Below are 57,671 nucleotides of genomic sequence, written 5' to 3' on the forward strand. Positions count from 1 at the left end.
CAGATCTACACCCTGGTAGCGCGCGAGCACCTGCAGAAGCTGCACGCCCGCCACCATCCGCGTGGCTGAGTGCCGGGCTGAATCGCTGCCCGGGGCGCTGCCGGGCGTCGCCGCCCGGTACCGGCGGCTGTGTCAGAATCCGGGGTCTTCTTCTGTCGCGGACCGCTCCATGCTCCGATTTGCCATCGCCGCCGTGTTCGGTGCGCTCAGCCTGACCGCCTGCGCCCAGCCGGCTCCGCCGGCCGCCAAGGCACCCGCCGCCGCTGCGGCCAAGGCCAGTCCGGCCGCGAATGCGCCCGCCGACCAGGCGGTACGCGCCGCACTGACCGCGTTGAACCCCGGTTTCCAGGTGGACTACATTGGCGCCGCGCCTTTCCCCGGCTTCCGCGAGGTCGTCGTTTCAGGCCAGCTTCTGTATGTGTCCGATGACGGCCGCTATCTGTTCCAGTCTCAGCCCTACGACACCCACGCCAAGGGCCCGGCCAACAGCGAAGGCCTGCTCGGCTATCGCCGCGGCCTGCTGGCCAAGGCCAACCACGGCGATCGCATCGTTTTCGCCGCGCCGAACGCCAAGTACACCATCAGCGTGTTCACCGACATCGAGTGCGGTTACTGCCGCAAGCTGCACCAGGACATCGCCGAGCTCAACCGCAACGGCATCACCGTCGAGTACCTGGCGTTCCCGCGCATGGGCCTGGGCAGCAAGGACTACACCGACATGATTTCGGTCTGGTGTGCAGCGGATCGTCGCCAGGCGCTGACCAACGCCAAGCGCGGCGGCAACGTTCCCGCCAGGAACTGCACCAATCCGGTGGCGATGCAGTACGCGCTGGGCCAGCAGCTGGGCGTGAATGGTACGCCGGCGATCTTCGCACCGGACGGCACCCAGCTGGGGGGCTACCTGCCGCCGGCACAGCTGCGTGCGGCGTTGGAGAAGCTGTCGGCCAAGCGCTGATCGCCGTTGACCTTTTCCTGTAGCGCCGAGCCCATGCTCGGCTGCGCAACCATCAGCCGAGCATGGGCTCGGCTCCACAGATCAGAGGCCGGGGGCGCAAAATGCGCCCCCGGCTTTTCCCTTATTTCAGGCCATCACTGACCGCCTTGGTCAGCGTGCCCTGCGCATCGTCACCGCTGAACTCCCAGACGAACGCGCCGCCCAGGCCCTGGGTCTTCACGTAACCCATCTTGCGGGTGATGTTGGCCGGGGTGTCGAAGCTCCACAGCGTGCTGCCGTTGTAGATCCAGGTGGCACCGGCGGTGTTGTCGGTGTAGCCCGGCCACGCCAGGTTCTTCAGCACCTTCCAGTCCTCGATGCCGGCTTCATACGTGCCCGGGGCGGCACCGCTGGCGGTCTGGTACAGGCCGTTGTTGGCATTGGCCACGCCGGTCCAGCCACGCCCGTAGTAGCCGATGCCCAGGTTGAGCTTGGCGGCGGGCACGCCACGGCTGATGAAGGCCTCGATGGCGTCGTTGCTGTTGTACAGCTTCTGGTCGCCGGTGGACGGATCATTCGGCGAATCGAACAGCGCCGACTGGTGATTGGTCTTCGCATCCCACGCGCCGTGGAAGTCATAGGTCATCACGTTGATGTAGTCCAGGTAAGGGTGGTACGCCGCCGGATCTGTGACGCGGATCTTGTCGATGCCGGCACCCACCGCCACCGTCAGCAACAGGCCCGGACGCACCGCATCGAGCTGGCGGCGGAACTCGGCCATCAGCGCGGTGAAGTTGGCGTTGTCTTCCGGCTTGCCGCATTCGATGCCGCAGGCCACCGGGTATTCCCAGTCGATGTCGATGCCGTCGAACACGCCCAGCGCCGCACCGGCGCCGCCGGCACCGTCGGTCACCGGCAGGTTGCCCTTGATGTAGGCGTCGATGCACGAGGCAACGAAGGCCTGACGGTTTTCCGGGCGCGCCGCGCTGGAGAAGCCGCGCGACCAGGTCCAGCCACCCAGCGAGATCAGTACCTTCAGGTTCGGGTACTTGGCCTTGAGCTGCTTGAGCTGGTTCCAGTTGCCGCGCAGCGGCTGGTCCCAGGTATCGGCGCTGCCGCTGACACTCTCGGCGGCACTGAAGGCCTTGGTGTAGTCGGCGAACGCATCGCCACCGGCACCGCTGTTCGGATCCGACGGCTGGGTGATGCCGACTTCGCAGCGGTTGTTGCGCACGTTGCCGAACGCGTAGTTGATGTGGGTCAGGCGCGCCGCCGAACCGCTGCTGTCGATGTTCTTGACCCGGTAGTTGCGGCCGTAGATGCCCCACTGGGTGAAGTAACCGATGACCCGCTTGCCGGTGGTGCCGCCGTCGCCGGCCAGCGTGGCGGCGCTGATCTCGGTGCCCTGCGCCGACGCGTTGCCGGCGTTGTCGCGCGCCCGCACGCGGTAACGGTAGGTGGTCGATGCGGTCAGCCCCCCATCCACATAGCTGGCACTGGACGGCGAACCGACCAGACTTCCGTTACGGTACACGTCATAGCCGGCCAGGCCACTGCCACCGGTGTTGTCGGTGGATGGGCTCCAGCTGAGCGCGATGCTGTTGGCAGTGCGCGTTCCGGCCGCCAGCCCGCCGGGCACGCTCGGCGCGGTGGTATCGCCACCGGCAGCGTTGACGGTGATGGTGATGGTCGCGGTGCTGCTGGTGGCGTTGTTGTTGTCGGTAGCGACCGCACGCAGGGTGTGGCTGCCGGCGCTGGCATTGGTCCAGCTGGCCGCATACGGCGCACTGGTGGCCACGCCGAGCGTGCTGCCGTCGCGGAAGAATTCGACCTTGGCGACGCTGCCGTCCGGATCGCTGGCGGTGGCGGTCACGTTGACCGTGCTGCCGGCACTGAAGGTGGCGCCGTTGGCCGGCGAGGTCAGGCTGACCACCGGCGGCTGGTTGGTGCCGCTGCCATCGCAGGCACCGAGGTTGGTGTAGTAGGGCGCGCCGGCCGGATGGTCCGGTGGCGCGTTCCAGATGTCCTGGTTCGCCCGATAGAGGACGCCTCCTTTCTGCAGGGTATCGCCGGCCCGGTAGATCTTGGCCTGGTCCCACTGGGCCACGCCGGCACAGCTGGCAGCCTGCGCCAGGCCGGGCAGGGCGGCACTGCCGGCGGCCAGGGCAAGCAGCCAGGCCAGATGGCGGGGACGACAGCTTCGGGTCGAACGTTCGGCACTGCGCACAATCGGGTCGTACATGGGTGAGTCTCCGATCAAAGGGCGCGCGGGCCCCGATGGCGCTGCGCGTGACGCAGGTCCGGGCATCGCCCGGGAAGGCGACGGAGGGGCCGGACGGAGGCACCTGGGAGGCCGGGGAGAGAGTCCGGCACCAGGTGGGGACAACGTTGTCATCAATTGCGTGGTCAATCCGTGAGCAAGCGCATGGTTCGGCGATTTGGGCGGAAAGCGGCGCTGGCGCGCAGTCGGCGGCCATCGGCGGAGCCCCCTCGTGGCTGGGGCTTGCCGCCAACAGCGGATTTCTGGGGGTTGGCCGGGGGGGTGGGCTGCGCAGGGGGCGCTGCAAGTACGTCCATGTAAGCTCGGTGTGGGTTAGCAGGACCGTTGGCGCCATGGATGGCGCCATCGAGCCCCCATGGACGGGTTTACGGCGTGTCCTGCTGGCCCCCACCACCCCGCCATCCCACGGGAACCCAGCTTTTGCTTGGGCCGTTGCCGTTGCCGTTGTCGTTGCCGTGGCCTCGGCGGGTGCCGGGCGCCGCCCGGCCAAAGCCCTTCCCCCGCTTCCGGTACAATGTCGGGCCCGTTTCCCAACTACGGTTCCCCGGACATGATGGTCCTCGAGGGCGCGCCCGCCCTGTCGCCGTTCCGCCGCGAACGTCTTGAATCCCGCCTGCAGTCCATCGCTCCCTCCCTGCGCATCAGCGGCGCCTGGCACGTCTACTTCGTGCAGCCCGAAGGCAGCGCCGCCCCCGACCTGACCACGCTGTGCCGCATCCTCGAAGCGGCGCCGCAGGCCGAAGCCGTGGCCGAAGGCGCAGTCAGCCGCATCGTGGTGCCGCGCCTGGGCACGCTGTCGCCGTGGTCGAGCAAGGCCACCGAACTGGTCCGCGGTGCCGGCCAGCCGGTCAGCCGGGTCGAACGTGGCCTGCGCATCGACGTGCAGGGCTGGCCGGCCGATGCCGACGCTCAGCAGGCGCTGGTCAAGGCGCTGCACGACCCGATGACGCAGTCGGTGCTGGAGACCGTGGAGCAGGGCCAGGCGCTGTTCTCGGCGCCAGCGCGTGGCGAGCTGGAACGCGTGCCGGTGGACCAGCTGGAGGCCGCCAACCAGCGCCTCGGCCTGGCCATGGCCCAGGACGAGATCGACTACCTGCGTGAACGCTTCACCGCGCTGGGCCGCTCGCCGTCGGACGTGGAACTGATGATGTTCGCGCAGGCCAATTCCGAGCACTGCCGCCACAAGATCTTCAACGCCAGCTGGACCATCGACGGCCAGGAGCAGGACCGCTCGCTGTTCCGGATGATCAAGAACACCCACCAGCAGACCCCGCAGCACACGCTCAGCGCGTACAGCGACAATGCCGCGGTGATCGAAGGCCATCCGGCGTCGCGCTATCGCCCCGATCCGGCCAGTGGCGAATACCGCCGCGAAGCGCAGGTGCCCAGTGCCTTCCAGATCAAGGTGGAAACCCACAACCACCCAACCGCGATCGCACCGTTCCCGGGCGCCTCGACCGGCGCGGGTGGCGAGATCCGCGACGAAGGCGCGACCGGCCGCGGTGGCAAGCCGAAGGCGGGCCTGACCGGCTTCTCGGTCTCGCACCTGCGCATTCCGGAATTGCCGCAGCCGTGGGAGGCGCCGCGCGCGCTGAACCCGCGCATGGCACCGGCGCTGGAAATCATGACCGACGGCCCGCTCGGTGGCGCCGCGTTCAACAACGAGTTCGGCCGCCCGAACCTGCTCGGCTACTTCCGCAGCTTCGAGCTGCCGGAAGGCGCCGATCTGGTGCGCGCCTACGACAAGCCGATCATGCTGGCCGGTGGCCTCGGTGCGATTGATCGCGTGCAGGTCGACAAGATCCCGCTGCAGGCCGGTGATGCGGTGATCGTGCTGGGTGGCCCGGCGATGCTGATCGGCCTGGGCGGCGGTGCGGCCAGTTCGGTGGCCTCCGGTGAAAGCGCCGAGGACCTGGACTTCGCCAGCGTGCAGCGCGACAACCCGGAAATGGAGCGCCGCTGCCAGGAGGTCATCGACCGCTGCGTGGCGATGGGCGCCAACAACCCGATCAAGTTCTTCCACGACGTCGGCGCCGGTGGCCTGTCCAACGCCATCCCCGAACTGCTGCACGACTCGAACGTCGGTGGTGTCATCGACCTGGGCAAGGTGCCCACCGATGATCCGTCGCTGTCACCGATGCAGCTGTGGTGCAACGAGTCGCAGGAACGCTACGTGCTGGGCGTGGCCCAGGAGCGCCTGGCCGAGTTCGCCGCGCTGTGCGCCCGCGAGCGCTGCCCGTTCGCTGCGGTCGGTGTGGCCACCGCTGAAGAGCATCTGGTGGTGGCTTACGGCGCCGTGCCGGGCCACACCCCGGCCGATGCACCGATCGACCTGCCGATGGACGTGCTGTTCGGCAAGCCGCCGAAGATGCACCGCGATACCGCGCACCCGCCGGCACCGCGCTGGCCGGCGCTGAAGACCGGTGGCCTGGACCTGCAGGAAGCCGGCCTGCGCGTGCTCGCGCACCCGACCGTGGCCTCGAAGAACTTCCTGGTCACCATCGGTGATCGCAGCGTGGGCGGCCTGACCGCGCGCGAACAGATGGTCGGCCCGTGGCAGCTGCCGGTGGCCGACGTGGCGATCACCCTGGCCGACTTCGACGGCGTAGCCGGTGAGGCGATGTCGATCGGCGAGCGCACCCCGCTGGCCCTGCTCAATGCTGCTGCTTCGGCACGCATGGCGGTGGGCGAAGCGCTGACCAACCTGTGCGCGGCCCCGGTCGATGCGCTGGATGAGATCAAGCTGTCGGCGAACTGGATGGCCGCGGCCGGTCACCCGGGCGAAGACGCGCTGCTGTACGACGCGGTGAAGGCGGTGGGCATGGAACTCTGCCCGCAGCTGGACATCAGCATCCCGGTGGGCAAGGACTCGCTGTCGATGCAGGCGCAGTGGCACGACCAGGGCGAAGCGCACAAGAGCGTGTCGCCGGTGTCGCTGGTGATCTCGGCGTTCGCGCCGGTCGCCGACGTGCGCCAGCAGTTGACCCCGCTGCTCGACCGGGAGGTGGACAGCGAGCTGTGGCTGATCGGCCTCGGTGCCGGCAAGCAGCGCCTGGGGGGTTCGATCCTGGCCCAGGTGCATGCCGACCACGGCGACCTGCCGGCCTTCGCCGGTGCCGCCCCGGACCTGGACGATCCGCAGCGCCTGCGGGGTTTCTTCGAGCTGATCCGCGATGCACGCCAGTCCGGCCTGCTGCTGGCCTATCACGACCGCAGCGACGGCGGTGCTTTCGCCGCGCTGTGCGAAATGGCCTTCACCTCGCGCCTGGGCCTGGACATCGCCCTCGATGCCTGGGGTGACGATCCGTTCCGCAGCCTGTTCAACGAAGAACTGGGCGCGGTGGTGCAGATCGCGCGCGAAGACCGTGCAGCGTTTGCCGACCTGGTTGAACGCCATGCATTGACCGAATGCGCGCAGCGCATCGCCAAGCCAACCACCGCACCGGTGGTGCGCGTGTCGCTGGGCGGCGAGAACCTGGCCGAGTGGCGCTGGGAGGCCTTGTTCGATGCCTGGTGGTCGGTCACCCACGCGATGCAGAAGCGCCGCGACAACCCGGCCAATGCCGATGCCGAGCGCGAGATCGCGCGTGCCTTCAACGCACCGGGCCTGAAGCCGAAGCTCAGCTTCGACCTCAACGAGGATGTGGCGGCACCGTTCATCAGCAGTGGTGCGCGTCCGCGCGTGGCGGTGCTGCGCGAGCAGGGCGTCAACGGCCAGATCGAAATGGCCAACGCCTTCGAGCGTGCCGGCTTCCGTGCCTTCGACGTGCACATGAGCGACCTGATTGAAGGCCGCGTGGCCCTGCAGGATTTCACCGGCCTGGTGGCCTGTGGTGGCTTCAGCTATGGCGACGTGCTCGGTGCCGGCCGTGGCTGGGCCACCTCGATCCTGGAGCGCAGCGCACTGCGTGATGCCTTCGCCGCGTTCTTCGCGCGCGAAGACAGCTTCGCGCTGGGCGTATGCAACGGCTGCCAGATGATGAGCCAGCTGAAGAACATCATTCCGGGTGCCGAGCACTGGCCGCAGTTCCGTCGCAACGCCAGCGAGCAGTTCGAAGCCCGCACCGCGCTGCTGGAAGTGGTGGAATCGCCGTCGATCCTGCTGCGTGGCATGGCCGGCTCGCGCCTGCAGGTGGCGGTGGCGCATGGTGAAGGCCAGGCCGTGTTCGACAATGCCGTCGACCAGGCTGCTGCACGTGTCTCGCTGCGCTACATCGATGGCAATGGCAAGGTGGCCAGCCAGTACCCGCTGAACCCGAACGGTTCGCCGGACGGCATCACCGGCCTGACCAGCAGCGACGGCCGCGTCACCATCATGATGCCGCACCCGGAACGTACCCCGCGCGCGCTCAACCTGAGCTGGGCACCGGCGGAATGGCAGGGTGATTCGCCGTGGATGCGCATGTTCCGCAACGCGCGGGTGTGGTGCGGCTGATCGCATCGTTCCGCGCAGGCCGCAATGCCACCGCGTATGGAAAAACCCGCCGCTTCGTCGGCGGGTTTTTCTTTGCACGCGTGAAACCCTTGTCGCGCCCGCTAGTTACATCGGTTTTCATGCGCCAGCGGTCCGTCACGTGTACCTAACAAAATACTTTTATAAACACGTGAAATGGTGAACTGCTTCACGGCAATAGCATTTGCCGTGTCAAAGTCTTGACGATCTGCAAAGTTGCCGTTAACACTTGAACCCCGTTTCAGAACCATTCATTCCGCAGTAACCGCTCGGCGCACGCGCTCGGTTTTCTGTCGCTGCGCGCCGTTCGGCAATACCCCGCAGTAAATCACGCGAATAAACGCCCCCAGGGGACGTTGGGCCACAAGGCCCGGCGGTGGCGTTGCTTTGCCCAAAACCAGTCCAATCAGGAGCCGTACCGATGAATCGGATTTATCGCAAGGTCTGGAACAAAGCATTGGGTCAGTTGGTGGTGGCCTCGGAACTGGCCTCCTCCGACAGCAGCGGTGGTGTTGTCGACCAGCGCCGTGATACGACACAGGCCACGCCCGCGCTGTTGGCGGTGGCACTGGGCCTGGTATTGGGATTGGGCATGAGCGGTTCCGCCATTGCACAGTCAGTGCAGATCGGCGGCAGCGCTACCTGCGTCGCATTCAGCGGCAAGCTGCTGGAAAAGTGCCTGATCGAAGGCTCGGCCACGGCCAAGGGCAGCAACGCGGTGGCGATCGGCAGCAACAGCAATGCCAGCGCCGCCAACAGCGTGGCGCTGGGCGCTGGCTCCAAAGCAGCGCGGGCCAATACCGTGTCCGTCGGCGACGCCGGCAAGGAACGGCAGATCACCAACGTGGCCGCTGGTACCCAGGCCACCGATGCGGTGAACAAGTCACAGCTGGATGCGCAGGCGCGCGCCACGCAGGCCGCGCTGGCGGATGTCGCCGCAGATGGAAACCGCTATTTCAAGGCCGATGGCGCAGGTGATGACAGCGACGCGGCGAAGATCGACGGGCAGGGCGCGGTTGCAGCGGGCGCCGGTGCGCAGTCGTTGGCCAATGCCACCACCGCCATCGGTACCCAGGCGATTGCCGCCGGCCTGGGCGCCAGCGCGTTCGGCCAGGGCGCATTGGCAATCGGTGACGCCAGCGTGGTGGTCGGGCAGAGTGCTGCCGCGTTCGGTCTTGGTGACACCGCCGTCGGCGCCAGTGCCTACGCTGCAAGCGAGAATGGCGCGGCCACCGCCCTGGGTGCGCTGTCCGAAGCCACCGCCGATGGCGCCACTGCCGTGGGTGGCGGTGCCGTGGCGATGGGCCCGGGCAGTACCGCACTGGGCCGCGGCGCCACTGCCGCCAATGAAGCATCAATCGCGGTGGGTGCGTTCAGCACCGCCGTCGGTGAGTACAGCACCGCGCTGGGGTCCAACTCGGCGGCGGTTGCCACCGGCAGCGTGGCGCTGGGCGCCGGCTCGCTGGCCGACCGCGTCGATACCGTCTCTGTCGGCGCCGCCGAATATGGCCTGACCCGGCAGATCACCAGCGTCGCTGCGGGTACTGAAGATACCGACGCGGTCAATGTCGGCCAGTTGAAGAACGTGGCCGCCGTGGCCGATGCCACGGCCAAGCGTTTCCAGGCCACTGGCAGCAGCAACAGCGACGCCGGCGCGCTGGCCGAAGGTGACGAGGCGCTGGCGGCCGGCGAGGCGGCCAACGCCATCGGCAACGGCACCACCGCCGTGGGTGCCGGCGCCACGGCCGTTGCGCAGAACGCCACCGCCGTCGGCAACAACGCGCTGGCGTCGGGCCAGAACAGCGCCGCGTTCGGCAACAACGCACAGGCCAACGGCCCGGGCAGTGTCGCCGTCGGTGGTGCTGCGGTGGATGCCGATGGCAATCCGCTGATCACCAGTGGCGGCGTGCCGGTGGAAACCGGCGCGACCAGCGCAGGTGTCGGTGGCACCGCAGTGGGCGCCAGTGCCGAAGCCAGTGGATTTGCGGCGTCGTCCTACGGCGTTGGCGCGTATGCCGCCGGTGCGCAGTCGTCCGCATTCGGTGCGGTCGCCAATGCCATCGGCGACTACTCCACCGCAATGGGTACGCAGAGTACCGCCACTGGTAGCAGCAGCGTCGCCATCGGCGGCCCGGCCGACCTGATTCCGGGCCTGGGCTTCTTCGTGCAGACCCAGGCCAGCGGCGAAGCCGCCACCGCGGTCGGCGCCGGCGCTATCGCCAGCGGTGATCGTGCGGTGGCCAACGGCAGCCTGACCGAAGCATCCGGCGTGGAATCCACCGCCGTGGGCTACTTCGCCTATGCCCCGGGTGAGAATGCCAGCGCGCTCGGTGCGCAGACCTGGGCCAGCGGTGCGCAGAGCACCGCGGTGGGCTACTACGCCACTGCACGTGGTGCCAACAGCGTCGCGCTCGGCGCGAATTCCGAAGCGGTGCGCGCCAACAGCGTGGCCGTGGGCAGTGCCGGCAACGAGCGGCAGATCACCAGCGTTGCCGCGGGCAGTGAAGCCACCGATGCGGTCAACAAAGCCCAACTCGACGCGGTGGCCAGCACCGCCGACGGCACCGCGCGCTTCTTCCAGGCACAGCCCGAAGCGGGCAGTGATGCCGGTGCGTTCGCCGAGGGCGAAGGTGCGGTCGCGGCCGGCTCCTCGAGCAACGCGATCGGTGCTGGTGCAGTTGCACATGGCGCTGCCGCGTCAGCGATCGGTGATGACAGCGTGGCGGTGGGTCGCAACAGCAGCGCCACCGGCAACGGTGGTGTTGCCATCGGTGGCCTCGGACAGGCCTACGACGAGTACAACCAGCCGATCATCGGCGCCGACGGAAAGGCGCAGCAGGTGGGCACCACGGCGGTTGCCGATGCCACGGCGGTCGGCAGCGGTGCGCAGGCCACCGGTGCCGTGAGCAGCGCGTTCGGCAATGCCGCCAAGGCCAGCGGCGACAACAGCTTCGCGGCCGGCGGCAAGTCGCGTGCGACCGGCAGCTATGCCGTTGCGGTCGGTGACAGCGCCTTCGCCAGCAGCGATGACAGCACCGCTGTCGGTGGCTACAGCTGGGCCACGGCCAGTGGTGCGAGCGCCTTCGGTTCCGGTGCATGGGCCACCGCCACCAACGCCTCGGCGTTCGGCAACGCGGCATGGGCCAGCGGCAGTGGCGCAACCTCCATCGGCTACAACAGCTGGGCCAATGGTGCCAGCTCAACCGCAGTCGGCCGTGGTGCCTTCGGCTATGGCGACAACAGCGTGGCGCTGGGCTTCCAGGCGCTGGGTAACAGCCTCAACAGCATTGCCATCGGCACCAACACGGTGGCCGGTGGTGAAAGCGCGATCGCGCTCGGGGCCGGCAGCAACGCCAGCGCCAGCAACGCTGTCGCGCTCGGCGCCGGCTCGGTTGCCAACCGCGCCCGCAGCGTGTCGGTCGGCAGCACCGGCAACGAGCGGCAGATCACCAACGTCGCCGCTGGCACCCAGGCCACCGATGCGGTGAACAAGGCGCAGCTGGATGCGGTGGCGAGTACCGCCACCACCACCAGCCGCTTCTTCCAGGCCAGTGGCAGCGGCGGTGACGTGGCCGGTGCGCTGGTGGACGGTGACAACGCGCTGGCCGCCGGTGATGCGGCCAACGCCATCGGCAACGGCGCCACCGCACTCGGCAGTGGTGCCAATGCGCTGGCCAACAACGCGCAGGCGATCGGTCTCAACGCGCTGGCCAGCGCCGCCAACGCCAGCGCCGTCGGTGCCAACGCACAGGCGACCGGTGAGTACGCCACCGCGCAGGGTGCGGAAAGCGAAGCCAGCGGCGAGCAGAGCGCGGCGTTCGGTGCCGCCAGCATCGCCAGTGGTGCCGGCAGTACCGCCAACGGTGTGTTGTCCGAAGCCTCCGGCGAGGAAGCCGTGGCGGTGGGCTACTTCAGCAATGCCAGCGGCAGCGGCGCCACCGCGGTCGGCAGCGAAAGCGTCGCCAGCGGCACGGCGTCGGCAGCGTTCGGCATCGGCGCCGAAGCGACCGGTGGCTACAGCACCGCCATCGGTGGCTATTCCCAGGCATCGGCGTTCAACGCCACCGCTTTCGGCAACTTCGCCAGTGCCACCGGTTCCAACAGCGTGGCGCTGGGCGGCGACTCCGAGGCGTCGGGTGCCTACAGCACCGCCACCGGCCAGGGTAGCCTGGCCACCGGCACCAACAGCGTCGCCGTCGGTGGTTCGCTGTTTGGCGTGCTGGCCACCGAAGCATCGGGCAATTACTCCACCGCCGTCGGTGGCGGCGCCTGGTCCGGCGGCATCAACAGCACCGCACTGGGCAACGCCGCCGAATCGCGCGCTGCCAACAGCGTGGCGCTGGGTGCCGATTCGATCGCGGACCGTGACAACACCGTGTCGGTAGGCGGTGCTGGCAATACCCGCCAGATCACCAACGTGGCCGATGGCACGCAGGGCAATGATGCGGTCAACAAGAACCAGCTTGACGCCGTAGCCGCAGCAGCGGAGAAGACCAGCAGGCAGTTCCAGGCCAGTGGCAACGCCGAGGGTGAAACCGGCGCCCTGGTCGAGGGTGACAACGCGCTGGCGGCCGGTGATGCGGCCAACGCCATCGGCAACGGTGCCACCGCACTCGGCAGCGGCGCCAATGCACTGGCCGCCAACGCCACGGCGGTCGGCATCGATGCGCTGGCCACCGGCAACAACGCCGCAGCACTGGGCAGTACCGCACAGGCCACCGGCGAAGACAGCCTTGCGCTCGGTACCGGCGCCAGTGCCAGCGAGCTGGGTGCCAGCGCCGCGGGTGCGCGTGCACAGGCCAGTGGTGCGTACAGCACCGCGACCGGCACCGAATCCAACGCCAGCGGCACGCAGGCACTGGCCAGTGGCTTCCGCAGTGCCGCCTCTGCCGATGGCACCACCGCCGTCGGTGGCTATGCCGAAGCGAGCGGACGCCTCGGCACCGCGTTGGGCTACGGCTCGGCCGCCAGCGGGGCCAACACCACCGCGGTCGGCTTCGGTGCCGCCGCAGCCGGTACCGGTGCCGTGGCCGTGGGCCAGTCCAGCGAGGCCAGTGGCGAGGAGAGCGTGGCCATTGGTGGCAGCACCTTCTTCGGCTTGATCCCGTCGCGTGCCAGCGGCACCGGCGCGGCGGCCTTCGGTGCCGGCGCCTGGGCGACCGAAGATTACGCCACCGCGATAGGCTGGAATTCGTGGGCGGATGCCGCAGATGGCACGGCACTGGGCGCCAGTGCCACCGCCAGTGGGTTGAACAGCGTGGCGCTGGGCGCCGGCTCCAAGGCCGAGCGCGACAATACCGTGGCCGTGGGCACCGCGGGCGGTGAGCGCCAGGTGACGCATGTGGCAGCCGGCACCGAGGCCACCGACGCGGTGAACAAGGGCCAGCTGGACGCGGTTGCCAGCGTTGCCGATAGGACTGGCCGGCAGTTCCAGGCCAGCGGCAACGCCGATGGCGAAGCCGGTGCACGGGTGGAGGGCGACGACGCGCTCGCCGCTGGCAATGCGGCCAATGCGATTGGCAACGGCACCACCGCATTGGGCAGCGGCGCAACGGTGGTCGCGGCCAATGCCACGGCGGTCGGCGTTGACGCACTGGCCACGGCCGAGCAGGGTGTGGCGATCGGCAGCGGTGCCAGCAGCACCGCAGGCGGTGCCGTAGCGCTGGGTGCACAGAGCAGCAGCGGCGGCGCCGCCAGCATTGCGATCGGCGCGCAGTCGCAGTCGCAGGGCATCGGGGCGACCGCTGTCGGCGGCATGGCCGAGGCCGCCGGCCTGGCGGCCACCGCAGTGGGCTACGGCGCGATCGCCGATGGTCGCGAAACTACTGCAGTCGGCAACTTCGCACAGGCCAATGGCTGGCGTGCCACGGCGTTTGGTGCAGGCGCCAGCGCCGGCTTCTTCGGCACCGCGATAGGCAGTGCCGCGCAGGCCGCCGACGTGTCCACGGCGGTGGGCCAGGGCACCATTGCGCAGATCGCCGGCGCCGGCTTCGGCGTGCAGGCCAAGGCTGGCGAGTACGGCACCGCTCTGGGCAACAACGCCGCGACCGGATTGAACGGCGTGGCGGTCGGCTTCAATGCACTGGCCGGACAGGATGCCGCCAGCGTCAGTGCTGGCCGGTTCACCACCGCCATCGGCAGTGAGGCGTGGGCTACCGAAGACGGCGCCACCGTGGTCGGTTACAACAGCTACGCGCAGGCCAGCAACGCGACGGTGCTCGGCAGCAATACCTGGACCACCAAGGACGCCGGCAACAGCGTCGCGTTGGGTGCGGGCTCGCTGGCCGACCGTGCCAACACAGTGTCGGTGGGTGCCGCACAGGAGTGGGTCGATGCTGCCGGAGTCACCCACAGCGCGATCAACCGCCAGCTCACCAATGTCGCGGCCGGTACGCAGGCCACCGATGCGGTGAACAAGGGCCAGCTGGATGCAGTGGCCGCCACCGCCGATGCGGTCGGCCAACGCTTCAAGGCCAACGGTTCGGGTACCGCCAGTGCCACCGGCACGGATGCCGTGGCCATCGGCGGCAACGCCAACGCCAGTGGAAGCCGCAGCAATGCGCTGGGCAGTGGTGCCACGGCCATCGGCAACGCGGCGCTGGCACTGGGCGCCAACAGCGGCGCCAGCGGCAACAACTCAGTGGCATTGGGTGCCGGTTCGCGTGCGCTGGAGGCCAACGTGGTCTCGGTCGGCGGTGGCAACGGCACCGCCGGCCCGGCCACGCGGCGGATCGTCAATGTGGCCGACGGCCGCATCGCCGCCGGCAGCACCGATGCGGTCACCGGCTCCCAGCTCAACGTCACCAACCAGCGCGTGGGCGCAGTGGAAACCCGCGTGGGTGATTTCGATTCGCGCATCGCGACGGTCGAGACCACGGCGGCCAGCGCAGTCGGCTATGACGACGCCAGCCGTGATCGCCTGACCCTGTCCGGCTTCCAGGGCACCACCATCGACAACGTCGGTGCCGGCAGCATCGCCGCCGGCAGCCGCCAGGCGATCAATGGCGGGCAGTTGTTCCAGTCGCTCAGTGATGCCGCCAGCTTCCTCGGCGGTGGCGCCAGCGTCGGCATGCAGGGTGTGTTCGTGGCGCCGAACTACGTGATCCAGGGCGCCACCTACAGCAACGTCGGCGATGCGCTCGGTGCGCTGGACCGCAAGGTCAGCGAGATCGATCGCCGCACCGCCGGAGGCACGCGTTCGGGAACGGCAAGCCTGCGTTCGATGAGTGCCTCGCTGGATGAAAGCCCGCTGGCCAGCGTCGCCGACGCACCGGCCACCGCCGATGCAGCACCGGCCAGCACCGCACGCGTGCAGGGCACGCCGACTGCCGCCGCCGCCGGTGCCGGGATTCCGGTTGGCACCCCGGCCACGGGCTTCAATGCCGTCGCCATGGGTGAGGGCGCAGTGGCCAGTGGCGCCTCGTCCACCGCCATCGGCCAGGGTGCCAGTGCCACGGCTGCCAACGCGGTGGCTTTGGGCCAGGGCTCGGTCGCCGATCGTGCCAATACGGTGTCGGTGGGCAGCGAAGGCAACGAACGCCAGGTCACCAACGTCGCCGCCGGCACCACCGCCACCGACGCCGTCAACAAGGGCCAGCTGGACCGTGGCATGGCCACTGCCAACAGCTACACCGACAGCCGCGTGCAGGCCGTCGCCGACAGCTTCGATGTGTTCAAGGGCGAGATCGACGGGCGCCTGCGCCACATGGATCGCCGCATCGACCGCCAGGGCGCCATGAGCGCGGCGATGCTCAACATGGCCACCAGTGCCGCCGGTATCCGCACCCAGAACCGGGTCGGCGTCGGCATCGGTTTCCAGGGCGGCGAGTCGGCGTTGTCGCTGGGCTACCAGCGTGCGATCAGCGATCGCGCCACGGTCACCTTCGGCGGTGCCTTCAGCAGTGACGACAGCTCGGTCGGCGTTGGTGCCGGCTTCGGCTGGTAAGCCAAACCACTGCGCCGGCGGCCACCCACGCCGGCGCCAAACCTGCAATCAGGGCCTGGGGGGAGGTCACGGCAATCCCGGCTGGGCCGGCCGGGAGTCGTCAAGGAATGATGGCCGCAGTGTTGGTTCGATCCATGACCCAGAAGAGGAATTTCGACGTGATCAAGAAGCAGAACCTTCGCATCAATGTGCTTGCCGCCGCCGTGCTGTCGATGACCGCGGTGGGTGCCGTCCACGCCGCCGGGTTGCCGACCCGTGAACCGGTGCGCCAGGCCAGCACCGCCGAGCCGGGCGCCGAGCGCATCATCGTCAAGTATCGTGCCGGAACCGCTGCGGCGGGCGACCGTTCGGCCAAGCTGTCCACCGTGCAGTCCGCGCTGACCCGCGCCAGCCTGTCCGGTGGCACCGCCCGCGCCAGCACGCTTGGCCCGCAGGTCGTGCGCAGGCTCGGCGTCGGTGCCGACCTGATCCGCCTGCAGGGCCGCCTGGCGCCTGCGGAACTGCAGCGCGTGCTGAAGGAACTGAAGGCCGATCCGGCCGTGCAGTACGCCGAGGCCGACGTGAAGCTGCGCCGCACCGAGCTGCGCGCCGGTGACGTGCAGCCGGCGCTGGCGCCGAACGATCCGTACTACCAGCAGTACCAGTGGCACCTGCACAACGCCACCGGTGGCATCAACGCACCGTCGGCGTGGGATGTATCGCAGGGCGAGGGCGTGGTGGTGGCCGTGCTCGACACCGGCATCCTGCCGCAGCACCCGGACCTGGTCGGCAACCTGCTGGAAGGCTACGACTTCATCAGCGATGCCGAGACGTCGCGCCGTGCCACCAACGATCGCGTGCCGGGCGCGCAGGACTATGGCGACTGGGTCGAGAACGACAATGAGTGCTACACCGGCTCCGTCGCGGAGGACAGCTCCTGGCACGGTACCCATGTGGCCGGCACCGTGGCCGAGCAGACCAACAACGGCGTCGGCATGGCCGGTGTCGCGCACAAGGCCAAGGTGCTGCCGGTCCGCGTGCTCGGCAAGTGCGGTGGCTACCTTTCCGATATCGCCGACGCCATCACCTGGGCCTCCGGCGGCACCGTGGCGGGCGTGCCCGCCAATGCCAACCCGGCCGAGATCATCAACATGAGCCTGGGTGGAAGCGGCAGCTGTGACGGAACCTACCAGGATGCGATCAATGGCGCGATCTCGCGTGGCACCACCGTGGTCGTGGCGGCCGGCAACGAGACCGACAACGCATCCAAGTACCGTCCGGCCAGTTGCGACGGCGTGGTGACCGTCGGCGCCACCCGCATCACCGGCGGCATCACCTACTACTCCAACTACGGCACCCGCGTGGACCTGTCCGGTCCGGGTGGTGGTGGCAGCGTCGATGGCAATCCCGGCGGCTACGTCTGGCAGTCCAGTTCCGATGCGGCCACCACGCCGGAGTCAGGCAGCTACAGCTACATGGGCATGGGCGGCACGTCGATGGCCTCGCCGCACGTGGCTGCGGTCGCTGCACTGGTGCAGAGCGCGCTGATCGCCAAGGGCAAGGATCCGCTGGCCCCCGCCGCCATGCGCACGCTGCTGAAGGAAACCGCGCGCCCGTTCCCGGTCAGCATTCCGGCCGCCACCCCGATCGGCACCGGCATCGTCGATGCCAAGGCGGCGCTGGCCAAGGCACTGGAAGAGCCGTGCACCGAGAACTGCGGGCCGGTGGCGACGCCGCTGACCAACAAGGCCGCGGTGGGGGGCCTGAACGGTACGGCCGGCAGCAGCCGCCTGTACAGCTTCGAGGCAGCCGCTGGCAAGCAGTTCAGCGTGATCACCTACGGTGGCACCGGCAACGTGTCGGTCTACATCGCCCAGGGACGCGAGCCGAGCGCCAGCGACAACGATGGCAAGTCGACCCGTCCCGGCACGTCCGAAACGGTACGGGTGAACAAGCCGGTGGCAGGCACCTACTACATCAAGGTGGTGGGCGAAGCGGCCTACAACGGCGTCAGCATCCTCGCCACGCAGTAAGCCTGTCGTGTCGTAGTTGAACGGCCGAGGCCCGTCATCCTGTGTGACGGGCTTCGTCTTTTTACGAAAGCTGGCGGCAGGGCGGCGGAAATCATGGCTTAACTGCTAAAGTCGGTCCGATTGACAGGAGAGTCACGTGAACGCGCTCGCTGCAACCGTTACCGACGATGCCGAAGGCCGCATCCTGGATGCGCTGCTGGCACGCGGCCGGCTCAAGGAAGGAGACCTGGCGCGCGCGCGGCCGCTGCACGCCGAGGCCGGCGGCAGCCTGCTGGGCCTGCTGGTGCGCCTGGGCCTGGTGTCTGAACGCGACCAGGCACAGGCCAGCGCCGAGGTGCTGGGCCTGCCGCTGCTGGAGGGCAAGCAGGTGCCGGAGGCCCCGCCGCAGGCGCTGGCCGAAGGACTGCCGCTGTCGCTGCGTTTCCTGAAGCAGTTCCATGTGTGCCCGCTGGAGTTGAATGAACACGGGGTGCGTCTGTGGCTGGCCGATGCCCACGATGCCTATCCGCAGCAGGCCGTGCAGTTGGCGCTGGGGGTTCCGGTGACACCGGTGCTGGGCATGCGCGCGGAGATCGATGACCTGGTCGAGCGCTGGTTCGGCCAGGGCCGCAGCGCGATGGGCGCGATCGTGGAAACCGCCGATGGCGAGGGCGGCGCGGTCGACGATATCGAGCACCTGCGCGACCTCGCTTCGGAAGCGCCGGTGATCCGTCTGGTCAACCTGGTGATCCAGCGTGCGGTGGAACTGCGCGCTTCGGATATCCATGTCGAACCGTTCGAGAGCCGGTTGAAAGTCCGCTACCGGGTTGATGGCGTGCTGGTGGAGGGCGAGAGCCCGCCGGCCAATCTCACCGCCGCGGTGATCAGCCGCATCAAGATCATGGCCCGGCTCAACATCGCCGAGCGCCGCCTGCCGCAGGACGGCCGCATCATGCTGCGCGTGCAGGGCAAGGAGCTGGACCTGCGCGTGAGTACCGTGCCTACCGCGCATGGCGAAAGCGTGGTGATGCGCCTGCTGGACCGCGAAACGGTGGTCTTCGATTTCCACCGGCTCGGCTTCACCGACGCCTTCCTGCCGCAGTTCCGCAAGGTGCTGGAACAGCCGCACGGCATCCTGCTGGTGACCGGGCCGACCGGCTCGGGCAAGACCACCACGCTGTACACCGCGCTGAGCCAGCTCAACACCGCCGACGTCAAGATCATCACGGTGGAAGATCCGGTCGAGTACCAGATCGAGGGCATCAACCAGATCCAGGCCAAGCCGCAGATCGGCCTGGATTTCGCCAACGCGCTGCGCAGCATCGTCCGCCAGGATCCGGACATCATCATGATCGGTGAAATGCGCGACCTGGAAACCGCGCGCATCGCCATCCAGTCGGCACTGACCGGCCACCTGGTGCTGTCCACCCTGCACACCAACAATGCGGCCGGTGGCATCACCCGCCTGCTCGACATGGGCGTGGAGGATTACCTGCTCACCTCGACCATCAACGGCATCCTGGCCCAGCGCCTGGTGCGCCGGCTGGAGCCCACCCATGCCGAACGCTACGCAGCCTCGCCAGAGGAGATCGAACGCTTCGAGCTTCGCCGCCTGCAGCCGGAGGGACCGATCCACCTTTACCGCCCGAAGCCCTCGGCGCTGGCGCCGACCGGCTACCTGGGGCGTACCACCATCATGGAATTCCTGGTGATGAACGATGCGCTGCGGCGTGCGGTGATGCGTCGCGATGGCATGGGCGAGATCGAGCGCATCGCCCGCGAAGCCGGCATGCGCACCATGTACGAGGATGGCCTGTCCAAGGCGCTGAGCGGACAGACCACCATCGAGGAAGTGCTGCGCGTGACCGAGGAAAGCTGATGCGCGCAGGACGCAGGGGCTGACATGCCGAACTACCGCTACAAGGCGCTCAATCCGCACGGTGAGGTCTTCGACGGGCAGATGGAAGCGGCCAGCGAGGCCGAGCTGATCGCGCGCCTGCAGGACCAGGGCCACCTGCCGATGGAGACGCAGCTGGCCGACGCCGGCGCGATCGGCGGCCGCAGCTGGCGCAACCTGCTGCAGCAGCGCCCCCTGCAGGGCGCCGCCCTGCTGCAGTTCACCCAGCAGCTGGCGACCCTGCTCGGTGCCGGCCAGCCGCTGGATCGCGCGCTGTCGATCCTGCTGGGGTTGCCCGAGGACGAACGATCGCGCCGCGCGATCACCGACATCCGCGACGTGGTGCGCGGCGGTGCACCGCTGTCCACCGCGCTGGAACGCCAGCATGGGCTGTTCTCGCGCCTTTACGTGAACATGGTGCGCGCCGGCGAAGCCGGCGGCAGCCTGCATGAAACCCTGCAACGCCTGGCCGACTACCTGGAGCGCAGCCGCGCGCTGCAGGGCAAGGTCATCAACGCGCTGGTCTACCCGGCGATCCTGCTGGTGGTGGTGGGCGGTGCGCTGCTGTTCCTGCTTGGCTACGTGGTGCCGCAGTTCGCGCAGATGTACGAGAGCCTGGACGTGGCGCTGCCGTGGTTCACCAATGCGGTGCTGCAGCTGGGCCTGTTCGTGCGCGACTGGTGGGTGCTGCTGCTGGTGGTGCCGGCGCTGCTGGCGCTGTTCTTCGAGCGCAAGGCGCGGCAACCGGCGTTCCGGCTGGCGCTGGATGGTTGGCTGCTGCAGCGCCGTGGCATCGGCCGTCTCGTCGGTGAACTGGAGACCGCGCGCCTGGCGCGCACGCTGGGCACCCTGCTGCGCAACGGCGTACCCCTGCTGGGCGCACTGGGCATCGCGCGCAACGTACTGGGCAACCGCGCGCTGGCCGCCGATATGGAAGCGGCCGCCGATGAAGTGAAAAATGGTGCCGGCCTGTCGCTGGCACTGTCGCGCGGCAAGCGCTTCCCGCGCCTGGCCCTGCAGATGATCCAGGTCGGCGAGGAATCCGGCGCCCTCGATACCATGCTGCTGAAGGCCGCCGACACCTTCGAACAGGATAGTGCCCGGCGCATCGACCGCCTGCTGGCGGCGATGGTGCCGGCGATCACCCTGGTGCTGGCCTCGGTGGTGGGCGCGGTGATCGTGGCCGTGCTGGTGCCGCTGTACGACCTGACCAATGCCATCGGTTGACGATGGCACTCCCTGCAACCCCGATACTCCGCAACTGAAAGGACCGTCCATGATTGCCCGTCGCCGACCGATCCGCCTTTCCTTCACCGCCGCGCGCAACCAGTCGGGCATGAGCCTGCTGGAAATCATCATCGTCATCGTGCTGATCGGCGCGGTGCTGACCCTGGTCGCCAGCCGCGTGCTGGGCGGTGCCGACCGTGGCAAGGCCAACATCGCCAAGGCGCAGGTGCAGACCGTGGCGTCCAAGATCGACAACTACCAGATCGACACCGGCAAGCTGCCCGGCTCGCTCAATGACCTGGTGACCGCACCGGCCGGTGTTGGCGGCTGGCTCGGCCCGTACGCCAAGCCGGTCGACCTGAACGACCCGTGGGGCCACGCCCTGGAATACCGCGCACCGGGCGAAGGCCAGCCCTATGAGCTGGTCAGCCTGGGCAAGGATGGCAAGGCCGGCGGCAGCAGCGTCGACGCTGACATCCGCTACCAGCCGTAACCGCGCATGACGTATTTCCTGCCGCGCCGGTTGCCCCACCCGCGCCTGCACGGCAGGCGCGCGGCGGGACTGTCGCTGCTGGAAATGCTGCTGGTGATCGCACTGATCGCGGCGATCGGCCTGATCACCGCCGCTGGCCTGTCGCGCGGCTTCGCCGGCATGCAGCTGCGCAGCGCAGGCAAGGACATCGCCAGCCAGCTGCGCATGGTGCGCGCGCAGGCGATCGCCCGCGGTGAACCGCAGCGCTTCGTCATCGAGCCGGCGCGGCGGCGCTGGGAAGGCGCCAACCAGCGCCACGGTGAGGTGCCCGTACAGCTGCAGGTGCAGTTCGAAGGTGCCGCACAGCTGGCCACCGCGCCGGGGCAGGGCGTGATCGAATTCCATCCCGATGGTGGCTCCAGCGGTGGCCGCATCCGGTTGCAGCGCGACGGCGCCGAATGGCGCGTCGACGTCGGCTGGCTCACCGGCGAGGTCCGCTCCGGCCCCTGGCGGGCGCAATGAAGCGGCGCGCGCGTGGCTTCACCCTGCTGGAAGTGATCATCGCCTTCGCCCTGCTGGGCCTGGCGTTGACCCTGCTGCTGGGCAGCCTGTCCGGCGGCGCAAAACAGGTGCGCGATGCCGAGCTGCGCACGCGCGCGGTGCTGCATGCACAGTCGTTGCTGGCCGAGGCCGGCGTCGACGCACCGCTGCAGGTGGGCAGCCAGCAGGGTGACTGGGAACAGGGGCGCTATCACTGGGAACTGCAGGTTCAGCCGTGGGTGGAACCACGCGCTGGCAATGTCGTGCAGGCCACGTCACCGGGGATCCCATGGCTGGCAGAGCTGCAATTGCAGGTGCGTTGGGGTGACAGCGAACGCGAGCAGCTGCGCTGGCGCAGCCTGCGCCTGTTGCCGCCCGACCTGGAGAATGCCCGGTGAGGCGCCGCGCCGCAGGGTTCACCCTGGTCGAAGTGATGCTGGCCACCGTGCTGCTGGCCGGCGGCCTGGCGTTGGCCTTTGCCAGCGTGCGCTCGGCGATGGCGGTCAGCCAGCGTGGCGAGCAGATCGCCGCCGAGAGCGAACGCATGCGCGCGGTCGAGTCCTTGCTTCGCAGGCAGCTGGCGGGCGCGCTGCGCACCCCGCTGGAGGTTCCGGACCCCACCCGCGAACCGGTCTTCTTCCAAGGGGAGGAGCAACGCATGTTGTTCGCCGCCGACCTGCCCGGCTACCTCGGCCGTGGCGGCCCCTACCTGCACGCGCTGCAGGTCGACGGACGCGATGGCCAACAGCGCCTGCTGCTGGACCTGGTGCTGCTGCAGGAAGGCGAGCGCATCGCCGAGAATCCACCGCGCCCGCCCGAGGTGCTGGTGGAGAACCTGAAGTCGGTGCAGCTGCGCTATCGGGGTATCGATGCCAGCACTGGGCAGGTGACCGACTGGATGCCGCGCTGGGACGACACCCGCCGCCTGCCGATGCTGGTGGAGATCCAGATCGTGCCGGCCCGTGGAGCGCCGTGGCCACCGCTGGTGGTGGCGCTGCGCGCCGGTGGCAGCGGAGGCGCGCGATGAGGCGTCAGGCTGGGGCGGCATTGGTGCTGGTGCTGTGGCTGATCGCGTTGATGACCGCGCTGGTCGGCGCATTCGCGCTGAGCGCACGGGTCGAACACCTGCAGCAGCGCGTGCTGGATGACGATGCACGCGGGCAGGAACGTGCGCGTGCCGGCCTCGAATATGCCCTGCTGCGCCTGTCGGCCGATCCGCAGCGCGCGCCCTGGCGTGCCGATGGCCGGACCTATCGCTGGCAGTTCGACGACGCCAGCATCGAGATCAAGGTGCTGGACGAGAACGGCAAGATCAACCTGAACCTGGCCGACGCCGCGCTGCTGGCCGCCTTCCTCAAGGCGCTGGGTGAAGACGATGCCCAGGCCCGGCAGCTGGCGGCGGCCATCATCGACTGGCGTGACGAGGATAGCCTGCTGCAGCCGGGCGGTGGTGCTGAAGCGCAGGACTACGCCGCAGCCGGGTTGCCCTATGGCCCACGCAACAAGCGCTTCGAGACCCTGGGCGAGCTGCAGCGCGTGCTGGGCATGCGCGGCACGCTGTACCGGGCGATGTTGCCGCACCTGACCCTGTACAGCCGCCAGGCCCGGCCGGATCCGCAGTTCGCCAGTGCGCCGGTGCTGACCGCGCTGGGGCTGGATGCGGACAGGGTGATGGCGCAGCGCGCACAGCAGGAGCGTGATGCAGATTCCGCTGGTGGTACGACAACGCTTGCCAGCAGCAGCGGCACCTATAGTATCGAGTCCGCTGCCATCGACAGCAGTGGACGCAGGTCGGTGTTGCAGGCAGTGGTACGCAGTGGCTCGGGCGGGGTTCCCGGGCGGACCTACACAGTGCTTCGCTGGGAGCAGGGAATGACAGCAAGATGACGGCGTGGCAGGACAGTCTGCGGCAAGTGCAGGGCCGGATCGGCCCGGGTGCTGGCCGCTTCCTGCGCTGGTGGCGGCAGTCGCTGCTGGCCTGGGTACCGGTGCGCTGGCAATGGGCGTTGGGCTGGGGCCAGGCCCGCCTGTTGCTGCAGCCTGAGAGCGACCAGCTGCAGGTCTGGCGTGAGGCCGGTGAACGCCGCGAAGTGGTGGCGCGCCTGCCGTGGCCGCTGTCGCCGGTGGAACTGGACCGGGTACTCGAGCCGCGCCTGCGCAGCCTGCCCCGGGTGTGGCTGCTGCCCGCGGCGGATGTGCTGCGGCGCACGCTGCGCCTGCCCGCCGCGGCGGCTGACCGCCTGCGTGCCGTGGTCGGTTTCGAAATCGACCGGCAGACCCCGTTCGAAGCGTCCCAGGTCAGCTATGACGTGCGTGAACTCGGCGCGGGCGGCGAAGGGCAGTTGCAGGTCGAACTGGTGGCGTGGCCACTGCGGCAGCTGGAAGCATGGCGCACGCGGGTGGGCCAATGGGCCGATGCGCTGGCCGGCGTCGATGCCATCGATGCGCAGGGCAACGTGTTGCAGGTGAACCTGCTGCCGCCCGCGCAGCGCCAATTGCGGCCAGACCCGATGCGGCGCTGGAACCTGCTGCTGGCAGCGGCATCCGTCGTGATGCTGGTACTGGCCGCGGTGCAGTTGCTGGACAACCGCCAGGCCGCCGCCGACGAACTGCGTGCGCAGGTCGAGCGCAGCGCGCGCAGCGCGCGTGGCGTGGCCAGCGAACGCGCGCAGCTGCAGGCGCTGATCGATGGTGCTGCGTTCCTTGAGAAGCAGCGCAGCCAGCGCGCCGGTACGGTGGAGATCTGGAACGAACTGACCCGGCGCCTGCCGGAAGGCACCTACCTGGAAAAGCTGGCGATCGAGAACAACAACCTGCAGCTGATCGGCCTGAGCCGCGAAGCATCGCAGCTGGTGCAGCTGCTGCAGGACGCACCGCAGTGGCGCAAGGTCAACCTGACCGGGGTGCTGCAGGCCGATGGCGCGGCCAGTGGCCGCGACCGCTTCACCATGACCGCCGAACTGCAGCCGTTGCCGGCCGCAGCACCGACCCCGGAGGCGGCCGATGCCGATGCCAAGCGCACGCCGTGATCGCTGGTTGGCGCTGGCACTGCTGCTGGCAGTGCTGGGCCTGGCTTATCTGCTGCTGGTGCACCCCTGGTTCACCCAGCCGCTGCGTGCGATCGATGCCGATGTCGCCGCCCTGCGCGAACGCGAGTCGCGCGTGCAGGCGCAGCTGCAGCAGCAGCCGCAGATCGAAAAGCGCCTTCGCGCTACCCGCGAGGCACTGCAGCAGCGGCCAGGCTTCCTGCGCGAAGCCACGGCCGAAGCTGCCGCCGCTGCATTGGGCGCCCGGCTGCAGGATGCAGTCGCGATGGCCAGCCCGGGCAACCGCAGCTGCACCATCAGCAACCGCACGCCGCTGACCGACAACCGGCGCGATGCCGAGTTCGTGCGCGTCGCCATGCAGGTGCGCCTGCGCTGCGGCGTGGCCGAACTGGCCACCGTGCTGCACAGCCTCGAAACCGGCAGCCCCCGCCTGTTCGTCGACAACCTCAACCTGATCGCGCAGCGCTTCCAGCAATCGCCGAACGAATCGGGGCTGGGCCTGGATGTGTCCTTCGAGCTGGCCGGCTATCTGCTGCCAGGCGCCGCCGCCGACGGCACGGTACCGGCACCCGCTGCGGCACCGGCACCGTCCACGTCGCCGGCCGAGGCCACGCCTGCGCCCCAGCCGGCGCCCCCGTCCGAAGGGCCGGAGGTGGCCGATGAAGCTTGAGCAGATCAGCCTGCGTACCGGCTTCCTGCTGGCACTGGCCGGCTGGGCGGCGGCGGTCTGGCTGTCAACCGTGTTCGGGCTGGGCAGCCAGCTGCCGGGCGCCGACGGTGATGCCGACGCCGCGCCATCGCTGCCATCGCTGCCGCCGCTGGCTGCAGAGCGCATGGCCAGCGCCGACAGCTACAGCGCGATCGGTGAGCGCCCGCTATTCGCCGAAGACCGCAGGCCGCGGCCCTATCTGCTGGGGGGCAGCGAACCGGCGGCCAGTGCCGCGTTGCGCCTGACCGGCGTGCTGCTGACCGGCGATTTCGGCATGGCCACCTTCACCACCGAACAGAACCGCTCGCTGCGCCTGCGTCTCAACGGCGAAGCCGTGGATGGCTGGCAGCTGGTCGCGCTGCAGCCGCGCCAGGCGACGGTGATCGGCCCCGGTGGCAACCAGGTCCTGGAACTGGCCGTGTTCAACGGCCAGGGCGGTGAGCCGCCGACGGTGCTGCGCGGTGCCAACGGTGTACCGCCTGCAGGCGCGATCGTCGTGCCGCCTTCGGCGGGTGCTCCGCCGGCGCCGCCACCGGTCGCGGCAACCCCATCGACGCCGCCCGCCGGCAATGCCCCCACGCCTGCGGCGTCAGCTGCAAAAACACCACCGGCCAACAACAACGGTCCCAGCGAAGCGCAGATGCAGGCCATCCGCGAACGCATCCAGGCCCGTCGCCGCCAGCTGCAACAACAGCAGCAACAACCGTCGCCGCCCCCGGGCGATGGCACCAACCGATAGAGTGAATGCATGAACCTGCGTTTTCTTCCCTGGTCCTTTGCCCTCGCGCTGCTGGTCGGCTGCAGTACGGTGTCCGCGCCGCACGTGCAGCGCAACGGCAACCTGTCGCCCAGTGCCGATGCCGGCCAGGCAGCCGACGTCGCCGCCGATGCCGCCCGCGAGAGCCAGGGCGCACCGCAGGCGGTGATCCGCCGCGGCACCGGCACCATGATCAACCGTGAGGCCGCGCGCGCACCGGCACCGGCGCTGCATGGCGCCAGCACCGGCGAGGCCACCTTCAACTTCGAAGGCGAATCGCTGCATGCGGTGGTCAAGGCCATCCTTGGTGACATGCTTGGCCAGAACTACGTGATCGCACCGGGCGTGCAGGGCACGGTCACCCTGGCCACGCCCAAGCCGGTCTCGCCGGCGCAGGCGCTGAACCTGCTGGAGATGGTGCTGGGCTGGAACAACGCACGCATGGTCTACAGCGGTGGGCGCTACAACATCGTCGCCGCCGACCAGGCGCTGGCCGGCACGGTCGCGCCGAGCACCGCGCCGGCGGCCAGCGCACGCGGCTTCGAGGTCCGCGTGGTCCCCCTGCAGTTCATCTCGGCCACCGAGATGAAGAAGGTGCTGGAGCCGTATGCGCGCCCCAACGCCATCGTCAACGTGGACAGCGGCCGCAACGTGATCACCCTCGGTGGTACGCGCGCAGAACTGGAAAACTACCTGCGCACCGTCGAGATCTTCGACGTCGACTGGTTGTCGGGCATGTCGGTGGGCGTGTTCCCGATCCAGTCGGGCAAGGCTGAGCAGGTCGCGGCCGACCTGGAAAAGGTGTTCGGCGAAGAGAGCAAGACGCCCAGTGCTGGCATGTTCCGTTTCCTGCCGCTGGAGAACGCCAACGCCGTGCTGGTGATCACGCCGCAGGTACGCTACCTGGACCAGATCCAGCAGTGGCTGGATCGCATCGACACCGCAGGTGGCAGCGCCCGCCTGTTCTCCTACGAGCTGCGCTACATCAAGGCACGCGACCTGGCCGAGCGCCTCAGCGAGGCCTTCGCCAGCAGTGGCAACCGCGGCGGCTCCGGCCCGGCCTCACTGGCACCGGGCGCCATCCCGTCGCAGCTGGGCGGTGACGGCGATCGTGGCATGGACAACAACAGCAGCACCCTCGGCTCGACGCTGGGCGGGAGCAGTGGCAGTAGCAGCAGCAACGGCAGCCTGAACCTGCCGCAGCGCCAGCCCGGCAACGTCAGTGTCAGCCTGGAAGTGGAGGGCGACCGCGTCGGCGTGTCGGCGGTGGAGGAGACCAACACCCTGCTGGTTCGCTCGACGCCGCAGGCCTGGCGCTCGATCCGCGAGGTGATCGAAAAGCTGGACGTGATGCCGCTGCAGGTGCACATCGAGGCACAGGTGGCCGAAGTCGCGCTGACCGGTGACCTGAAGTATGGCGTGAACTGGTTCTTCGACAACGCCGTGGCTGGTCGCGCGCTGACCGGCGCACTGGCAGGCCTGACCCTGCCGCCGGCAGCGGGTGGTTCGTGGAATACCTTCGCCGGCGGTGTCACTGGCAACGACGGCGTGGGCTGGGCGTTCACCGGCCACAACGCGGCCGCCGTGGTCAGCGCGCTGGACAAGGTCACCGACCTGCGCCTGCTGCAGACACCGTCGGTGTTCGTGCGCAACAACGCCGAGGCCACGCTCAACGTTGGCGACAAGGTGCCGATCAACACCACCACGGTGAACACCGGCGTGGGCACCAGCACCTACAGCTCGGTGCAGTACATCGACACGGGCGTGATCCTCAAGGTACGCCCGCGCGTGACCCGCGATGGCACTGTGTTCCTGGATATCGTGCAGGAGGTCAGCAGCGCTTCCGACGTGCCGGACGCCTGCAATCCGAACGAGCGCAACTGCAACCCGCGCATCTCGACCAAGAAGCTGTCCACCGAAGCGGCGGTACAGAGCGGCGACACCATCATGCTGGCGGGCCTGATCACCGACTCGGCCACCGATGGCAGCAGCGGCATTCCGGGCCTGAGCAGGATCCCGGTGGTCGGTGCGTTGTTCGGGCAGAAGACCCGCACCAGCCGTCGTTCGGAAGTGATCGTGCTGCTGACCCCGACCATCGTCCGCAACAGCCAGGAATCGCGCAACCTGACCGATGAGTACAGCAAGCGCTTCCGCGCGATGGAGCCGCTGAACCAGCCGCGCGCGAAGAAGTAAGGGGTTTACGGCCGGGCGGCGCCCGGCACCCGCAGAGGCCAGAGCAACGGCAACAGCCAAAGCAACAGCGGGTTTACTGAGGGATGGCGGGGCACTGTGGGTTTGCGGGGACGCCGTAAACCCATCCATGGGGGCTTGGTCGCCGCATCCATGCGGCTCACTGATCTGGCCCCCTGAAAACGGACGCCATGAAGCCGTTTCAGGCGGCAGCCCGGAGCTGTTGGTAGGTGTCGACCTTGGTCGACACGGTAGATCCACGCCATGCGTGGATGACTGTCTGTCAGATTTCGAAATCAGGAAATGGGGTCAGATCCGTTTTCCTGTGGAAAACGGATCTGACCCCAGGCTTTGCTGGCAGGGCGAAGAAATCTGTCGAAGGCGGGGTGGGTCCGGTCGCGGGGGTGTCCGCGGCATGGATGCCGCGGCCAAGCCCCCAAGGATGGGTTTACGGCGTCCCCCGCAACCGGACCCACCCCGCCATCCCGCAGGAACCCAGCTTCTGCTTCGGCTGCTGCCGGCCAGCGGCCGGCACTACCGCGGGTGCCGGGTGCAACCCGGCCGATACCCTCCCGGTGCTACGCTGTAGCCACCGACAACCACGGAGGCGGGATGGGGGCGATCGTGTTGTTGCCGCTGTGCGTGGACGATGCCGCGCTCGACCGCTGCCTGGCCGCACTGGATGCCGGCACCGCGCCGGGCACCGCGGTCTGGCTGGCCGATGACGCGCAGGCAGGGCCGCGTGCGCAGGCCGTGGTCGAGCACTGGTTGGCGCATACGCCGCTGCAGGCCGAGTACACCCGGCGCGCGCGCCCACTGGGCGAGGTTGCCCATCTGGACGAGATGCTGCGCGCCTGCGATGGCCTGGACGTGGCCGTGCTGGCGCCGGACAGCGTGCCGTCGCCCGGTTGGTTGCAGCAGTTGCAGGATGCATTCGCCCGCGATGCCGCCATTGCCACCGCGACCCCCTGGTGCAATGCCGGCGAGACCGCGGCGTGGCCACGGCTGGGCGAGATCAATCCCGAACCCCATGACCCGGCCTTGCTGGCGCATACCTGCGCTACATTGCCGACGCTGCACCCGGAGCTGCCATCGGCGGTCACCCACGCGGTGCTGGTACGTGGCAACGCGCGCCGCCGTGCCGGTGGCCTGGACGTGGACAGCTATGCCGGCTGGAATGCCGCGCTGGTCGACCTGAGCCTGCGCATGGCGGGCCTGGGGTGGCGCAACGTGTTGTGCGAGACCGCGTTCGTCGGCCGGGCAGGAGAGGCGGTCAGCCGCGATGGCGATCTGGAGGCCCTGGCCGCGCGCTGGCCGGCCTGGGTGCCGCGGCTGGCCGATTTCCTGATGCACGATCCACTGCACGGTCTGCGTGCCGACCTGCAGCAGCGCATGCGGCAGGCGATAATGCCGAAGGAACAGGGCGACCTGTTCGTCCCGCCCGCGCCGGAGCCTCCCGTTTGAATGCAGCCATTGCCGCCATCGTCGTCACCTACCAGAGTGGCAGCACCATCGATGCCTGCCTGTCGCGCCTGCGCCAGGCGCAGGACATCGCCGAGATCCGGGTGATCGACAATGGTTCGCTGGATGGCACGCTGGACATCGTGCAGCGGCACGCCAGCCATGACCCGCGCGTGCGCTTCGTCGGCAATCCGGACAATCCCGGCTTTGCCGCCGCCAACAACCAGGGCGTGGCCGACTCGCACAGCCCGTGGCTGGCCTTCATCAACCCGGACCTGATGATTGAGCCGGACACCCTGACCGAATTGCGCAGCCGTGGCGAGGTGCTGGGCGATTGCCTGCTGGGCGTGGAGCAGGTGGACGAGCACGGCCACGCCGATGAAGCGGTGCGCCGTCGCGATCCGGATTTCCTGCTGATGCTGCGCTCGCCGGGCAAGGGTTCGAAGCTGGCGGTTCCGCGCGATCCGCACCAGGCCGTGCAGCCGGTGCCGGCGTTGTCCGGTGCGCTGCTGATGATGCCGCGTACCCTGTTCGAGCGCATCGGTGGCTGGGATGCGGGTTACCGCCTGCATGCCGAGGACCTGGATCTGTGCCGCCGCGCACGCGAGGCCGGCGCGGTGGTGGCGATCGCCAACGACCTGCAGGTTACCCATGTGCGCGGCGTCTCCAGCCGTTCGCGGCCATTCTTCGTGGAATGGCACAAGCACAGGGGGCTGTGGCGTTACTTCCAGAAGTTCGAGGCCAGGCAGCGCTCGCTGCCGGTACGCGTTGCGGTGTGGGCCGCGATCTGGGCGCATGCGCTGATGCTGGTGCCGAGGCTGCTGCGCAGGTCGCTGTAGCGCCGCAGGAGCATCCACGCATGGCGTGGATCTACCAATGCTGTTCCCCGTGAGCCGAGCGTGGCCGCAGGCACCCCGGTTCACCCTGCCGGGCGCATAATCCGCTCCATGCCTATCATCCAGTCCCTGCTCGACACCGACCTGTACAAGTTCACCATGATGCAGGCGGTGCTGCACCAGCACCCCGGCGCCCAGGTGCAGTACCGGTTCAAGTGCCGTACGCCCGGCATTGACCTGGCCCGCTACATCGACCAGATCGACGAAGAAATCGACCACCTGTGTAGCCTGCGCTTCAGCGACGCGGAGCTGGACTACATGCGTGGCCTGCGCTTCGTGAAGCCGGATTTCGCCGATTTCCTCGGCCTGTTCCACCTCGACCGCAAGTACATCCAGCTGCGCGCGTCGACGGCCGTGCCCGGCGAGATCGAACTGGACATTACCGGCCCGTGGCTGCACACCATCCTGTTTGAAGTGCCGCTGCTGGCGATCATCAACGAAGTCTGGTTCCGCAACACCACCACGGCCGACTTCGCCGAAGGCGAGCGCCGCCTGCAGGCCAAGGCCGCGCTGCTGCGCGATACCCCCGGCTTCGAACAATGCCGCATCGCCGACTATGGCAGCCGTCGCCGCTACTCGCGTGACTGGCATGCCCGGCTGCTGCCGCTGCTGCGCGACGCGCTCGGCCCGCAGCTGGTCGGCACCAGCAACGTCCACTTCGCGCGCCTGTACGGCATGACCCCGCACGGCACCATGGCCCACGAGTACCTGCAGGCGTTCCAGGCGCTCGGCCCGCGCCTGCGTGATTCGCAGGTGGCGGCACTGGAATCCTGGGCGCGCGAGTACCGCGGCGACCTCGGCATCGCGTTGTCCGATGTGGTCGGCCTGGACGCGTTCCTGCGCGACTTCGACATGTATTTCTGCAAGCTGTTCGACGGTGTGCGCCATGACTCAGGCGATCCGTTCGACTGGGGTGACCGCATGCTGGCGCACTTCCAGCAGCGCCGGGTCGATCCGCGCAGCAAGGTGCTGGTGTTCAGCGATGGGCTCGACATCGCCAAGGTCATGCGCCTGTACGACTACTTCCGCGGTCGCTGCCAGGTCGCGTTCGGTGTCGGCACCCACCTGACCAATGACCTGGGCCCGACACCGCTCAACATCGTCATCAAGATGGTCCGCTGCAACGGCCAGCCGGTGGCCAAGCTCAGCGATTCGCCGGGCAAGAGCATGTGCGACGACCCGGGTTACCTGGCCTACCTGCGCCAGGTCTTCGAGCTGCCGCCGGCGTAAATACGTCGGCTTACAGGTAGTCGACCACCACCAGGTAGGCGCCCTGCAGCGGCTGCTGCTTCGAAGCCTGCACGCTGTAACGCTCGGAGAAGGCGATATCGCCGGCGCGCATCGCGCTGGCCGACACCGACAGCTTCTGGCCCTGGCGCTTGCCATCGCGCAGCGTCGCCGCCTGGCCATCGGCCAGTGCCGTCACTTCCACCGTCGAGCCCTTGGCCGACGGCGGGCAGGCCGCCAGGCTCAGCTCACCCTGGGACAGGTTCGTCGTGCAGCCCGGCTCGGCGATGCGGCCGCTGAAACGGATGCTGCCGCTGCTGGCCTGGGCCAGCGCACTGACGGACATCAGGGCCACACACAGCAGAATGGAATTCCTCATGACACGTTCTCTGGTTCGGTGTGTCCTAGTTAGCGACAGGTTCGATCCGCCTTTAATAGGACAAATCCGAATCTGCTAGGGCCATCACCAAGAAAGAGTGATGCGCATCAAATAAGGCGATTTCCGGCTGAAAAAGGCCTGTTTCCGCGCCTGCCGAACGCGCCTCTCAATGCGTCATCCACGGTCGGCCGCGACCTGGCGGCCCCGTCGTCAAATCTTTCACGCCCCCCAGGCGCAGATTCCGCCTATCACGTCACAATTAGAGCGTCAATGAATTGGCGTTCAGAAAAATAATGAGACTTTCATCACATTTGTGCATATACTTGCGTCACGGATTCAGGGGAAGGTATGTCCGAGTCCGGCCACAGGTGAGACGCAAGGATGGGTCTTGTTAGCCCGGCAGTGCTCCTTGCTTCCTCCTCTACTTCTCATCTCTTCAGTAGGGTTAGGTAAAAGCGAATGCACAAGATCAACCTCATTGCCGCTCTGATGCTGGCCGCCGCTCCGCTGGCCGCCAACGCCGCCGACGGCACCATCACCTTCAATGGCAAGGTGACCGACAAGACCTGCACCATCTCGACCCCGGGCGGCAAGGACTTCGCCGTGACCCTGCCGACCGTGTCGAAGAACACCCTGGCTACCGCCGGTGCCGTTGCGGGCCGTACCCCGTTCGCCATCAACCTGACCAAGTGCAGCGCCGGCAACGTCGCCACCTACTTCGAGCCGGGTTCGACCGTCGACTTCAACAGCGGCCGCCTGGTCAACCAGGCCTCGGCCAACGCTGCCACCAACGTGCAGCTGCAGCTGCTGGGCTCGAACAACCAGTTCCTGCCGATCAAGGCGGCTGGCGCTGGCCTGGCCCAGACCAACTCGCAGTGGGTCACCGTCGGCACCGACGGCTCGGCCGACCTGAACTACTACGCTGAGTACTACGCCACTGCCGCCGCCACCCCGGGCGACGTCACCAGCAGCGTCAAGTACACGATCATCTACAACTGATCGTAGCCGTACCCGCATTGGCCGGCGTACGCGCCGGCCAGTGCTCCGCGGCCCTTGGCCACACCCCTCGAGCGTAGTACTTCCGATGAAAGCACTCTTTCCCCGGGCGCTGCTGCTGGCAGCGTTCACGCTGCCCCTCTGCCAGAACGCACTGGCCGGCGTGGTGGTCAATGGCACGCGGGTGATCTACCCGGCACAGGCGCGCGAAGTCACCGTGCAGGTCGACAACGTGGGCGACTCGCCCGCACTGGTCCAGGCCTGGATCGACAGTGGCGACGCCAACCAGACCGCCGATACCAGTGATGCTCCGTTCGTGCTGACGCCGCCGATCGCGCGCGTCGAGCCGGGCCGCAGCCAGGCGCTGCGCCTGATCTTCTCCGGCGCACAGCTGCCGACCGATCGCGAGACGGTGTTCTGGCTCAATGTGCTGGACGTACCGCCGTCGCCGGACAACGCCGACAGTGGTGACCAGAATTACCTGCAGGTTGCGTTCCGTTCGCGCCTGAAGCTTTTCTACCGGCCGCAGGGCCTGAAGGGCGTCGCCAACGACGCACCGGCAGCGCTGCGCTGGACCCGCAATGGCGACCGCCTGCGGGTGGAAAACCCGAGCCCCTTCCACGTCACTCTGGCCGAAGTGCATGCCGTGACCGGCAGCAGCGAAAAGGCCGTCGAGGACAAGGGCGCGATGGTCGCGCCGAAGCAGAGCCTGGAGTTCGCCGCGCCGGCGGGCACCAACCAGGTGCGCTTCATCACCATCAACGATTACGGCGGCCGGGTCGAGCACACCGTCCGCCTCGACAGCACCGGGAGCTGAACGCGCCGCGCCGGCCATGGGCCTGCGCATCCCGCCACCGCCGCCGTGCGGCGAATTGAAGGAATGTCAGTGTGATCGGAAACAGATTGACATTGTCGATCCATCAGGCGCTTTGCCTGCTGGTTGTTGGCGCGGCCTGCCCAGGATGGGCGCTGGCTGCACCGGCCAATCTCGGCGAACAGGCGCTGATGGCGCAGAGTGGTGCGGCCAACGCGCGCGCACCGGAATCGGCCCAGTTCAATTCCAGCTTCCTGTCCGGCCAGGCCAAGCAGGTCGACCTGGCTGCCTTCAGCAACGGCAACCCGATGGTGGCCGGCAGTTACCGTGTCGATGTCTACGTCAACGGTGCCTGGCAGGGCCGTCGTGACCTGCAGTTCAAGGCCGATGCACAGGGCCGTGTCGACGCCTGCCTGCCGCTGCCGATGCTGGAAGAAATGGGCGTGGACAGCGAGGCCGTGCTGCTGCAGCAGGACCCGACGCTGCCGACCGACACGACCAGCTGCGTGCCGGTGCAGCAGCGCATGGCCAACGCCTACGGTGTCTACGACAGCGGCAACCTGCGCTACGACCTCAGCATCCCGCAGGTGTTCCTGCGCCGTGAGGCACGCGGCTACGTCAACCCGGCGCTGTGGGACCGCGGCATCAATGCCGGTTTCGTCGGCTACAGCTTCAATGCCATCGACAGCAACAGCCGTGTCGAAGGTGGCCAGCGCAACCGCAGTGCCTATCTCGGCCTCAATGCCGGCCTGAACCTGGGTGGCTGGCAGTTCCGCCACGACTCCAACCTGACCTGGTCCGAGGGTGACGGCCGCCATTGGCAGAGCATCGCCACCTACGCACAGCGCGGCATCCCGCAGGTGCGCGGCATGCTCACCATCGGTGAGGCCTACACCACCGGCGAGCTGTTCGACTCGATCGGCTACCGCGGTGCCAGCCTGGCCAGCGACGATCGCATGCTGCCCGATTCGCTGCGCGGTTACGCGCCGGTGGTGCGCGGCATCGCCGAGACCAACGCACGCATCGAAGTGCGCCAGAACCAGCAGCTGATCTACTCCTCCACCGTTTCGCCGGGCAACTTCGTCATCGATGACCTGTACCCGACCGGCTACGGCGGCGACCTGGAAGTGAGCGTGATCGAGGCCGATGGCCGCCGCCGCGAATTCAAGGTGCCGTTCGGCTCGGTGCCGCAGATGCTGCGCGAAGGCGTATCGCGTTACTCGCTGACCGCCGGCCAGGTGCGCAACAAGCTGCTGGCCGACGAACCCTGGCTGGTGCAGGGCACCTACCAGCGCGGCATCGGCAACCAGCTGACCCTGTACGGCGGCAGCGCGCTGAGCGATGGCTACCTGTCGCTGCTGTACGGTGTCGGCCTGTCCACGCGGGTCGGTGCCTTCGCGGCAGACGTCACCCATGCACGCACCTCGTTCGACCACTACGGCAGCCACACCGGCGCCAGCGTGCGCTTGAGCTACAGCAACATGATCGGTGAGACCGGCACCAACCTGACCCTGGCCGCCTACCGTTACTCGACCGAAGGTTTCTACAGCCTGCAGGACGCGCTGTATGGCCGTGACTCGGACAAGCGCGGCATCGATCCGACCACCCGTGGTCGCCAGCGCAGCCAGTTCCAGGTGACCTTGAACCAGCCGCTGGGCCGTCGTGGCGGTGCGCTGTACGTGACCGGTTCGGTGCGTGACTTCTATGACCGCTCCGGCACCTCCAAGCAGTACCAGGTGGGCTACAACAACGCCTGGCGTTCGGTGAACTACGGCTTCTCGGCGCTGCGCACCGAAGAAGGCGTGCTCGGCCGTTCCGACACCCAGTACCTGCTGTCGATGAGCGTGCCGCTGGGCCGTGGTACCCACCCGGTGTCATTCAGTGCCGATCTGGGCGTGCGCGACCGCGGTGGCTACGACAACAGCCGCGTCGGCATCACCGGTTCGGCCGGCGTCGACAACAACTTCAGCTACGGCGTGGCCCTGTCCGATTCCCGCGAGGGTGGCACCACGGCGGTCGGCAATGCCGAATACCGCAGCCGCTACTCCGCGTTGAATGCCACCTACAGCCACTCGCGTGATTTCCGCCAGGCCTCGGTCGGTGCCAACGGCAGCGTGGTGGTGCATCCGGGCGGCTTCACTTTCACCCCGCAGCGTGGCGACACCATGGTGCTGGTCGAGGCACCGGGCGCGCGCGATGCGATCGTCAGCAACGCCCCGGGCCTGCGCGTCGATGGCCGCGGCTACGCCGTGGTGCCGTACGTGTCGCCGTACCGCCTCAACACCGTCACCCTCGATCCGCAGGGCATGGCCCACGACGTCGAGCTGGAAAGCACCAGCCAGTCGATCGCACCGTTCGCCGGTGCCATCAGCTACCTGCGCTTCGATACCCGCAAGGGCAACGCGTTGCTGATCCAGGTACGCAACCCGGATGGCCGCAGCATGCCGTTCGGTGCACAGGTCAAGGATGAGCAGGGCCAGCCGGTCGGCATGGTCAGCCAGGGCGGCCGCCTGTACGTGCGCAGTGAAAAGAACCAGGGCCGCCTGCTGGTGGAGTGGGGCGCCGGTGCCGACCAGCGCTGCACCATCGATTACCAGGTTCCGGCGGGCGCCGATGCGTCCAAGACCGGCTTCATTCCGCTGGAGGCAGCATGCCGATGATTTCTTCCCGTGGCCGCAAGGCGCTGACGGCCCTTGTACTGCTGGGTGGCGCACTGCTGGCACAGCAGGCCAGCGCGTCGTGCCGCATCCAGTCCAGCTGGTTCACCGCGCAGGACGTGACCATGGACATGGGCCAGATCGTGATCCTGCCCAGCACGCCGGTCGGTGGCGTGATCAAGGAGATCAGCGAACCGATCAACCAGCAGAACAGCGTGGCACGCTGCGACTGGTCCGGTGGCCGTTCCATCGGCGAGTACGTCAACGCCGCGCAGAAGCGTCCGGTGGCCGGCTTCTCGAACGTCTATGAAACCGATGTGGCGGGCGTGGGCATCCGCCTGTACCGCGACTCCGGCGCGATCCAGACCTACTATCCGCACACCATCAACTTCGCCAGCAACAGCACCATCTCGCTGGTCGGAGGCACGTTCCGCATCCAGCTGATCAAGACTGCGGCACAGACAGGCTCGGGCGTGATCGCGCCGAACGGCCGCTTCACCACGTACTACTTCGACGGTGATGGCCCCGGTCGCCCGGTGTTGACCTCCACCTTCAAGGGCTCGGGCACCACCGTGGTCAGCCCGACCTGCGAAGTGCAGGCCGGCAGCCGCAACATCGCCGTCGACTTCGGCAGCGTGCCCAACACCACCTTCACCGGTGTCGGTTCGCGCGCGGTCGATCGTGATTTCGAGATCCGCCTGAACTGCCAGGGCAGCAATGTTGCCGCCTACCAGAGCAAGATCGGCATCCGCCTCGATGCCGACCAGGACAGCTCGAACATGCCGGGTGTGCTGAAGCTCAGCGCAGCCAGCAACAGCGCCACCCGCATCGGCATCCAGATGGTCCAGCGCGTTGGCACCACCGAGCGCGAAGTGCGCTTCGGCCAGACCATCAACGTCGGCACCACCGCGCCGGGGACCAGCGTCATGGCGCTGCCGCTGCGCGCGCGCTATGTGCAGACCCAGGCCGGTACGGTGGGTGCGGGTGTCGCGAACGGCCAGGCCACCTTCACCATCCAGTACGAGTAAGGCCGCCCGGGCGGCTGTCCCTGCTGCGTTCCGCCGCAACGTCGCCCGTCCCACGGGCGGCGTTGACTGCGTCTTGATCTTCCAACGATGAAGATCGGTGCCACGACGCACGTACCATCAATCTAATGTGATGGACGTCGCGAATTTGGAGTTTCCTCATGAGGTGACCGTCTCCTGCCTGCGGGCATTGGGCGGGAACGCCGAAAGGATCCAGACGTGGCTACAGCTACTGGCATTCTCCAGTACGGTCCTTCCGGAGCACCCCGGTGAAGGTCCTGTCGGTGTTCGGCACCCGACCGGAAGCGATCAAGATGGGGCCGCTGGTGCGCGCCCTGGCCGAGGCTGCGGACATCGAATCGGTGGTCTGCATCACCGGCCAGCACCGGGCGATGCTCGACCAGGTGATGTCGCTGTTCGAGATCACCGCCGACCATGACCTGGATGTCATGGTGCCCAACCAGACCCTCAATGGCCTGTGCTCCAGGCTGTTCGAGCGGCTTGACGCGCTCTACACGCAGGTCCGCCCGGATCGCGTGCTGGTGCACGGCGATACCACCACGGCGATGACCGCCGCCCTGGCCGCGTTCCACCACCGCATTCCGATCGGCCATGTCGAGGCCGGCCTGCGCACCGGCGACATCAACCGGCCATGGCCGGAGGAGATGAACCGGCGGGTGATCGACGTGGTCGGTCATCAGCTGTATGCACCCACTCCCGGCTCGCGCGCCAACCTGGCCCGTGAGCATCTGGGCGGTCAGATCCTGGTCACCGGCAACACCGTCATCGATGCCCTGCAGCAGACCGTGCAGCGCCTGGATGCCGATCCGGCACTGCGTGCCCAGGCTGACGAACCCTTCCACATGCTCGCCCCCGGGCGCCGCCTGCTGCTGGTCACCGGCCATCGCCGCGAGAGCTTCGGCCAGGGCTTCGAGGACATCTGCCGTGCGCTGGCCGAACTGGCCCAGCGGCCGGACCTGCAGGTGCTGTACCCGGTGCACCTCAATCCGAACGTGCAGGCACCGGTCAACGCACACCTGGGCAACCTCGACAACGTGCACCTGGTGCCGCCGCAGGACTACCTGCGCTTTGTGCGCCTGATGCAGCGCGCCGACGTCATCCTCACTGACTCCGGTGGCGTGCAGGAAGAAGCGCCGGCATTGGCCAAGCCGGTGCTGGTGATGCGCGACGTCACCGAGCGCCCGGAGGCGGTCGAGGCCGGTGTGGTGACGCTGGTCGGGACCACGCCCTCGCGCATCGTCGAGGGGGTCAATGCGGCCCTGGCACAGCCACCGCAGCCGACCCGTTTCGACCCCGATGGCAGTCCCTATGGCGACGGCCGCGCCAGCGCCCGCATCGTCGCCGCCTTGCGTGGCGCCCCGCTTCCCGAATTCTCGCCCGGTCTCCGCAGCGGCGGTGCCGCCTACCACCCTCTCCATGAAGTGACGCCATGAGCCACACCGGCCGCTGTCCCCTGTTTGTTTCCGCCGCCGCGTTCGTCCTGTCGTGCGCGGTTGGCAGTGCCCACGCCGCCGACAGCGTCGCCGGCCAGTTCGCAGAATGGAGCGGCGACAGCACGGTGAGCCGGCAGATGACCCTGCGCGAACTCGGCTTCCGCCAACCGCTGGTACTCAGTGGGCAGGAGAGCCAGCGCGAGGTCTACCTGCCGGTGCCGGCCGGCGTTGCCACCCGCGATGCGCAGCTGCAGCTCGATGGGCGCTATGTGCGTGGCCACGCCGGGCGCACTTCAGGCCTGTGGTCGGTGGATGGCGATCCGGTCGCCGCGCGTTCGATCACCGATGCCCAGGGCGATGCCAGCCAGCTGCTGGCCATCGATGGCGAACCCCGCCAGAACGGCTTCGTGCGGGTCGGTGTCGGCTGGTGGTCGATCGTGTCCGACTATCAATGTGCCGACCAGAGCGCGCCGGCCAATGTGCTGCGGTTGTCACCGGATTCGCGCTTCAGCTACCGCTTCGATGGGCGTGCCGTGGATAACGTCGCCAAGGCCTGGGGCGCGCTGCCACCGCGGGTGCGCCTGCTGGTGGAGGGCAAGGCGCTGCAGGCGCCAACCTATGATGCCGCCTGGCGCATTGGTACCGCGTTGCAGGCCGGCGGCAAGCAGGTGCAGGTGGTGGCGCTGCCCAAGGTCGGCGACAGCGTCGACCTGGCTGGCATCAGCGTCCCGGCCAGCCTGCAGGGCGTGCCGGCCTATGCAGCGCTGGCTACGGGCGAACGCGTGCACGCGATCAAGGATCTGGCCGAAGTGGGGGCGCTGCTGTCGTTGCGTGACAGCGGGCCGCTTGCCGCCGATGTGATGATCGGCAGCGAGGCATTGCGCGCCGGCGTACGCGCGGCGCTGGATGCGCTGGCCGCACAGGTCGGCGCGGCGGGCACCGATGCGGGCGCAGCGTTTGCTGCGTGGCGCGGTACTGACATGAGCGGCCTGGAGAAGCCCGCCGCCAACGCTTCGGTCAGCGTGGTGGCCGTTGCGGGCCGTCCGACGCTGGTGGTCGACCCGGCGGCAGCGGGCAAGGTGGCCGGACTGTTCGCCGAACAGTGGCGCAGCTATGCGCTGGGCCGCAGCCTGCAGGTCAGCGCAGCAGGAACGCCCAAACTGGACGGTGACCAGGTACTGCTGAGCCGGCTCGGAAACATCGCCGGAACCATGGATGTGGTGACCCGCGCCGACCGCAGCGCCAGCTTCGATCTGGGCACGCTGTCGGCCGATGGCCGCCTGCCCGAGCAAGTGGTGATCGATGTCTCGGCGGCCCCCAATGCGGCGGGTCAGGGCGCGGTGGCCACGATCTACCTCAACGACTACCTGCTGGGCGGCAAGGTGCTGTCGGCCAACGGCCAACGGCCAACCGCAACGGCTGGTGGCCAAGGTACCGGCCTACGCGCTGTCGGCGCGCAACGAGATCCGTGTCAGCTTCCTGCGCCAACCGGCACGCCCCTACTGCCACGATCCGGCGACCGGCTATCCAGTCTCGATCCTGCCCAGCAGCCACCTGACCCTGGCCAAGCGCTCGCTGGGCAGTGATTTCGTCGGTGCCAGCAGCCAGCTGTCACGCGGCAACCAGGTGTTCGTGCCCGGCGCCTGGCTGCAGGATGCACCGGCCTCGCTGGGCAAGGTCATCGCGGTGGCCAGTGCAGTGGGCGCCTCGCCGGAGGCGTCGGAACTGAAGGTGGTCGATGCCGGTGCCGCGGTCAGCCCGGGCGCGCCATGGCTGGCCTTCGGCGTTGCACCGGCCGGTGTCGATGTGGCCGGCCAGAAGGACGGCCACCTGCGCGTCGGTGGCACGTCGCAACCGCTGCTGGATGTCAGCGGCCTGGATCACGCCGCGGTGGTGCAGGTGGGTTCGTCCGGAGGCCAGCTGGGCGTTCTTTACAGCGACCTCGGCGCACAGGCACCGTCGTTCAGCGCACCGTTCCGGTTGCTGCGCGGCGATCTGGCCGTGCTTGACGGCACTGATGTCGTGCGCGAATTCGACCGCCAGGATCCCTATGGCACGCGCCTCGCGCACGATGGCAATCCGCAATCGAAGTGGGAACGGCACATGGTCTGGTTGCTGCTGCTGGTCGGTGTGATCGTATTCGCGCTGCTGGCCGCCCGCGTCACCCAGGTGCGCCGCCGCAAGTCCGCCAACGCAGGACATTGATCCACCGTGGACGGTCTGTTCTGGAACATCCAGCTGGCCAACTACTACGCCGCCCTGGAAACCACGGCGGCGGCGGTGGCCGTGCTGATCCTGATCTCCAGCCTCGATGACCTGTTCATCGATGTCTGGTACTGGGTGCGCGAGAGCTGGCGCGCGCTGACCGTCAAGCGCCGCGACGCGTACCGGCCGCTGACCCAGGAAGACCTGCTGCAGCGGCCGGAACAGCCGCTGGCGATCATGGTGCCGGCGTGGATGGAGTACGACGTGATCGCGCAGATGGTCGAGAACATGATCAACGTGCTCGACTACCGCGAGTACGTCGTGTTCGTCGGCACCTATCCCAACGACCAGCAGACCATCGACGAAGTCGAGCGCATGCGGCGTCGCTACAAGCGCCTGCGCCGCGTGGAGGTGCCGCATGACGGACCGACCAGCAAAGCCGACTGCCTGAACTGGCTGATCCTGGCGATCTTCGACTACGAGAAGCGCCACGACATCGAGTTCGCCGGGGTGATCCTGCACGACAGCGAAGACGTGCTGCACCCGATGGAACTGCGCTTCTACAACTACCTGCTGCCGCGCAAGGACATGATCCAGCTGCCGGTCACCTCGCTGGACCGCGAATGGTACGAACTGGTGGCCGGTGTCTACATGGACGAGTTCGCCGAATGGCACGCCAAGGACCTGGTGGTGCGCGAGAGCGTGTCCGGCATGGTGCCGTCGGCCGGCGTCGGCACCTGCTTTTCGCGGCGTGCGCTGCTGGCGCTGAGCGCGCAGACCGACAACCAGCCCTTCAACACCGACAGCCTCACCGAAGATTACGACGTCGGTGCGCGGCTGGCAGCCATGGGCATGCAGTCGATCTTCGCCCGCTTCCCGGTGCAGTTCCGCGTGCGTCGGCCGTCATGGTTCGGCTGGGGGCCGGTGCGCGAGCGCACCCAGCAGATGGCACTGTGCGTGCGTGAGTACTTCCCCGACAACTTCCGCGCCTCGTACCGGCAGAAGGCGCGCTGGGTGCTGGGCATCGGCCTGCAGAGCTGGGAGTCGCTGGGCTGGCGCGGTTCGCTGGCTACCAAGTACCTGTTGGCGCGCGATCGCAAGGGCATCATCACCTCGTTCGTCAGCATCATCGCCTACCTCATCTTCCTGCAGTTGCTGCTGTTCTGGCTGTTGAAGGCGACCGGGGTGTGGACGATGCAGTTCCCCAGCGTGTTCCAGGCCGGTACCTGGCAGATGGATGTCGCGCTGCTGACCACAGCAGCGCTGGCGACCCGCGTCGTGCAGCGCTTCTACTTCGTCAACCGCTTGTACGGCTGGGAGCATGCGCTGATGTCGATCCCGCGCATGGTGGTCGGCAACATGATCAACTTCATGGCCACCGCCCGCGCATGGAAGGTGTTCCTGGCCTACCTGCTGTTCGGCAAGCGCATGGTCTGGGACAAGACCATGCACGACTTCCCCGATGCGGCACAGCTGGTGCAGACCCGCAAGCAGCTCGGTGAGCTGTTGACCACCTGGCAGGCGGTGGAACCGGAGCGGCTGCAGCAGGCGCTGGCGCAGCAGCATGCCGGCCGGCGGCAGCCGCTGGGCCGCATCCTGCTAACCCAGGGCTGGCTGGATGATGAAACCCTGGCCGAAGCCATCGCCTTCCAGGGCGACCTGCCGCGCGCGGTCATCGACGTCGACTACCTGCGCGCGGGCTCATTCCCGGTCAGCGCCGATGCCTGCGTGCAGTGGCGCATGCTGCCGCTACCGCCGCGGCAGCAGCAGACACTGCGGCTGGCCGTGGCCAGCCCATTGCCCGAAGACGCGCTGGCGTTGCTGAAGCAGGAAACCCGCAGCGCGCACATCGAACAGAGCATCGCCCGCGAAAGCGAAATCAACGCTGGCCTGCGCCTGATCGGCGGCGACCGGCACTGGCAGCTGGACAACGTGCCCTTGCTGGGCGACCTGCTGGTGGAGATGCGCCTGATCGACCACGCGCGCTTCGAGATCGCACTGGATGCGTACAAGCCGCAGCGCGATGGCCGCATTGGCGATTACCTGGTCAAGCAGGGCATCACTACCGAAGAGGCCGTGGCCCAGGCCATGCAGGAGCAGCGCCGGCGTGCGGCCGCGCTGCAGTCGCCGCCTCCCGGAGCCTTGCCCGCATGAAGACCACGCTGCTGTCCACCGTCATTGCCGTGGCACTGGCCACGGGCGCCGCGCCGGTGCTGGCGCAGGCCGATGCGCCGCTGCCGTTGTCCGGCGCTGCATACCGCATCGCCGAGCAGGCCTTCGCCGCTTACGAGCGCGGCGACTATCAAGCGGCTTACCAGCAGTCCAGCGAAGCTGTCCGGTTGCGCCCGGACGTGGTGCGGCTGCGCCTGCTGCAGATCTATGCGTTGCAGAAACTGGGCCGGTCGGCGGAGGCGCAGCAGCAGGCGCGCCGTGCACTGGATGCCGGGTTGAAGGATCCGGCCTTGCCGGCACTGGCCGCTGCCACCGCTGCGCGCAGCACGCCCCCGGATGCCAGGGGCGGGCGCGCCCCCTCCGCACCGCGCGCGGCCGGCAGCGGCGCAGACCGCGCCAGGCAGCAGGCCTACACGCTGGCCACCGAGGCCTATGCTGCCTATGACGCCGGGCGCATGCGGGAAGCAGCCAGCAAGGCCGAGCAGGCCTTCCGCCAGCAGCCGAAGCAGGGCGCCTGGGCGATGCTGTGGGTGGCGGCGCTGGAAGCACAGCAACAGGCCGAACTGGCCGACGCGGCCATCGGCACTGCGCTGCAGCTGGGCGCACCGAACGTCGAGGAACTGCACGCGCGGCGCGTGGCGCTGGCCCGCCAGCGCGCGCTGCTGCAGGCCCAGCAGGCCTACCAGTCGCTGTCCACGCAGAACGATGCGGCGGCCGTCGCGCAGGCGCGGGCCGCCGTCGAGCTTGCGCCGGATGTTGCTTCGTACCGGTTGCTGTTGATCACCGCGCAGCTGCAGCAGGGGCAGCTGGCCGACGCCGAGCGCAGCGCCGACCAGGCACTGCAGGCCGACGGCGGCGATCTCAATGCCCGGGTGATGCGCGGTTATCTGCGCCAGCGCCAGGGCAAGACCGTGCTTGCCAATGAGGACTTCGACACCGCGCTTGCCATGCCGGGGTCCACAACGCAACAGCGCAACGTGCGCCTGCTGGCCGTGGATGCGGCCTTGGCCGCTGGGGACCGCATACGTGCGGCTGCACTGCTGGCGCCGCTGCAGGCGGCGTTGCCCACGGATGTGGGCGATGCTCGCGCGCAGCAGTTGCTGCAGCAGGGCATCGAGCAGCGCGCCAGGGCGACCGGATCCAGTCGCGAGCGTCCGCGCATGAGTGCGCAGGCCTATCCGGCGCCGTTCCAGCATTGCCAGTCGGATGGCACCGGCACTGTCTGCGAGCTGATGCCGGCTGACCTGCAGGGCGACGGTGGTGCCGCACAGCGCGCATATGCAGCCTACGCACGGCAGGACTTTGCCGAGGCCATCGGTGAGGCAAGGCAGGCCGTGCAACTCGCACCGGACGATGCAGACCTGCAAGGCCTGCTGACCACCACGCTGGCGGCAGGCAACCGCAGCCAGCAGGACGAAGCGCGGCTGCGCCTGGATGCGACGCTGGCACAACACCCTGATGACGCGGTGGCGCTGATGCAACGCGGCTACCTCAACCAGAAGGCCCGTGAACCGGCGCGCGCACTGGCCGACTTCCGTGCCGCTGAGGCCACCGGCAAGGCACCCAAGAGCGTGGTGATCGACCAGGCGTACGCGAGTGCGGCCAACGGCGATCATCCGCAGGCGGTGTCGCTGCTGCGCAGCGCCATTGATCGCGCCGACGCCGGTGAGCTGCCTCTGGATGCGCATCAGCGCTACAACGTGCGCAATGCCATCGCCAACTATTCGCGCGAGTGGGGCGTGATCGCCTCGGCCGGCTTCCGCGGCGCGCGCCAGGCCGCGACCAATGTCGGCGGCGCGGCGATCAGTACGCCGGGCGATTCGGTGTTCAGCACGCTGGAAGCGTTCTGGCGGCCCCCGGCGTTCAATGACCAGCATGGTACGCTGGAGCTGTACACCCGGCTGCTCAACACGCTGTACGACGAGGGCGGCACCTACGAATCGATCCGCGCCGTGGACCCGTGCACCGGCGAATCGACACCCGACGCACGTGCTCGCGCCGACCGTCTCAGCCGTTCGCGTTCCACCACCGGCTGGCCGTCCACCATCGCCTCGTTCGGCATGCGCTACGCCTTCGGCCAGACCGGCCTGAGCGCCGGCATCGAGCGCCGCCAGTTTCTCGGTAGCGCCACCCGCACGGGCGATGTCTATCCCGCGTCCGCGGCCGTGCAGTGCAGCCTGCAGCTGGCCTTGAACCCGCAACTGGAAGCCAGCACGCTGGCCCGCTACCGCCTGGCCAGCGGCTCCGGTGGCTGGATGTCCTACCTGACCTACGGCTATTACCACGGTACCGACCTGCGCACCGACTTGAACCAGTGGTGGATGGTCAGCGGCTACGCGCAGGGCGGTTACACATGGGATGACAACAGCGCGCATTTCACGCTGGATGCACTCGATGCCAACGGCATACCGGTGCGGCGGATCGGCGATGCCAGCGGGCGCCTGCATCGCGAACAGTGGTTCGCGGCCGGTGAACTGCGCGCCGGACGCAGCTTCCGCTTTGGCGCCGGGCAGACCCACTGGGTGGTCACGCCGTATCTGGTGGTGGGGGCGGACTGGCTGGACCAGCGCTCGCGCGTGCGCGACATCCGTTACCCGCTGTTCCCGTCGCAGTCGTTCGCGCTCAACGATACGCAGCGCAGCTGGTCACTTGGCGCGGGGCCGGGCCTGGGCGTGCGCTACTGGTTCCGCGAGGACCGCTACAACACGCCGCGTTCCTACCTCGACCTGACCGTGCAGTACCGCTTTGCGATCGGTGGCGGTGATACGCAGCGCGCCAAGGGCCTGTTCGCCACCGCCATCCTCTATTACTGAGGCAACCCCCACCGCCGCCGCAGCGCCGCCGCCTGCGGCGTGTCCTGGGTCAGCCACGGCTCCAGCGCATAGACCAGCACGTGCTGTGCGCCGCTGTCGCGTGCCCACGCCAGCTGCCGTTGGATCCGCGCGGCATCGGCAGTCTCGCCCTTGAACCCGCTGCCATCAGCGGCGCTGCCGGGCAGTTCGCGGAACAGCTCGACGATCGCATCGAAGCCGATGTCGTGCGCGTGGAAGTGATCGAGCAACGGCTGAAGCTGCTGCACGTTGCCGGCGCCGGCAACGCCCACGCCGTCCTGCACCATCGGCCGCAGCGTGGCCTGTGCCAGCACCGCCTGCCACAGCGTGACCAGGTTGCCGTCGGTCTGCAGGCGGCTGAAGTAGCAGGAGATCGCGCAGTCACCGCCGCGCGCGCGGGCGGCGTCTGCCAGCCCGTGCAGCCATTGCGCCAGCCACTGCTGGCGGGCCGGATCGGCCCAGTGGTACTGCTCCAGCTCGTAGGGCAGGTACCAGCCCTCGAAGGCGGGTACCTGCGCCCAGGGCGCCTGTGCCAACCAGCGGCGTGCATGCGCCAGGCTGTCGGCGAGGAACGCCTGCAGCGTGGCATCGTCGGCCCCGATCACCTGCCACCAGCGTTGCTGGAAGGGCAGTCCGACGCGGATGCGGATGTCGTTCTCGCTGGCGGCGGTGAACAGCTGCTGCAGGCTGCCGTCGGGCAGTGACCAGTCGCCGTCACTGCCGCCGACGATGCCGGTCCATTGCAGCACCAGCTGACGGCAGCCCAGCGTATGTGCAAGCTTCAACGAGCGCTGCCAGTCGGCCAGTCCCCACTGCAGGTGGCTGCGCCAGGGCTGCAGGAAGGTGCCGTCGACCTGCACCGGCAGCGAGCAGCCGGGCAGGGTGGCGAGCGTACCGGCCAACGGCGCCAGCACGGCCGCGCGCAGCACGCGGCGGCGCAACGGCGAAGACGGATCTGCGGGAAGAACGGGCGCAACCATGCCCGCATCATCCCAGAGCACCGTGCGCAGCAGGTGAACCCAGCGACCGGTGGCGCCGGCCGCTGGCCGGCACCACCGTGTGCTTACTCCAACGCGTAGCGCAGGGTGAACAGCACCGCCACCAGCCATACCGCTGGATGCACTTCGCGCCAGCGGCCGGTGCCGGCCTTCAGTGCCGCATACGCGATGAAGCCAAACGCCAGGCCATTCGCGATGGAGTAGGTGAACGGCATCGCCAGCGCGCACAGTGCGGCCGGCACCGATTCGGTCAGGTCGCTCCAGTCCACTTCCACCAGTTCGCGCAGCATCAGGCCGGCCACGAACAGCAGCGCCGGTGCGGTGGCATAGCTGGGCACCATCGCCGCCAGCGGCGAGAACAGCAGCGCGGCCACGAACAGCGCCGATACGACCAGCGCAGTCAGGCCGGTACGGCCACCCACCTGCACGCCCGAGGCGCTTTCAGCGAAAGCGGTGGTGCTGCTGGTGCCGAGCACCGAACCGGCCACGATGGCGGTGCTGTCGGCCAGCAACGCGCGGCCGAAGCGCTTCTGCGCGCCCGGCAGCTTCAGCAGTCCGGCGCGACCGACCACGCCATACAGGGTGCCGGTGGCATCGAACACTTCCACCAGCACGAACACCAGCACTACCTGCAGCAACACCGCGATCGGCGCACCGCCGTCATGGTGCAGCAGGCCCGGCAGGTCCAGCTGCAGGAAGGTGGGGGCCAGGCTCGGCGGCAGCGAGACCAGGCCCTGGTACTGCACGTCGCCCAATGCCCAGCCCGCACCGGTCACCGCCAGGATGCCGATCAGGATCGCGCCGCGGATCCGGCGTGCTTCCAGCACTGCGATCAACAGGAAACCGGCCAGCGCCAGCAGTGGCGGCGCCGTGTTCAACGGGCCCAGCGCCACCAACGTGTCTTCGTTGCCGACGATCACGCCGGATTTCTGCAATGCGATGATCGCCAGGAACAGGCCGATGCCGGCCACGATCGCCGAGCGCAGCGACGAAGGAATGCCCGACACCAGCCATGCCCGCACACCGGTCAGCGACAGCACCAGGAACACCAGGCCGGAGATGAACACCGCCCCTAGCGCCTGCTGCCACGGCAGGCCGGCAGCGCCGACCACGGTGAACGCGAAGAACGCGTTCAGGCCCATCCCCGGTGCCATGCCGACCGGGAAGTTGGCCGCCAGCGCCATTACCGCCGAACCCAGCGCGGCGGCCAGGCAGGTGGCCACGAACACCGCACCCGCATCCATGCCGGTGGTGCCGAGGATCTCCGGGTTGACGAAGACGATGTAGGACATCGTCAGGAAGGTGGTGATGCCGGCCAGCAGCTCGGTACGCACGGTGGTGCCGTGCTGCTGCAGCTGGAACATGCGCTCGAACAGGGACATGGGGATTCTCGCGACGATAAGGTGTCACGACCAACGGTCGTGACCTACCCGAATGCAGAACGTGGGTACCGACCGTTGGCGGTGGGTACCGACCGTTGGTCGGTACGCTTCAAAGCGTCACCACCAACGGTGGTGACCTACCGAAAGGAGAAAGGCCGCGCGAGCGCGGCCTTTCCGGTTGCCTTACTTCAGCGCCTTGAAGCGCAGGCGCTTCGGCGCAGCGTCATCGCCCATCCGGCGCTTCTTGTCTTCCTCGTACTCGCGGTAGTTGCCCTGGAAGAACTCCACGTGCGAGTCGCCTTCGAAAGCGATGATGTGCGTGGCGATGCGGTCCAGGAACCAGCGGTCGTGCGAGATCACGAAGGTGTTGCCCGGGAACTCCAGCAGCGCGTCTTCCAGTGCACGCAGGGTTTCGATGTCCAGGTCGTTGGACGGTTCGTCGAGCAGCAGCACGTTGCCACCCTGCAGCAGGGTCTTGGCCATGTGCAGGCGGCCACGCTCACCACCGGACAGCGAACCGACCATCTTCTGCTGGTCCTGGCCCTTGAAGTTGAAGCGGCCGATGTAGGCGCGCGACTGGATCTCGATGCCGTTGATGTTGAGGATGTCCAGGCCGCCGGCGATTTCCTGGAAGACGTTGTGGTTGCCTTCCAGCTTGTCGCGGCTCTGGTCCACGTAGGACAGCTGCACGGTCGGGCCGATCACGATCTCGCCCGAATCCGGCTTTTCCTGGCCGGTGATCATCTTGAACAGGGTCGACTTGCCGGCGCCGTTCGGGCCGATGATGCCGACGATCGCGCCCGGCGGAATCAGCATCGACAGGTTGTCGATCAGCAGGCGGTCGCCGAACTTCTTGGAGACGTTCTTGAACTCCATCACCATGTTGCCCAGGCGCTCGCCCGGCGGGATGAAGATTTCGTTGGTCTCGTTGCGCTTCTGGTAGTCCTGCGACTGCAGCTCTTCCAGGCGGGCCAGACGGGCCTTGCCCTTGGAACGGCCGCCCTTGGCGTTCTGGCGCGACCACTCCAGTTCCTTCTGGATCGCCTTCTGGCGGGCCTTTTCCTGGTTTTCTTCCTGCTTCAGGCGCTCATCCTTCTGCACCAGCCATTCGGTGTAGTTGCCCTTCCACGGAATGCCGCGGCCGCGGTCCAGTTCCAGGATCCACTCGGCGGCGTTGTCCAGGAAGTAGCGATCATGGGTGACGGCCACCACGGTGCCGGTGTAGCGCGCCAGGAACTGTTCCAGCCATTCCACCGACTCGGCGTCGAGGTGGTTGGTCGGTTCGTCCAGCAGCAGCATGTCCGGCTTCTGCAGCAGCAGGCGACACAGTGCCACGCGGCGCTTTTCACCGCCGGACAGGTTGGCGATCTTGGCATCCCAGGGCGGCAGGCGCAGCGCATCGGCAGCCACGTCCAGCTGGTTTTCCAGGGTGTGCGCATCACCGGCGGCCAGGATCGCCTCCAGGCGCTCCTGCTCCTTGGCCAATGCGTCGAAGTCGGCCCCTTCTTCGGCGTAGGCGGCGTACACCGCCTCCAGCGCGGCCTGGGCCTGCAGCACTTCACCCACGCCTTCCTCGACCGACTCGCGCACGGTCTTGTTCGGGTCCAGTTCCGGTTCCTGGGCCAGGTAGCCGACCTTGATGCCCGGCTGCGGGCGGGCTTCACCCTCGAAATCGGTGTCCACGCCGGCCATGATCTTCAGCACGGTGGACTTGCCGGCGCCGTTCAGGCCCAGCAGGCCGATCTTGGCGCCCGGGAAGAAGGACAGCGAGATGTCCTTGATGATCTGCCGCTTGGGCGGGACCACCTTGGACACGCGGTTCATGGTGTAGATGTATTGCGAGGACATGAGGTCTCCGTAGGCGCGGCCCTGCGCCCGGCCCATCACGGGAACATCCCGTTGTGGCAGCGGGCACAGACTGGAAAGGAATACCGCCAATTATAGCCGGAACCGGTTCCGGGCCGCGCCGGGCAGGCGCCGTCGGGCTGGCCGTGGGCTGAATACTGCGTCACAGTCCTGCAGCGGGAAGCGTTTCCAGCCGGAAACGGTTCAGATCGGTTGCGCAATATGGGCTCACCACCACCCAAGCAGAGGTCTGACATGCGCATCAATCGAGTAATGGCCGGCGCCGTGGCCTCTGTGCTGGCGTTCGGCGCGGTGGCCCCGGCCTTTGCCGACAACGACCACCGTCGCGGCCATGACCGCCGCGAGTGGCGCGAGGACCGCCGCGAATGGCGACAGGACCGCCGTGACTGGGAACGCGACCGCCGCGAGGCACGCCGCGACTGGGAGCGCGACCGCCGCGACTGGCACCGCGACCACGACCGCTACTACCGCCCGGCCCCGCCGCCGCCGCGCGTGGTCTACCGCCCGGCCTACGGCCCGGGCTACGGCTGGAAGGTCGGCCACCGCTACCGCGATTACTACCGCGGCCCGATCTATGTGGTGAACGACTACCCGCGCTACCACCTGCGCCGCCCGCCGTATGGGCACCACTGGATCCGCGACGACCGCGGCAACATGCTGCTGGTGGCGGTGGCGACCGGCATCATCGCCGACTACATCATCAACAGTCGCTGAGGATCGCGGCCGGGGTCGGATCCCTTTCCAACGGAAAGGGCCCTGATCCCACAACATCCCTGGAAACCATACGGGGCCGGATTCCTTCGGGAGTGCCGGCCCCGGCCTTTTCGGCCCCGGCAGGCCGGTGCGGGGCTACAATCAGGGGCTGAGCCGTACCCCTTTTCCTGCCTGCTGGAGTACCCGATGTTCCCGCGTGACGTCCGCATCGAAACCTACGATCCCGAACTGGCCAAGGCCATTGCCGCTGAGACCCAGCGCCAGGAAGACCACGTCGAGCTGATCGCCAGCGAGAACTACACCAGCCCGGCGGTGATGGAAGCCCAGGGCAGCCAGCTGACCAACAAGTACGCCGAAGGCTACCCGGGCAAGCGCTACTACGGTGGCTGCGAATACGTGGACATCGCCGAGCAGCTGGCGATCGACCGCCTCAAGCAGCTGTTCGGTGCGGACTACGCCAACGTGCAGCCGCACAGCGGCTCGCAGGCCAACCAGGCCGTGTACTTCGCCCTGCTGCAGCCGGGTGACACCATCCTCGGCATGAGCCTGGCCCACGGCGGCCACCTCACCCACGGTGCCAAGGTCAATGCCTCGGGCAAGCTGTTCAACGCCGTGCAGTACGGCGTCAACGACCAGGGCCTGATCGATTACGACGAAGTCGAGCGCCTGGCCCTGGAGCACAAGCCGAAGATGGTCGTCGCCGGCTTCTCGGCGTACTCGCAGGTGATCGACTGGGCGCGCTTCCGCGCCATCGCCGACAAGGTCGGTGCCTACCTGTTCGTGGACATGGCCCACGTGGCCGGCCTGGTCGCCGCTGGCGTCTACCCGAGCCCGCTGGAGCATGCCCACGTCGTTACCTCCACCACCCACAAGACCCTGCGCGGCCCGCGTGGCGGCATCATCATCGCCAAGGGCGCCGACGAAGACCTGGTCAAGAAGCTGCAGTCGATCGTGTTCCCGGGCATCCAGGGCGGTCCGCTGATGCACGTCATCGCCGGCAAGGCCGTGGCCTTCAAGGAAGCGCTGGAACCGGGCTTCAAGGCCTACCAGCAGCAGGTGGTGAAGAACGCCCAGGCGATGGCCAACACGCTGATCTCGCGCGGCTACAAGATCGTTTCCGGTGGCACCCAGAACCACCTGATGCTGGTCGACATGATCGGCAAGGACGTGTCCGGCAAGGATGCGGAAGCTGCGCTGGGCAAGGCTCACATCACCGTCAACAAGAACTCGGTGCCGAACGATCCGCGTTCTCCGTTCGTGACCTCGGGCCTGCGCCTGGGCACCCCGGCCGTGACCACCCGTGGCTACGTCGAGCAGGACTGCGTGGACCTGGCCAACTGGATCGCCGACGTGCTGGACGCGCCGAACGATGATGCCGTCATCGCCCGCGTGCGTGATGCCGTCAGCGCGCAGTGCCGCAAGTACCCGGTTTACGGCTGATCGCCGCCGGGGTCGGATCCCTTCCCGCAGGGAAGGGCTCTGACCCCGTCACCAGGAATCCCGCGCATGGATGAGCGCCGCCTCAAGTACCTGTATGCCGTCCTGGCGGTGGCATTTGGCCTGCCCAGCCTGGCAGTGGGCGGTGTCGCGGCGACGATGCTGCTGCTGACGGGGCTGGGCCAGTTCGGCCATGGCACGCTGGCCGCGGTGACGGTGATGCCGCTGTGGGGCCTGGCCGGCATTGCCGGCTGCCTGGCCTGGTTGTGGCTCAGCGCCGGGTATCTGCTGCAGGGGCGTGCCGGGCTGCAGGTGCATCGCCTCTGGTGGTGGATGCTGCTGGCCGGCGGTCTTGCCGCTGTGCCCCCGCTGGGGCTGGCGCTGTGGTGGAGCATCACGGTCCACGCCGAAGGCATCGCCCTGTTGCTGTTGGGCCCATCGATGCTGGTGCCGGCGGCGGTGCTGGTGTGGATCAAGCGCCGCGCATGACGTGGCCCATGGAAGGACATCGAACGCATGGATGAGCGCCTGCACAAGCGCGGGATGGCCATTGCCGGCCTGCTGGTGGGCCTGCCCACAGTGGCAGCAGGCGGTACGGGTGCCGTGCTGGGGCTGATGGTCGTATGGGACGGCAAGTACCTGACGGGCGACGAGCACACGCTGTTGCTGCTGTGGTCGTCGGCGGGAATCATCGGCCTGCTGTCGTGGTTGTGGCTGAGCGGGCTGTTCCTGTGGCGCGGTGTTGCCGGCCTGCGCCAATCACCGGTTGCCGCCTGGGCCGGCCTGGCGCTGGGCGTGCTGGCTGCGTTGGGCGTGATCGCCGCCGCGTTGTACTTCACCTTCAAGCACGGGGAGATCTCGACATTGGCCTTCCTCGGCTTTGGCCCACCGCTGTTGGTGATGGCCGGGCACCTGGCGTGGCTGCGCTGGTCACGCGTGGCATCGCCGCCGCCCGCACCGGGTTGAGCCGGACATCACGAACTCGCCGCACACCTCGGGTGGCCAGAATGCAGGCGCTTCCGCGCAGGCAGCATTTGCTGCGGCGCCCTTTCTCAGGTACCTTTGCGACGCTGCCATGATCGTGGCAATTGCTCCCTGAGCCAGGCGTTCCATGCATTGCCCCTTCTGCCAACATGCCGATACCCGGGTCATCGACTCGCGCGTCTCTGAAGACGGCGCGACGATTCGCCGTCGGCGGGAATGCGAAGCCTGCGGCGAGCGCTTCAGCACTCTGGAAACGGTCGAGCTGAAGCTGCCGGCCATCGTCAAGAGCGATGGCACCCGCGAAGCGTTCGACCAGCGCAAGGTCCGCGCGGGGTTCGACCGCGCGCTGCAGAAGCGCGCGGTGCCCGAAGACAAGATCGAAGCGGCGGTACGTGCGGTGGTGCACCAGCTGCGCATCAGCGGCGAGCGCGAAGTGCCCTCGATCAAGGTTGGCGAGTTCGTCATGAACGAACTGCGCAAGCTCGACCACGTGGGCTACGTGCGCTTCGCTTCGGTGTACCGCAGCTTCGAGGACGTGGCCGATTTCCGCGAGGAGATCGAGAAGCTCGAGCGCGACCTGCCGTCCAGCACCGAACAGCTGCAGCTGCTGGGCGATGTGATCGCCCTGACCAAGAAGAAGAAGGGCTGACCGCCTCTGCCTGGGTGGGGGCCAACCTGGATTGGCACCGATGGCATGGATCAACACCGGCAGCGTTACCATGGTCGCATGACACCATCGTTCTCCGTCCTCGACCACCTGCACATGGCCAACGCGCTGCGTCTGGCCGAGCGCGCTGCCTATACCACCCGGCCCAACCCGATGGTCGGCTGCGTGATCGCCCACGGCGAACGCGTGGTCGGGCAGGGCTGGCACCAGCGCGCAGGGGGGCCGCACGCTGAAGTATTCGCACTGCGCGAAGCCGGCAGCGAGGCCCGCGGTGCCACCGCTTATGTCACCCTGGAGCCCTGCGCCCACTACGGGCGCACGCCGCCGTGCGCACTGGCGCTGATCGAAGCGGGCGTGACGCGCGTGGTGGCGGCGATGCGCGATCCCTTCCCGAAGGTTGATGGCGGTGGCTTCGATCTGCTGCGCAATGCAGGTATCGAGGTTGCCGAAGGACTGATGGCGGCGCCGGCGCGCGAGCTCAACAAGGGCTTCCTGTCACGCGTGGAGCGCAACCGCCCGTGGCTGCGGGTGAAGCTGGCCGCCAGCCTCGATGGCCGCACCGCGATGGCCGACGGCAGCTCCAAGTGGATCACCGGGCCGGCTGCGCGCGAGGACGTGCAGCACTGGCGCGCTCGCGCCGGTGCGATCCTGACTGGCGCCGATACCGTGCTGGCCGACGACCCGATGTTGACCGTGCGCCTGGCCGGTGCCGAAGTGATGCCGCCACTGCGCGTGGTGCTCGATTCGCGCCTGCGTTCGCTCGAATGCAGCCGTGTGCGCGAGGGCGGTGCGCCGACGCTGTACCTGCACGATGCGGCGGTGAGCGCACCGGATGCGGCCGACGCCGAATTTGCCAGCGTGCCCAGCGCAGAGGGGCGGTTGGACCTGGGTGCGGTGCTGGCGCTGCTGGCCGAGCGTGGCATCAACGAAGTGCATACCGAAGCCGGCGCGACGCTGGCCGGTGCGCTGCTGCGCGCTGGCTGGGTGGACGAACTGCTGCTGTACCAGGCGCCCACGTTGCTGGGCGACAACGGACGCCCGCTGCTGGCCGGCCTCGGCATCGATGCCATGGACCAGCAGCGTCGCCTGCGCGTGGTTGACCAGCGCCAGGTCGGCGAGGACATCCGGCTGCTGTTGCGCCCGTGAGTCAATGGCGGGGCACTGGCCCCGTTCCGGCGCTGTCAGGTGCCCTCGTCCTCGTGGGCGGGGCACTGCTCTTTCCATTGCTGCTTCCACAGCAGATGCAGGTCACGGCAGTAGGCACCGAGTGCTTCTCCCGTCAGTTGCGTCGACTTCCACCGCAGCCTGCGCCGGCTGATGCCCTGGTCGTACTCGTCCGGCAGTACCGACGGTGCGCACTGATCGTGGTACTGCAGGAACGCCCGGCAATCGTCGTTCTCGCTCAGTTGCGCGTCGATGTCGCGGTCGCGCAGCTGGGTCGACTCGAACGCAACCGAAGGTTGCACGAAGAAGGTCCTGGGTCTGGACGCTTCGGCGTGCCAGCACGCCATCAGCGCGACAAGCAGGGCCGTGGTCGAGGTTGTGCGGTGTTTCATGCTGTTGCCCTCGTGGAAGAGGACAACAGCATTGATCACGCAGTGTGCGCACGGCCATGCAACGGTTCTGAAAATGCAGTCGCCCTGATCGTCGGTGACGATGCGCCGGGCACGGATGAGCTGCACGTTTCGCCGCCCTATCCGGCCAGCACGTCACACCAGGAGGATGCTATGTGAGATCGCACAGCTCGATGGCCCAGTGCTGGAACAGTGTTTCGATACGCGCTTGACGCTCGATGCCCGGCGCGGCGCATCCCAGAGCGGCAGGCCCAGCAGCGGGATCACCAGATGCCGGATCATGACGCCCCGACCTCAGTCGGTCTTCTCGCTGTTCCACAGCTCCCGGTTGCGCTCATGGACGATCTGGCAGTCGCGCGTCGCCTCCGCATCGCTCATTCCCTCCACGCGCTTGAGCAGATTGCGTTGCAGTACGCCGTTGCTCAGAAAGGGACTCTGCGGGTGATGCCGGGCAAAGAACCTCAGCTGGTCGGCCATCATCAGGTCGCAGGTGGGAATGCTGGTAACCACAGGTACGGATTCCGCTGCGATCCGCGTGTTCCATGCGTCGAAGGGCAGTACCTGCTGCAGCAGCGTGTTACCCAGCGACGGCAGGTCGAGGGGCATCCAGTGACCTTTGCCTCGGGCCTGCAGGAACACGGCGCTGCCCTCATGCGAGCGATCCGGCGCGTCGCGCAGGGCGTTGGCGAATGCCACGAAGAGGGCCTTGGCGTGTTCGGGATCATCACGGCCGACGTCGGCACGTCGCTTCTGCGCGTCGCGGTAGGTCGGAAAGAAGCCCGAGAGGTCGGGGAAAGCGCAGCGATACGCCACGGCTGCCTGTGGCGTTGAATGCACCGTCTCCCGGGTGATGTCAGTGATGGTGCAGGACAGGGCCTTCTGCCGCATCTCCAGAGCGCTGGCAACCGGTTCCATTGCCGTACCGTTGAAGGCGGCCTTGGGCAGCTGAAGCGCATCGATGGCGTTGACGGTCACATCAATGCTGTCGCTGTTCGCGAATGCACGCAGATGGTGCCGCAGCTTCTCTTTCGACGGCGTGTCGCCGCGAACGATGACCTGCACATAGGTCTCGAAGGTCTCTTCCAGTGAGAGCGCAGCAGGGGGCGCGGCGGCAGCGGTGAGCGGCGCTCCCAGCAGGAGGATGGGTTTCAGCATGGGGCACACGGGCGATCCGGGACGGCCATGAGGATCAGGGGAACTTCATGCAGGGTCCATGCAACGTGTCTGAAAATGTGCGGCGTTGGGAAAGGTGCCGCGCATGACCCGGCGCTACGGAATCGCGCGAGCCTGGCGGACGGCACCAGTGTTGTCATGGCTCGCGGAATCGGACCGAAGCGGCCATGGCATCAACCGCGTCTTCCACTGCCTTGGAACTGTCTGCCGGCAGGATGGCGACCAACCGCACGAATCGCTCACCCGGCCAGAGGGCGAGATAGTGGCGGTAGCGGCGTCCGTCCGGTGTTATCCCATCAACCCGATGCCCGGTGAT

At 68.0% G+C, this 57,671-nt stretch carries 39 protein-coding genes and 1 pseudogene (1 of these 40 only partly in view); 32 read left to right on the forward strand and 8 right to left on the reverse strand.

Translation table 11 applies throughout. From position 1 onward, the window contains the following. Positions 1 to 169 precede the first annotated feature (169 nt). Positions 170 to 955, forward strand: a complete 786-nt coding sequence (locus PEM_RS01225; protein ID WP_095378089.1) for a thioredoxin fold domain-containing protein — start codon at positions 170 to 172, stop codon at positions 953 to 955. Between the two features lie 121 nt (positions 956 to 1,076). Here PEM_RS01225 and PEM_RS01230 read toward each other — a convergent pair whose 3' ends face one another. Beyond that, positions 1,077 to 3,176 carry a glycosyl hydrolase family 18 protein gene (locus PEM_RS01230; protein ID WP_111174780.1) on the reverse strand — a complete coding sequence of 700 codons (2,100 nt, stop codon included), beginning with the start codon at positions 3,174 to 3,176 and terminating at the stop codon, positions 1,077 to 1,079. 589 nt (positions 3,177 to 3,765) lie between these two features. Between PEM_RS01230 and purL the strand changes: the two genes are divergently transcribed. The 17 genes from purL to pncB all read left to right on the forward strand — a co-directional run bounded on the left by purL (position 3,766) and on the right by pncB (position 32,030). Then, entirely contained in the window at positions 3,766 to 7,650 is a 3,885-nt protein-coding gene (purL, locus tag PEM_RS01235) for a phosphoribosylformylglycinamidine synthase (RefSeq protein ID WP_111128431.1), read from the forward strand. Between the two features lie 439 nt (positions 7,651 to 8,089). Next, positions 8,090 to 15,613 (forward strand): ESPR-type extended signal peptide-containing protein, encoded by a 7,524-nt coding sequence (locus PEM_RS01240; protein WP_111128430.1) that lies wholly within the window; start codon positions 8,090 to 8,092, stop codon positions 15,611 to 15,613. A gap of 158 nt (positions 15,614 to 15,771) precedes the next feature. After that, positions 15,772 to 17,625 (forward strand): S8 family peptidase, encoded by a 1,854-nt coding sequence (locus PEM_RS01245; RefSeq protein WP_111128434.1) that lies wholly within the window; start codon positions 15,772 to 15,774, stop codon positions 17,623 to 17,625. A gap of 136 nt (positions 17,626 to 17,761) precedes the next feature. Further along, positions 17,762 to 19,483: a type II secretion system ATPase GspE gene (gene gspE / locus PEM_RS01250; protein WP_053499707.1), complete on the forward strand. Its 1,722-nt coding sequence runs from the start codon at positions 17,762 to 17,764 to the stop codon at positions 19,481 to 19,483. Between the two features lie 24 nt (positions 19,484 to 19,507). Then, positions 19,508 to 20,728, forward strand: coding sequence for a type II secretion system F family protein (locus tag PEM_RS01255; protein WP_111128428.1), 1,221 nt, complete (start codon positions 19,508 to 19,510; stop codon positions 20,726 to 20,728). Positions 20,729 to 20,777: 49 nt separating this feature from the next. Next, on the forward strand, positions 20,778 to 21,221 hold the full coding sequence (gene gspG, locus PEM_RS01260) for a type II secretion system major pseudopilin GspG (RefSeq protein ID WP_111128427.1): 444 nt from the start codon (positions 20,778 to 20,780) through the stop codon (positions 21,219 to 21,221). A 6-nt stretch (positions 21,222 to 21,227) separates the two neighbouring features. After that, entirely contained in the window at positions 21,228 to 21,722 is a 495-nt protein-coding gene (locus tag PEM_RS01265; protein ID WP_111128425.1) for a GspH/FimT family pseudopilin, read from the forward strand. After that, the gene (locus tag PEM_RS01270; protein ID WP_069139472.1) at positions 21,719 to 22,138 is read left to right on the forward strand and encodes a prepilin-type N-terminal cleavage/methylation domain-containing protein; all 420 of its coding nucleotides are present in this window, start codon (positions 21,719 to 21,721) and stop codon (positions 22,136 to 22,138) included. The genes PEM_RS01265 and PEM_RS01270 overlap by 4 nt, the downstream gene beginning before the upstream one ends. Continuing rightward, positions 22,135 to 22,767 carry a type II secretion system protein J gene (locus tag PEM_RS01275; RefSeq protein ID WP_069139473.1) on the forward strand — a complete coding sequence of 211 codons (633 nt, stop codon included), beginning with the start codon at positions 22,135 to 22,137 and terminating at the stop codon, positions 22,765 to 22,767. The genes PEM_RS01270 and PEM_RS01275 overlap by 4 nt, the downstream gene beginning before the upstream one ends. After that, on the forward strand, positions 22,764 to 23,627 hold the full coding sequence (locus PEM_RS01280; RefSeq protein ID WP_070489722.1) for a type II secretion system protein GspK: 864 nt from the start codon (positions 22,764 to 22,766) through the stop codon (positions 23,625 to 23,627). The genes PEM_RS01275 and PEM_RS01280 overlap by 4 nt, the downstream gene beginning before the upstream one ends. Continuing rightward, positions 23,624 to 24,769, forward strand: a complete 1,146-nt coding sequence (locus tag PEM_RS01285; protein WP_065179642.1) for a PilN domain-containing protein — start codon at positions 23,624 to 23,626, stop codon at positions 24,767 to 24,769. The genes PEM_RS01280 and PEM_RS01285 overlap by 4 nt, the downstream gene beginning before the upstream one ends. Then, positions 24,750 to 25,457: a type II secretion system protein GspM gene (gene gspM, locus PEM_RS01290; RefSeq protein WP_240431620.1), complete on the forward strand. Its 708-nt coding sequence runs from the start codon at positions 24,750 to 24,752 to the stop codon at positions 25,455 to 25,457. Before PEM_RS01285 ends, gspM begins: the two co-directional genes overlap by 20 nt. Then, complete coding sequence (locus tag PEM_RS01295) at positions 25,447 to 26,235, forward strand: general secretion pathway protein GspN (protein ID WP_065196235.1); 789 nt, start codon at positions 25,447 to 25,449, stop codon at positions 26,233 to 26,235. Before gspM ends, PEM_RS01295 begins: the two co-directional genes overlap by 11 nt. Before the next feature lie 9 nt (positions 26,236 to 26,244). Then, the gene (gene gspD / locus PEM_RS01300) at positions 26,245 to 28,446 is read left to right on the forward strand and encodes a type II secretion system secretin GspD (protein ID WP_065186243.1); all 2,202 of its coding nucleotides are present in this window, start codon (positions 26,245 to 26,247) and stop codon (positions 28,444 to 28,446) included. 609 nt (positions 28,447 to 29,055) lie between these two features. Beyond that, a complete protein-coding gene (locus PEM_RS01310; RefSeq protein ID WP_065196237.1) occupies positions 29,056 to 29,907 on the forward strand; it encodes a glycosyltransferase in 852 nt (283 codons plus the stop codon). Next, positions 29,904 to 30,743, forward strand: a complete 840-nt coding sequence (locus PEM_RS01315) for a glycosyltransferase family 2 protein (RefSeq protein ID WP_111128422.1) — start codon at positions 29,904 to 29,906, stop codon at positions 30,741 to 30,743. The genes PEM_RS01310 and PEM_RS01315 overlap by 4 nt, the downstream gene beginning before the upstream one ends. A 108-nt stretch (positions 30,744 to 30,851) precedes the next feature. Then, a complete protein-coding gene (pncB, locus tag PEM_RS01320) occupies positions 30,852 to 32,030 on the forward strand; it encodes a nicotinate phosphoribosyltransferase (RefSeq protein WP_005415236.1) in 1,179 nt (392 codons plus the stop codon). 10 nt (positions 32,031 to 32,040) lie between these two features. On the opposite strand, the gene PEM_RS01325 is transcribed toward pncB, so the two are convergent. Further along, positions 32,041 to 32,406, reverse strand: a complete 366-nt coding sequence (locus tag PEM_RS01325) for a hypothetical protein (protein WP_049414538.1) — start codon at positions 32,404 to 32,406, stop codon at positions 32,041 to 32,043. A 459-nt stretch (positions 32,407 to 32,865) separates the two neighbouring features. Here PEM_RS01325 and PEM_RS01330 point away from each other — a divergent pair, with 459 nt between their 5' ends. The 8 genes and pseudogenes from PEM_RS01330 (at position 32,866) to PEM_RS01365 (ending at position 46,542) form a co-directional block, all read left to right on the forward strand. Next, positions 32,866 to 33,405 (forward strand): fimbrial protein, encoded by a 540-nt coding sequence (locus PEM_RS01330; RefSeq protein WP_005415238.1) that lies wholly within the window; start codon positions 32,866 to 32,868, stop codon positions 33,403 to 33,405. 85 nt (positions 33,406 to 33,490) lie between these two features. Next, positions 33,491 to 34,219, forward strand: coding sequence for a molecular chaperone (locus tag PEM_RS01335; protein WP_005415239.1), 729 nt, complete (start codon positions 33,491 to 33,493; stop codon positions 34,217 to 34,219). 92 nt (positions 34,220 to 34,311) lie between these two features. Beyond that, positions 34,312 to 36,876: a fimbria/pilus outer membrane usher protein gene (locus tag PEM_RS01340; RefSeq protein WP_005415240.1), complete on the forward strand. Its 2,565-nt coding sequence runs from the start codon at positions 34,312 to 34,314 to the stop codon at positions 36,874 to 36,876. Next, positions 36,867 to 37,901 carry a fimbrial protein gene (locus PEM_RS01345; RefSeq protein WP_111128421.1) on the forward strand — a complete coding sequence of 345 codons (1,035 nt, stop codon included), beginning with the start codon at positions 36,867 to 36,869 and terminating at the stop codon, positions 37,899 to 37,901. The genes PEM_RS01340 and PEM_RS01345 overlap by 10 nt, the downstream gene beginning before the upstream one ends. Before the next feature lie 266 nt (positions 37,902 to 38,167). Further along, positions 38,168 to 39,352, forward strand: a complete 1,185-nt coding sequence (gene wecB, locus PEM_RS01350; RefSeq protein WP_111128419.1) for a UDP-N-acetylglucosamine 2-epimerase (non-hydrolyzing) — start codon at positions 38,168 to 38,170, stop codon at positions 39,350 to 39,352. Then, positions 39,349 to 41,557 (forward strand): annotated as a pseudogene (locus PEM_RS01355) (hypothetical protein). The gene wecB and the pseudogene PEM_RS01355 overlap by 4 nt, the downstream one beginning before the upstream one ends. 6 nt (positions 41,558 to 41,563) lie before the next feature. Then, positions 41,564 to 43,711 carry a glycosyl transferase family protein gene (locus PEM_RS01360; protein WP_111128416.1) on the forward strand — a complete coding sequence of 716 codons (2,148 nt, stop codon included), beginning with the start codon at positions 41,564 to 41,566 and terminating at the stop codon, positions 43,709 to 43,711. Further along, positions 43,708 to 46,542 (forward strand): hypothetical protein, encoded by a 2,835-nt coding sequence (locus PEM_RS01365; protein ID WP_111128414.1) that lies wholly within the window; start codon positions 43,708 to 43,710, stop codon positions 46,540 to 46,542. The genes PEM_RS01360 and PEM_RS01365 overlap by 4 nt, the downstream gene beginning before the upstream one ends. Here the strand turns inward: PEM_RS01365 and PEM_RS01370 are convergent. The 3 genes from PEM_RS01370 to ettA form a co-directional block, all read right to left on the reverse strand. After that, positions 46,536 to 47,540, reverse strand: a complete 1,005-nt coding sequence (locus PEM_RS01370; protein WP_181453237.1) for a DUF4434 domain-containing protein — start codon at positions 47,538 to 47,540, stop codon at positions 46,536 to 46,538. The genes PEM_RS01365 and PEM_RS01370 overlap by 7 nt on opposite strands. Before the next feature lie 83 nt (positions 47,541 to 47,623). Continuing rightward, the gene (locus PEM_RS01375) at positions 47,624 to 48,940 is read right to left on the reverse strand and encodes an NCS2 family permease (protein ID WP_005415248.1); all 1,317 of its coding nucleotides are present in this window, start codon (positions 48,938 to 48,940) and stop codon (positions 47,624 to 47,626) included. A 183-nt stretch (positions 48,941 to 49,123) separates the two neighbouring features. Further along, positions 49,124 to 50,788, reverse strand: a complete 1,665-nt coding sequence (gene ettA / locus PEM_RS01380) for an energy-dependent translational throttle protein EttA (RefSeq protein WP_005415249.1) — start codon at positions 50,786 to 50,788, stop codon at positions 49,124 to 49,126. Between the two features lie 252 nt (positions 50,789 to 51,040). Here ettA and PEM_RS01385 point away from each other — a divergent pair, with 252 nt between their 5' ends. The 6 genes from PEM_RS01385 to ribD all read left to right on the forward strand — a co-directional run bounded on the left by PEM_RS01385 (position 51,041) and on the right by ribD (position 55,754). Next, positions 51,041 to 51,520 carry an RcnB family protein gene (locus PEM_RS01385; protein WP_095378073.1) on the forward strand — a complete coding sequence of 160 codons (480 nt, stop codon included), beginning with the start codon at positions 51,041 to 51,043 and terminating at the stop codon, positions 51,518 to 51,520. A 186-nt stretch (positions 51,521 to 51,706) separates the two neighbouring features. Beyond that, entirely contained in the window at positions 51,707 to 52,960 is a 1,254-nt protein-coding gene (gene glyA / locus PEM_RS01390) for a serine hydroxymethyltransferase (RefSeq protein ID WP_005415251.1), read from the forward strand. A gap of 66 nt (positions 52,961 to 53,026) precedes the next feature. Continuing rightward, positions 53,027 to 53,446: a hypothetical protein gene (locus PEM_RS01395; protein ID WP_005415252.1), complete on the forward strand. Its 420-nt coding sequence runs from the start codon at positions 53,027 to 53,029 to the stop codon at positions 53,444 to 53,446. Positions 53,447 to 53,473: 27 nt separating this feature from the next. Then, on the forward strand, positions 53,474 to 53,923 hold the full coding sequence (locus tag PEM_RS01400) for a hypothetical protein (RefSeq protein WP_065178780.1): 450 nt from the start codon (positions 53,474 to 53,476) through the stop codon (positions 53,921 to 53,923). A 145-nt stretch (positions 53,924 to 54,068) separates the two neighbouring features. After that, entirely contained in the window at positions 54,069 to 54,590 is a 522-nt protein-coding gene (gene nrdR / locus PEM_RS01405; RefSeq protein WP_005415256.1) for a transcriptional regulator NrdR, read from the forward strand. 78 nt (positions 54,591 to 54,668) lie between these two features. Beyond that, on the forward strand, positions 54,669 to 55,754 hold the full coding sequence (gene ribD / locus PEM_RS01410) for a bifunctional diaminohydroxyphosphoribosylaminopyrimidine deaminase/5-amino-6-(5-phosphoribosylamino)uracil reductase RibD (protein WP_111128410.1): 1,086 nt from the start codon (positions 54,669 to 54,671) through the stop codon (positions 55,752 to 55,754). 35 nt (positions 55,755 to 55,789) lie between these two features. Here ribD and PEM_RS01415 read toward each other — a convergent pair whose 3' ends face one another. From PEM_RS01415 to PEM_RS01425, 3 genes are all read right to left on the reverse strand, one after another. Further along, positions 55,790 to 56,290, reverse strand: a complete 501-nt coding sequence (locus PEM_RS01415; RefSeq protein ID WP_005415258.1) for a hypothetical protein — start codon at positions 56,288 to 56,290, stop codon at positions 55,790 to 55,792. Between the two features lie 186 nt (positions 56,291 to 56,476). Next, complete coding sequence (locus PEM_RS01420; RefSeq protein ID WP_111128408.1) at positions 56,477 to 57,337, reverse strand: hypothetical protein; 861 nt, start codon at positions 57,335 to 57,337, stop codon at positions 56,477 to 56,479. Positions 57,338 to 57,491: 154 nt separating this feature from the next. Then, on the reverse strand, positions 57,492 to 57,671 hold the end of the coding sequence (locus PEM_RS01425) for a hypothetical protein (protein ID WP_069139489.1). 783 nt of this gene lie beyond the right edge of the window; the window shows 180 of its 963 coding nt (coding positions 784-963); its start codon lies off the right edge, out of view; it ends in the stop codon at positions 57,492 to 57,494.

Source organism: Stenotrophomonas sp. Pemsol (assembly GCF_003586545.1).
GTDB lineage: Bacteria > Pseudomonadota > Gammaproteobacteria > Xanthomonadales > Xanthomonadaceae > Stenotrophomonas > Stenotrophomonas sepilia.

Excerpts from the sequence above, each read along its gene's own strand:
- PEM_RS01225 (WP_095378089.1), top strand. The coding sequence starts at position 170 with ATGCTCCGATTTGCCATCGCCGCCGTGTTCGGTGCGCTCAGCCTGACC.
- PEM_RS01230 (WP_111174780.1), bottom strand. The coding sequence starts at position 3,176 with ATGTACGACCCGATTGTGCGCAGTGCCGAACGTTCGACCCGAAGCTGT.
- purL (WP_111128431.1), top strand. The coding sequence starts at position 3,766 with ATGATGGTCCTCGAGGGCGCGCCCGCCCTGTCGCCGTTCCGCCGCGAA.
- PEM_RS01240 (WP_111128430.1), top strand. The coding sequence starts at position 8,090 with ATGAATCGGATTTATCGCAAGGTCTGGAACAAAGCATTGGGTCAGTTG.
- PEM_RS01255 (WP_111128428.1), top strand. The coding sequence starts at position 19,508 with ATGCCGAACTACCGCTACAAGGCGCTCAATCCGCACGGTGAGGTCTTC.
- gspG (WP_111128427.1), top strand. The coding sequence starts at position 20,778 with ATGATTGCCCGTCGCCGACCGATCCGCCTTTCCTTCACCGCCGCGCGC.
- PEM_RS01265 (WP_111128425.1), top strand. The coding sequence starts at position 21,228 with ATGACGTATTTCCTGCCGCGCCGGTTGCCCCACCCGCGCCTGCACGGC.
- PEM_RS01270 (WP_069139472.1), top strand. The coding sequence starts at position 21,719 with ATGAAGCGGCGCGCGCGTGGCTTCACCCTGCTGGAAGTGATCATCGCC.
- PEM_RS01280 (WP_070489722.1), top strand. The coding sequence starts at position 22,764 with ATGAGGCGTCAGGCTGGGGCGGCATTGGTGCTGGTGCTGTGGCTGATC.
- PEM_RS01285 (WP_065179642.1), top strand. The coding sequence starts at position 23,624 with ATGACGGCGTGGCAGGACAGTCTGCGGCAAGTGCAGGGCCGGATCGGC.
- gspM (WP_240431620.1), top strand. The coding sequence starts at position 24,750 with ATGCCAAGCGCACGCCGTGATCGCTGGTTGGCGCTGGCACTGCTGCTG.
- PEM_RS01295 (WP_065196235.1), top strand. The coding sequence starts at position 25,447 with ATGAAGCTTGAGCAGATCAGCCTGCGTACCGGCTTCCTGCTGGCACTG.
- gspD (WP_065186243.1), top strand. The coding sequence starts at position 26,245 with ATGAACCTGCGTTTTCTTCCCTGGTCCTTTGCCCTCGCGCTGCTGGTC.
- PEM_RS01310 (WP_065196237.1), top strand. The coding sequence starts at position 29,056 with ATGGGGGCGATCGTGTTGTTGCCGCTGTGCGTGGACGATGCCGCGCTC.
- pncB (WP_005415236.1), top strand. The coding sequence starts at position 30,852 with ATGCCTATCATCCAGTCCCTGCTCGACACCGACCTGTACAAGTTCACC.
- PEM_RS01325 (WP_049414538.1), bottom strand. The coding sequence starts at position 32,406 with ATGAGGAATTCCATTCTGCTGTGTGTGGCCCTGATGTCCGTCAGTGCG.
- PEM_RS01330 (WP_005415238.1), top strand. The coding sequence starts at position 32,866 with ATGCACAAGATCAACCTCATTGCCGCTCTGATGCTGGCCGCCGCTCCG.
- PEM_RS01335 (WP_005415239.1), top strand. The coding sequence starts at position 33,491 with ATGAAAGCACTCTTTCCCCGGGCGCTGCTGCTGGCAGCGTTCACGCTG.
- PEM_RS01345 (WP_111128421.1), top strand. The coding sequence starts at position 36,867 with ATGCCGATGATTTCTTCCCGTGGCCGCAAGGCGCTGACGGCCCTTGTA.
- PEM_RS01365 (WP_111128414.1), top strand. The coding sequence starts at position 43,708 with ATGAAGACCACGCTGCTGTCCACCGTCATTGCCGTGGCACTGGCCACG.
- PEM_RS01370 (WP_181453237.1), bottom strand. The coding sequence starts at position 47,540 with ATGGTTGCGCCCGTTCTTCCCGCAGATCCGTCTTCGCCGTTGCGCCGC.
- PEM_RS01375 (WP_005415248.1), bottom strand. The coding sequence starts at position 48,940 with ATGTCCCTGTTCGAGCGCATGTTCCAGCTGCAGCAGCACGGCACCACC.
- ettA (WP_005415249.1), bottom strand. The coding sequence starts at position 50,788 with ATGTCCTCGCAATACATCTACACCATGAACCGCGTGTCCAAGGTGGTC.
- PEM_RS01385 (WP_095378073.1), top strand. The coding sequence starts at position 51,041 with ATGCGCATCAATCGAGTAATGGCCGGCGCCGTGGCCTCTGTGCTGGCG.
- glyA (WP_005415251.1), top strand. The coding sequence starts at position 51,707 with ATGTTCCCGCGTGACGTCCGCATCGAAACCTACGATCCCGAACTGGCC.
- PEM_RS01395 (WP_005415252.1), top strand. The coding sequence starts at position 53,027 with ATGGATGAGCGCCGCCTCAAGTACCTGTATGCCGTCCTGGCGGTGGCA.
- PEM_RS01400 (WP_065178780.1), top strand. The coding sequence starts at position 53,474 with ATGGATGAGCGCCTGCACAAGCGCGGGATGGCCATTGCCGGCCTGCTG.
- nrdR (WP_005415256.1), top strand. The coding sequence starts at position 54,069 with ATGCATTGCCCCTTCTGCCAACATGCCGATACCCGGGTCATCGACTCG.
- ribD (WP_111128410.1), top strand. The coding sequence starts at position 54,669 with ATGACACCATCGTTCTCCGTCCTCGACCACCTGCACATGGCCAACGCG.
- PEM_RS01420 (WP_111128408.1), bottom strand. The coding sequence starts at position 57,337 with ATGCTGAAACCCATCCTCCTGCTGGGAGCGCCGCTCACCGCTGCCGCC.